We start from the raw sequence: 56,106 nt of genomic DNA, 5'->3' as shown, positions 1-56,106 counted from the left end.
CGGGCGGTCGTCGCAGGTGAGGGTGTTGGGCAGTTGCCAGGCGCCGAACCAGGGGCCGGTGGTGCCGCCTCCGTCGTTGCCGCCCAGGTCGGTCAGGGTGAACTCCGATCCCGTGGAGGGGAAGTTGAACGATCCGCAGTTGTTGATGCCGACCGCGCCGACGTTGCGGGCGTCCACGTTCTCGAAGGTCGCCGATCCGGCGGCGCGGGCGCTGACCACCGAGGTGCCGGTGCCGTCCACCCGTACGTCCTTGAAGTGCACGCCGCTGATCCTGTAGGTGTCCTTCACCGGCCAGTCGGTGACCAGCATGAGGGCGTTGTAGGTCGAGTCGAGGTAGCTGTCGCCGGTGACCCGGATGTCCGCGTCGATGTTCCGCTCCAGCGCGTAGAACCAGAGGGCGCCGAGGCCGATGTTCCAGTTCAGCTCGTACGTACCGGCGCGGACCGTGGTGTTGCCGGTGAGGTGGAGGTACCCGGCGAAGGGTTCGGCGCCGAAGCGGGAGCCGATGTGCAGGGCGCTGCCCTCGCGGACCGGGTCGGCGACGAGGTTGTGGGAGACGGTGGTGTCCGTACCGCCGTAGACCGCGATGCCGTTGGCGAGGACCGGGGACTGCACGGTGTTGTGGTCGACGGTGTTGCGGGCGTCGGCGCTCTTCTCCGACCAGAGGGCGAGGGCGTCGTCGCCGGAGTTGCGCACGAAGTTGTTCGTCACGGCCGAATCGGTCACGCCGGTATGGAAGTTGAGACCGTCGGCGATCTGGTCGGTGATGGTGTTCCCGGTGATCCGCAGGTTCGACATGGGGCCGTCGAACCACATGCCGACCTTGGTGTGGTGGACGTAGAGCCCCTCGATCACGGAGTCGCCGAGCGCCCCGCCGACGCCGTTCACCTGGTCGGTGTCGATGCGCTCGCGCACATCGCCCTCGATGGCGAAACCGGAGAGGCGCACGTGGTGGCTGCCGCCGGACGCCGCGTCCTTGCCGTAGAACCCGACGCCGGTGTGGACGGAGCCGTCGGCCGCCGGGGTGTCCAGCGTGACCTGGCGCCCCTTGACGATCGTGTACCAGCTTCCGGCGCCCTCGATCGTGACGTCGTCCACGACGATGTGCCGGTTGACCTGGTACGTGCCCGGCGGGAGGTAGACGGTGAGGTGCGCGCGCCGGGCGAAGGCGATGGCGCGGTCGATCGCTCCGGCCGAGTCCCGCCGGCCGGTCGGGTCCGCGCCGAAGGCGAGTACGTTCGCCGCGAGGGGCAGGATGCGCGGGGGCGCCACCAGCTGCGAGTCGAGGACGTCGACGGTCGTCGCCACCGCCCCGGCCCGCGCGGGGACGGACAGCCGGACGGTGTCGCCCGCCCGGTACGTACGGCCCAGCGCCAGGCGCTGCTCGTCGTAGAAGTGGCTGGGCCGGAACGGCTTGTCGATCACCGGGGCGGGGCTGGTGGCGGCGGGTACGCAGCCGCACTCCGTGATCCACCAGTCGTCGTGCAGCAGACCGGCACCGGGGTCGTTGGAGAACGGGTACTGGTTGTACAGCCAGGAGTACTGGGACGTCAGCGTGAGGGTCTTCCTGGTCGCGGGCGTACGCCCCCGCCCGGCCGCCCCGGTCGCGGTCACGTCGAGCGGGGCGGTGATGCCGCCACCGCCCGGCGCGTCCGGGATGCTGTACCGCACGGTGATCGCGTTGGCCGCGCTCGGCAGCGTGAACTCGACGTACTGGCCCGGCTCCAGGGTCACCGCCCGCCGCCCGGACGCCTCCGCCGGAAGGGTGTACGCGCGCCGGTCGGGGCCGATGACCTTGCCGTCGGTGACGGCGTTCTCCGCCTCCTGCTCGGCCGTCCCGAGGTCCGCGCCGGCCCCCGCCACCAGCGCCGGATCCAGTCCGGCGCGGGTCACCACGGGGGCGGCCGGCCGGGCCGTACCGGTACGGGCGCCGACGGCGTCCGCCTGGGCCGTACCGCCGCCGAGACCCAGGCAGATCCCCGCGGCGGCGACGACCGCCGCCACGGTTCTCCGTCCCGCCCTTCGCCTGCTGCTCCGTGCCATCCGTGCCATCCCCAGCTCGATTCTCGTGTCGGGTCTCATGTCGGGCGCGAACCGCCCTGGACGTTCGAGGCGGATCGGGCGTCGTGAGGTGAGGCGACAGTAGGTACCCGGCAGGGGCCGCCACAAGGCTCGTGCGTGAGGTTTTCCTACCGCTTCTCGTCCAGCAGGCATCTCTCTATTGATTTTTTGCGGCACTTTGATGGTTCATTGCAGGTAGAGGAAGCGTGCGGGGTGCCGGGGACGCGCCGGACCGCGCACCGGGCGCGGGAAGACATCCCACTCCACCTGTTGACGGCGAGTTAACTTAGGCTAACCTTCCTTCGTGGCGAAAACCCCCAGGCTCATGCCGAAGCATCCCGTTCTGTTCCGCGGCGAAGTGGTCCGCAGCGTGCGCTTCTCCCCGTCGATGCAGCGCGTGACGATCACCGGCGCCAACCTCGGAGACTTCCCCTGGCGGGGATACGACCACTGGTTCCGGCTCTTCCTGCGCCGGCCGCACCAGCAGGAGTTCGTCATGCCGGAGCTCGCCGGTGCGCAGCGCTGGTGGGACCCGTACTACGCCCTCCCCGAGGACGTACGGCCGTACTGCGCCAACTACACCGTGGCCGGCTTCCGCCCCGCGGCGGCCGAGATGGACATCGACTTCGTGGTGCACTTCGGCCCCGGGGGCGAGCCCGAGGGCGGCGCGGCGATCTGGGCATGCGCGGCCCGCCCCGGCGACCCGGTCGCCCTGCTGGACCAGGGCGGCATCTTCGACCGTCCGGACGACGCCACCGAGGTGCTGGTGGTCGCGGACGAGAGCGGCCTGCCGTCGACGGCCGGCATCCTCCGTTCACTCCCTCGCGACACCGTGGGGCGGGTCATCCAGGAGATCCCGCTCGCCGGGGACCGCCGCCCGCTCGACGCCCCGGCAGGCGTCTCGGTGACCTGGGTCGTGCGCGACGACGCGACCGCTGTGCCCGGTGCCGCCGCCCTGGAGGAGCTCCGCCGTCACGACACCGTGGACGCGGCCGGGTACGCCTTCGTCGTCGGCGAGTCCACCCTCGCCACCGAGGGCCGCCGCCACCTCGTCCGCGTGGGCCTGCCGAAGGACCGGATCACCTTCTCGGGCTTCTGGAAGAGCGAGCGGGCGGAACGGGTCGCGCGCATCGCCGCCTGAGGCCCTGAGCTCCTGAGCTCAGGAGCTCAGGAGCTCCTGAGGCCCGTCATACGGCGCAGGCCGCACGGTGATCCGTGCGGCCTGCGCCGCTTCCCGTTCCGGCGGTGACCGGCGCACCCCGAAGCGACTCACCGGGGTCGCACAACGAGGCAGAGGTTCACATTCATAGACAGCAATCATGTACACGTCTATTGACGTGTACATGGCACCCACTTACTGTCCGATGGAGGCGATTGCTCCGCTTGGACCGGCACCCGGTCGCCCGCCCGGTTCATGTACCCGAACCGTCGCGCCGCCACACGGCGGCGCCGGTTCGTCCCCGCTCCTCCCCCCACGGCTCCGCCGCTCCCCCGGCGCGGCAGGCCGGACAACCTGGAGACGAAACGATGCAATTCAAGCCCCTGATCGCAAGCGTCGGCGTGCTCGCCGGGACGGTGATCGCACTGTCCGGCCCCACCGCACAAGGCGCCGCCCTCCCCACCGCCTTATCCCTCGGCGCCGGGGCGAGCAGCACCGCCCCCCTGGCCGCCGGCGCGCTGTACGTGGCGCCGGGCGGCACCGACGGCGCGGCGGGCACGGAGTCGGCGCCCACCACCCTGACCTCGGCCATCTCCCGCGTCACGGCCGGCGGGACCATCTATCTGCGCGGCGGGACCTACACCCCCGCGCAGACGGTCACCGTCCCGCAGGGCCACGACGGCACGGCGGGCGCCCTCACCACGCTCGCCGCCTATCCGGGCGAGTCCCCGGTGCTGAACTTCTCCGCACAGACCGAGGCCACCACCAACCGGGGCCTCGCGCTGAACGCCTCGTACTGGCACCTCGACGGCATCACGGTCGAACACGCCGGTGACAACGGCATCTTCGTCGGCGGCAGCCACAACGTCATCGAGCACACCGTGACCCGCTTCAACCGCGACTCGGGGCTCCAGCTCTCCCGGATCGCGTCCGACACCCCCGAGGACGAGTGGCCGTCCGACAACCTGATCCTGAGCGCGGAGTCGCACGACAACGCCGATTCGGACGGCGAGGACGCGGACGGCTTCGCGGCGAAACTGACGGTCGGTCCCGGGAACGTCTTCCGGTACGCCGTGTCCCACAACAACATCGACGACGGCTGGGACCTCTACACGAAGACCGACACGGGTCCCATCGGCCCGGTGACCATCGAGGACTCGCTCTCGTACGGCAACGGCACCCTCAGCGACGGCACCGTGAACTCGAACGGCGACCGGAACGGGTACAAGCTCGGCGGCGACGACATCCCCGTCGATCACGTGGTCCGGCGCAGCATCGCGTACGACAACGGCCACCACGGGTTCACCTACAACAGGAACCTCGGCACGATCGCCCTGTCCGACAACGTCAGCATCGACAACGCCGAGCGCAACTTCAGCTTCGACGGAGGCACTTCGGTCTTCCGCGGCAACACCTCCTGCCGCAGCGGCGACGGGTCGAACGACAAGACCATCGGGGACGCGGACAGCTCGAACCAGTTCTGGTCCGGTACGAACGGCTCCCGGTGCTCCGCGTACAGCGGCGCCCTGGGCTGGTCCTTCGCCTCGGACGGCAGCCTCGTGGTGACCTTCGGCGGCAACCGGGTCACGCCGTAACCCGGCCTGCTCCGGCGGCCCGCCCCCACCGCGTCGCAGCGGTGGGGGCGGGCCGCTGCCCGCGGTCGCCGTGGCCGTCCTTTCGCGGTCACCGTCACCACCGCCCCGCGAAGAGCCGGTACGCGGGAGATCTCGGCCACAACGGGTCGGGGCCGGGAAGCCTGAGCGGTGGACCGGTGTTGAGCTGCGGGGGTACCCGACACCAGCCGACGAAGAGGACTCGACGTGACCGATGTGACCGCCCTTCCCGGAGCCCACCGCGCGGCGGAGGCCCTCTCGCGCCCGTTCACCGTGCGCGGGCTGACCTCGCGCAACCGGATCGCCATGGCGCCCATGACCCGCGCGTTCTCCCCGGACGGTGTCCCCGGCCAGGACGTCGCGGAGTACTACGCCCGCCGCGCCGCCGGCGGGGTGGGGCTGATCATCACCGAGGGCACCTACGTCGATCACCCCTCGGCCGGGACCAGCGACCGGGTGCCGCGCTTCCACGGTGAGGACGCGTTCGCCGGCTGGGCCGATGTCGCCGACGCCGTGCACCGCGAGGGTGGCGCGATCGTTCCCCAGCTGTGGCACGTGGGCGTGACCCGCACCGAAGGCGCCCCGCCGTTCACCGACGCGGAGCCGGTCGGCCCGTCGGGCATCTCCCTCACGGGCGAGCCCAAGGGACGCGCCATGACGCAGCAGGACCTCGACGACGTGATCGCGGCCTTCGCCGACGCGGCCGCGGCGGCCGAGCGCCTCGGCTTCGACGGTGCCGAGCTGCACGGCGCCCACGGCTACCTCATCGACCAGTTCCTCTGGTCGGGCAGCAACCGCCGTACGGATGCCTACGGCGGCGACCTCGTCGCGCGCACCCGTTTCGCCGCCGAGATCGTGGCGGCCTGCCGGGCCGCCGTCTCCGACTCCTTCCCTCTCATCTTCCGCATGTCCCAGTGGAAGTCGGACGCGTACGACGCGAAGCTCGCGGAGACCCCCGAAGAGCTGGCCGCCCTGGTCACGCCGCTGGCCGAGGCCGGTGTGGACGTCTTCCACGCGTCCACCCGCCGCTACTGGCTGCCGGAGTTCGAGGGCTCCGACCTGAACCTCGCCGGCTGGGTGAAGAAGATCAGCGGCCTGCCGACGATCACCGTCGGCTCGGTCGGTCTGGACGGGGAGTTCTTCAACGCCTTCCGGGGCCTGGGCTCTCCGGTCACCGGCATCGAGCAGCTGCTCGACCGGATCGAGCGCGACGAGTTCGACATGGTGGCGGTCGGCCGCGCCCTGATCGCCGACCCCGAGTGGGCGGCGAAGACGCTGGTGGGGCGGACCGAGGACATCGCCCCGTTCAACGCGGAGATGCTGAAGTCGCTGCGCTGACGGTGGGCCGTGGGTGGAGCCGGGAGCATCGACCGGCTCCACCCACGGGTCTCTTCGCACTCCCCCGGAGGCCTCCACCCGGCTCCACCCAAGATCCACCCGAGTTCCACCCACGGGTTGAGGGCAATCGTCGGCGACCGGCGGATAGTCGAACGCATGACAGCCTTCGACTCGATCCTCTCCGCCGGTCACGGCACCAGCAGCCGCCCCTTCCAGGTCACCACCGCAGGGGCGCGCACCGCACGGGCGCGCACGACTCTGGTGCGCACGGCTCTGGTGCGCACCGCGCGGGCGTGCACCGCGCCGGCGCGCACGCGCCCAACTCCGCCCGGGTGCCCGCCCACTGAGCCGCCGGGCCGCCCCGCGTACCGGCCACCCGCCGGCTCCGCACCGCGCACCGGGCGTTGTTCCTTACGTCACCCTCGGGCAATGAAATGCGCCGGAAACTTCCGCGTACTCCGTACGTAACGCGCGCCCGCGACCCTCTCCTTCGCCGGAACCCCACGCCGCCCCGAGGAGGGCCCCCTGGTGACCCCCGCTCCCCTTGCCTCGGCAGCTCTCGACACGGGCGATACCGCCTGGCTGCTCGCCGCCACCGCACTCGTCCTGCTGATGACTCCGGGGCTCGCCCTGTTCTACGGCGGCATGGTCCGCGCCAAGAGCGTCCTGAACATGCTGATGATGAGCTTCGTGGCGATCGCTCTGGTCACGGTCGCCTGGCTGGTCGCCGGGTACTCCCTCGTCTTCGGCGACGACTCCTTCGCGGGGCTCATAGGCGGCTTCGACCACCTGGGGCTCGCCGACATCGGGCCCGGCACCCTGACCGGCGGCGTTCCCACCCTGCTGTTCGGCACCTTCCATCTGACCTTCGCGATCCTCGCGGCATCGCTGATCAGCGGGGCGGTCGCGGACCGCATGCGGTTCGCGGCCTGGGTGGTGTTCGTACCGGTGTGGGCCCTTTTCGTATACGTTCCGGTCGCGCACTGGGTCTGGGGTCCTGGCGGGTGGATCACGCGGACGCTCGGCGCGCTGGACTTCGCCGGGGGCCTCGTGGTGGAGATCGCCTGCGGGGCTTCGGGGCTGGCGCTCGCGCTGGTGCTGGGACCGCGCATCGGCTTCAAGAAGGAAGCCATGCGCCCGCACAACCTGCCGATGGTGATCCTCGGTGCCGGACTCCTCTGGTTCGGCTGGCTGGGCTTCAACGGCGGTTCGGCCCTGCACGCGGACGGGCTGGCGGCGGCCGCGGTCCTCAACACCCTGGTCGCCGGGTCGACCGGCCTGCTCGGCTGGCTCTTCGTCGAGCAGAAGCGCGACGGTCACCCGACCACCTTCGGCGCGGCGTCGGGGGCGGTCGCCGGGCTGGTGGCGATCACGCCCGCGTCGGGCACGGTCGGGGTGCTGGGCGGTGCGGGGGTCGGCCTGGCGGCGGGCGTGGTGTGTTCGTACGCGGTGGCCTGGAAGTTCCGGTTCGACTTCGACGACTCGCTCGACGTGGTGGGCGTCCACTTCGTCGGGGGCGTCGTCGGCACCCTGCTCATCGGGGTGTTCGCCACCGCCCCGATGACCGGCGGCCCGGAGGGACTTCTCTACGGCGGAGGGCTCGCCCTGTTCCTGAAGCAGGCGGTGGCGGTACTGGTCGTGTCCGCGTACACCTTCCTCATGACCTACGGGATCGCCAAGGCGATCGACCGGTCGATGGGGCTGCGCGCCTCCAGGGACGACGAACTCGCCGGCCTGGACCGGACGGTGCATGCGGAGAGCGCCTACGATCACGGCGTCCAGGGCCTCGCCTCCCCGCAGGCGCACGTCCCCGGCAGCCACCCGCACGGCGCTCATCCGCACGGCGCCCACCAGCAGGTCGCCCAGGCGCCCGCCGCCCGGGCGAACCCGCCCACCAAGGACAGGATTCCGCCCTCATGAAGCTCATCACCGCGGTCGTGAAGCCGCACCGCCTCGACGAGGTGAAGACCGTTCTCCAGGAGCACGGTGTGCAGGGCCTGACCGTCACGGAGGCCAGCGGGTACGGACGACAGCGCGGCCACACCGAGGTGTACCGGGGTGCCGAGTACCGCGTGGACCTGGTGCCCAAGATCCGTATCGAGGTCCTCGTGGAGGATGCCGACGCGGACGCGGTCATCGACGCCGTCGTCCGCGCGGCCCGGACCGGCAAGGTCGGTGACGGCAAGGTGTGGGCCGTCCCGGTGGAGACCGTCGTACGCGTCCGTACCGGGGAGCGCGGCCCGGACGCGATATGACCCGCCCGAGGTGACCCCGGCTCACGGTGACCCCCGCTCACGGTGACCCCCGCTCACGGGGAGCCAGGGTCACGGGGAGCCAGGGTCACGGGGGCGCCGGCGCACAGCGACACCGGCTCACGGCGACCCGGGCGCGGGCGCGGCGGGTCAGCGTGCGGGAGCCTGCGCGACGACGGAGGCGACGGGGGCGACGGCTCCTTCGAGGACGCCAATGAAGGCGGTGACCGTGCGGCTCATCGCCGTGCGGCCGAGACCGAGGTAGCCGCGCGGGTCCACCGCCCGGGGGTCGTCGGCGAGGTGGGCCCGCACCGCGCCGGTCATCGCGGTGTTCAGGGCCGTACCGATGTTGATCTTCGCGATGCCGCCGGTGACTGCCCGCCGCAGCTCCGCGTCGGGTACGCCCGAGGAGCCGTGGAGCACCAGCGGGATGTCCAGCGCCTCGCTCAGCCGCCCCAGCAGACGGTGGTCGAGGTGTGCCGTACGGACGGTCATGGCGTGGGAGCTGCCGACGGCCACCGCGAGCGCGTCGACACCGGTGGCCGCCACGTACGCCCGTGCCTCGTCCGGGTCCGTCCGGGCGCCGGGGGCATGGGCGTCGAGCGGCGCCTCGCCGTTCTTGCCGCCCACCTGACCGAGCTCCGCCTCCACCCACAACCCGTGCCGGTGGGCCCAGAGCACGGCGGCCCGGGTGGCCGCCACGTTCTCCTCGTACGGCAGACGGGAGGCGTCGAACATCACCGAGCCGAACCCGCACTCGGCGGCCTGGTGGAGCAGCGGGACGCTGTGCACGTGGTCAAGGTGGAGCGCCACGGGCACCCCGGCCGCCCGCGCCGTCTCCGCGGCGGCGCGGGCCAGCGGGACGGGGCGGCCGTGGTGGAACTTCACCGCGTTCTCGCTGATCTGGAGGATGACCGGCGAGCCCGCCCGCTCGGCGCCGTCGACGATCGCCTCGGCGTGTTCCAGGGTGATGACGTTGAAGGCCGCGACGGCCCGGTGCTCGGCGGCGGCTGCGGCGACCAGGTCACCGGTGGCTGCGAGGGTCATGAGCGTGTCTCCAGAACGGTGGCGAACGAGGAGTACGGCAGGGACGGAACAGCGGGCACGACGAGAAGGCGGATCAGGGGTACGGCCGGTCAGCGGGCACACCGGAAGGGGAGCGGCGGGCACGGCCGACCGGCACGCACACCGGGAAGAGGAGCAGCGGGCTCCGGTTACGCGCCTTCCTGGAGGACCACCGAGCGCGTCAGGTGACGCGGCCGGTCGGGGTCGAGGCCGGAGGCGGTCGCGCGGGCGACGGCGAGCCGCTGGACGCGGATCAGGTCGGCCAGCGGGTCCAGGCGGCTCTCCACCCACCGGGCCCCGGTGGCGCGCAGTTGCCCGGCGAGACCGGCGGGGGCGGTCCCGAACATCCAGGTGGCCGTGGTGTCCGTGGCGATGCTGATCGGACCGTGGCGGTACTCCATCGCCGGGTAGGACTCCGTCCAGGCCAGCGAGGCTTCCTTCATCTTCAGCGCGGCCTCGTTGGCGAGGCCCACCGTCCAGCCCCGGCCGAGGAAGGAGAGCTGGGTGGCCTCGACCAGTCCCTCGGGCAGCGGCTCCGAGAGAGCCGTTCCGGCATCGGTCACCACGGCGTCGGTATGCAGCCCCAGATGGGCGCGGAAGAGGGTGAGCGCGGTGGTGGCGAACCGCGTCTGCACCACGGACTCCTCGTCCGCGAAGGCGAGTTCGACGATGTCGTCGGAGACCGCCCGCACCTCGGCGCTGGGCACGGCCGTGACGACGACGGTACGGGTCGTACCGTGCAGCCTGCCGAGCAGTTCCAGTACCTCGGTGGTGGTGCCGGAGCGGGTGAGGGCGACGACCCGGTCGTAGCGACGGCCGACGGGGAACTCGGAGGCGGCGAAGGCGTCCGCCTCGCCGAGTCCGTTGCTCTCACGCAGCGCCGCGTAGGCCTGCGCCATGTAGTAGGAGGTGCCGCAGCCCACGATGGCGACGCGTTCGCCGTGGGCGGGGAGGGCGGCCTTGGCCTGCGTGGACGCCAGCTCGGCGGCACGGCGCCAGCAGGCGGGCTGGCTGGCGATCTCTGCTTCGACGAAGGTCACGGAGTGCGCTCCTGACTGCGGGGACTGACGGAACTGACGGACGGAGCTGCGGGGCGGGACTGCGGGGCGGGACTGCGCGGCCGAACAGCAGGACGAACAGCAGGACGGACTGCGGGACGAACCGATGCAGCCCTATGCTCGTTCCTGCACGTTAGCGGCTCCAATCGAGCATTTTCAAGCATGCCAACCCCCACTTCTTTCACCGTTCGATCATTTCCGCTGCTCGTGTCAGGCTTGCGCCTGTCCGGTTTTCGCCCCTGCGCGCCGTCCGGAGCCCCGTACGCCACACACATCCGAGGAGAGCGCCTGTGTCCAGGGACGCCCGGTGGAATGCCCTGCTGGAACTGCTCGCCGCGCACGGCCGGGTGGAGGTGGAGGAGGCCGCGTCGACCCTGGAGGTGTCGGCGGCGACCATCCGCCGGGATCTGGACCAGCTCGCGGAGCAGCAGATGCTCACCCGGACCCGGGGCGGCGCGGTCGCGCACGGGGTCTCGTACGAACTCCCGCTGCGGTACAAGACGGCGCGTCACGCATCGGAGAAGCAGCGCATCGGCCGCGCCGTGGCCGACCTGGTGCCGGCGGGCGGCGTGGTGGGCCTGACCGGCGGCACGACGGTCACCGAGGTCGCGCGCGGCCTCTCGGTACGTACGGACATCGGCGGCGACAGCGCGGCCGGCAGCAGCGCCCCGCCCGCGCTGACCGTGGTGACCAACGCCCTGAACATCGCGAACGAACTGGTGATCCGTCCGCAGATCAAGATGGTGGTGACCGGCGGAGTCGCCCGCCCCCAGTCGTACGAGCTCACCGGTCCGCTGGCGAGCGGGGTGCTGGAGGAGATCACGCTCGACGTCGCCGTACTGGGCGTCAACGCGATCGACGTCCGGGAGGGCGTGTACGTCCACCACGAGGGCGAGGCGGCCGTCAACCGGCTGCTGGCCGAGCGCGCTCAGCGGGTGATCGTGGCGGCCGACTCCTCGAAGATCGGCCGCCGGGCCTTCGCCAGGGTCTGCGAACTGCGCCGGATCGACGTGCTGGTGACCGACACCGCCATCGACGACGAGGCCGCGGCCGGGTTCCGCGAGGCGGGCGTGACCGTCATCGCCGTCTGAACCTCATCCAGCCGCGCCGAGCCCCGGCCTGAACCTCATCCAGCCGCGCCGAGCCCCGGCCTGAACCTCATCCAGCCGCACCGAGCCCCGGCCTGAACCTCATCCAGCCGCACCGAGCCCCGGCCTGAACCTCACCCGGCCGCGCCGAGCCCCGGATCCGCGAGCGACCCGGCACCCACGCCCCGCCGCACCACCCCGCGGAGGCCCCACGAGAGGGCGGCACCAGGCCCCGCAGCGCCCCGACCGAGCCCCGTCGCGCCCCGCCAGGCCCCGCAGCGCCCCGCCAGGCCCGCCCCGCAGCGCCCCGACCGGGCCCCGACCGGGCCCCGCCGCGCCCCAAATCCCCCCGCACCACTCCCGCAAAAGCGGCCCGCCGCGCGCCCGCACGACCCCCACCGCATCCCCGCACGATCCCCACACACCCCACACCACCTCCGCGCGTCGCTCCCCGCACAGCCACGCACGCCACCGAACGGCCATCTCGCGGGCCCCGCACCGCAATCGCGCCGACGCCCGTGCACCGTGGACACACGTGTCACCACCAGACAGTTCGTCGCCTCGAACGGACATCCCCCCGCACTCCGTACGCATATGACGGTGGATCATAAATGCGCATATTCGGTCGAGACCACGCAACTGACGTTCAGGAATTCACACTTACATATGCCAGCTGTGTAAGATCAACTGACTTCCAGTGGGCTGATGGCGTATGGGGGGCGCTCCGCAAGGGGTGACAACCTCGGCCCCGACTTCGGAGGGGCATTCCCTGCATGGCGCAGTCCAGGGCTCGTTGAGCCAGGGAATGCGGCAGGCACGGGGGCGTCAAGCCGTATCCGTAGCCATGGCACTTGAAGTGAGTCTCATGACATTTCCACAGGACGCTGTCCTCTGGGCACTGATGGTCGTAGCACTGGTCGCCGTTGGCGCCGTGTTGCGGGCTCGTAAAACCAATATCAAACTGCGCAGGCAGACCAACGAGCTCAGAACCGAGCGCGAGGGCCTGTGGCGGCAGCGCGACGAGTGGCAGGCCGCACAGACCGGCCTCCTGCACCGGCACGCCGCGGAGCTGGCCGACGTCCGCAAGGACGCCGAGGAGGAGACCAAGGCCGTCCTCAAGGCGGCCGTGCGTACCCTCCAGGGCCTCGCCGACCAGCAGCAGGTCGTCATCGAGAAGGCTCAGACGAAGTACGGCGACGACCCGCAGATCCTCGCCGACCTCATGGCGATCGACCACGCCAACAGCCAGTTCGGCCGCCGGGCACAGGGCATCGCCGTGCTCTGCGGTGGCTGGCTCGGCCGCCGCGAGACCGTCGCCTCCGTCTTCGACGTGGCCCGCAGCGCCCAGGGCCGTATCCGGCACTTCGACCGGGTCCGGATCAACGGGCAGGTGAACTTCTCGGTGGTCAGCAAGGCCGTCGAGCCGGTCGCCGTGGTCCTCGCCGAGCTGATGGCCAACGCCACCAACTACTCCGCCCCGGGCACCCCGGTCGAGATCAACATCCAGGCCGTGCCCTCGGGCGTCTGCCTCATCGTGGACGACGCCGGTCTCGGCATGGGCCAGGAGGAGAAGGACCGCGCGGGCGCTCTGCTCGACCCCCGTGCGGAGATCACCGTCTCCAGCCTGGGCATCCCCCCTCAGTTCGGGTTCGCCGTCTCCGGCCTGCTGGCCGCCCGTTACGGGTTCAGGGTTTCGGTGGACTCCGTATCCCCCTACGGAGGTGTACGCGCGGTGGTTCTGCTCCCCGACGAGCTGCTGACCGGCGACGTGCCGCCGATCCCCGTGCCGGTCACCCGGGAGACCTCGGCGCCGTCCGTGCCGTCGCTCCCGGCGCGTACGGCCCCGACCGCACCGACCCCGCTGTTCCCCGACGCCGTACGGCAGGAGCCCTTCGCGCCCACCGCGCCGCCGGCCACCACCGCCGGCGGTCTGCCCAAGCGCCGCCGTCAGAGCCCGGTCTCCGTCCTGCCCACGGCGGCGGCCGAACCGGCTCCGGTACGCAGCAACCACGAGACGGCCTCCCGGCTCGGCGCTTTCCAGCGGGGCACGCGGTCCGGACGTGACACGACGATGGAAGGAACCGAGAACCAGTGAATCCCGACCTGTCGTGGGTACTCGACGACGTGCTCCAAGTACCAGGCGCCCGACACGCCATCCTCGTGTCCGCCGACGGCCTGCTGCTGGCCAGTTCGGCCGACATCGGCCGTGACGACGCCGAGACGGTCGCCGCCGCCATGAGCTCGATGCAGTCGCTGAGCCGGGCCGTCGCCCCCTTCATCGGCACCCGCGCGCCCGGCCAGTGGCGGCAGACGCTGCTGGAGTACGAGGACGGCTGGATCTTCCTCATAGCCGCCGGCAGCGGCGCCTATCTGGCCGCCGCCGCGGCGGCCGACGTGGACATGGAAGCCATGTCGTTCCGCATGCAGCAACAGGTCGGAGCGGTCGGGAAGGCGATGAGCACACCTCCTCGCCAGACGGCGGGAAGCGACGCATGACGGCCCGGGGCGAGGAAGAGGCCGTCTCCAGCGGATTCGTCCGCTCGTACGTCATCACCGGCGGGCGCGGTCTGCCCGACGCGGATGCACTCTCCCTCGTCACGCTCGTCACCATCGCCCCGGACCGGGAGATGCCCCCGCAGGCGGGCCCCGAGGTCCGGGCGATCTGGGAACTCTGTTCCGGCGGCTACCTCTCGGTCGCGGAGGTGGCCGGCCACCTCCAGCAGCCCGTGGGGGTGGCCCGGCTGCTGCTCCAGGATTTAGCGGAACAGGGCCACCTGATCCGGCGCAAGGCCCCGCCCGCCGCCCAACTCGTCGACCGGAAGATCCTCGAAGAGGTGTTGCATGGACTCCACGTCCGCTTCGGCTGAGAACATCTATGTGCCGGATGCGGTCCAGCGCGCGGCGAAGATCCTCGTCGTCGGACATTTCGCCGTGGGCAAGACCACGCTCATCGGCACGCTGTCCGAGATCACTCCGCTGCGCACCGAGGAGCGGATGACGCAGGCCGCCGCCCACCTGGACGACCTGCGGAGCGCGCCCGGCAAGGAGACGACGACGGTCGCGCTGGACTTCGGCCGTCTGACGCTCAGCGACGAACTGGTGCTGTACCTGTTCGGCACCCCGGGCCAGCAGCGGTTCGTGCAGCTCTGGGAGGACATGGCGCGCGGGTCGCTCGGCGCTCTGCTGCTGATCGACCCGGGCCGGCTTGCCGACACCTTCCCGGTGATCGACCTCGTCGAGCGGTACGGCCTGGAGTACGCGGTCGCCGTGAACAGCTTCGACCCCGCGTCGCAGCACAGCGAGGACGAGCTCCGCGAGGCGCTCGACCTGCTGCCGGACACTCCGGTGATCCACTGCGACGCGCGTGACCAGAAGTCGTCCGCGCAGGCCCTGATCACGCTGGTGCAGCACCTGCTCGCCCGCGTCGCCTGACCCCCTGAGAGCCCCACCCCCACGGGCCGGTTCCGGCCCGCCTTCACACCGAGGAAGAGACATGGACCCGTCGCCGGGAGCCAACCCGCACGGCGCCCCCTCCGGGTGCCCGATGCACCAGGAGCGACAGACGTCGCTCTACGGCCCTGAGTTCGCGGCCGATCCGCATCGCGTGTACGAGGCGCTGCGCGCCCACGGAGCCGCGGCACCGATCGAGCTGGCCCCCGGCGTGGAGGCCACCCTGGTGGTCCAGCACGAGGCGGCGCTCCGGGTCCTCCAGAACCCGTCGCTCTTCGCGCGGGACTCCCGGCGGTGGACCGCGCTGCGCGAGGGGCAGGTCCCGCTCGACAGCCCGGTGCTGCCGATGATGGCGTACCGGCCCAACTGCCTCTTCACGGACGGCACCGAGCACCTGCGACTGCGCAAGGCCGTCACCGAGAGCCTCGCCCGGCTGAACCCCAGCCGGCTGCGGCGGGACGTCGAGCGCATCGGTGACTACCTGATCGACCAGTTCATCGAGCGGGGCAGTGCCGACCTCCTCGGCGACTACGCGAAGCTGCTGCCGCTGCTGCTCTTCAACCAGCTCTTCGGCTGCCCCGGCGACATCGGTGACCGGCTGACCCGTGACATGTCCGCCATCTTCGACGGCGAGGACGTGCTGCGCGCCAACACCCGTCTGACGGAGTGCCTGATGGAGCTCGTCGCCCTCAAGCGGCGGCAGCCGGGCGAGGACATCACCTCCTGGCTCATCCAGCACCCGGCCGGGCTCAGCGACGAGGAACTCAAGGACCAGCTCGTCGTGCTGATGGGCGCGGGTGTCGAGCCGGAGCGCAACCTGATCGCCAACGCGCTGCTCGCCATGCTGTCGGGCGATGCGGACGGGGGCGGCCACCGCGGCGGCGGGCTCCTGGTGGAGGACGCCATCGACGGGGTGCTCTGGAACAACCCGCCGATCGCCAACTACGCGACGCACTTCCCCGTTCAGGACGTCGACCTCAACGGCTTGATCCTGAAGGCGGGTACGCCCGTACTGATCAGCTTCGCCGCCGCCAACAGCGACCCGGACCTCAACGCCGCCCGCGAGACCATGGCGAAGGGCGCCCACCTCGCCTGGGGCGCCGGACCGCACGTGTGCCCGGCGAAGTCCCCGGCCCAGTTGATCGCCCTCACCGCCATCGAGAAGGTGCTCAACTCCGTGCCGGACATCGCTCTCGCGGTGCACCCGTCGGCCGTCGAGTGGCGGCCGGGGCCGTTCCACCGCGCGCTGGCCTCCCTGCCGGTGGTCTTCACCCCGACGGCAGCCCGTCACGGAGTGACGCACCATCAGACCATCGCATCCGCAAGGGTCTCCGCCGAGCCGTCGCAGGTGACGCCCCGTCACCACGCGGCCGACACGCCGAAGAAGAACAAGGGTTGGTGGAGCTCCTTCCTCGACGTCTTCCGCGTATGAATTGACCATTCCTGAGGCATATACCTGTGACATGGCCAACAAAGATCGGCGCATGAGCGGGACATGCCCGCGGGTAGGTTCTGGGCGGTAACCGGCTGCCCAGGACAAGGAACTCTCCGTGAGTGCGAAAAGTGGCATAACCAAGCCCGTCGTCGACCGCCGGGCCCTTGTCACCCTTCTGCGCGCACTCAGATCACCGGACGGGCAGGCCAATCCCTTCTCCCTGCTCGCCGAACTGCGGGCCATGGGTGACGTCGTCCCCGCCCCCTGGGGCGGGTACTTCGTCACCGGCTTCGACTCCGCGAACCAGGTGCTCCGGGGACGCGGCTGGCTGGCGCCCGACTTCGCGTGGCAGGAACGCCAGGAGGACGCCGGGCGCTGGGACGCCGTCGCCACCCAGGAGATGACCAAGACACTCGCGCGCCTCAACGCCCCGGAACACACCTGCCAACGGCGCAGTCTCGGCAACCTCTTCGACCGGTCGACGATCGACCGGCTCACCCCGCAGGTCGAGGAGCACGTCCGGGGGCTGCTCGACGGCCTGGCCGGGGCGCTCGAAGGCGGCGGCGAAGCCGACTTCGTCTCCCTGGTGAGCGACCGGCTCCCCATATCCACCATCGGCGGCTGGCTCGGCATCCCCACCGAGGACCACGACCACATCCTGGAGATCACCCACAACCAGGTGCACGCCCAGGAGTTGCTGCCGAACCGCAGCGAGCTGGCCGTCTCCGCCGATGCCACCGCGCACCTGCGGAAGTACTTCACCCAGCTGGTCCAGGAGCGCCGCGACCGCCCCCGCCACGATGTCCTCACCGGCTGGATCCACACCTGGGACGCGCTGGAACCGGACCGGGAGACGGCTGACGAGATCCTCTACCGGCTCACCATGTTCGTCACCATCGCCTCCCTGGAGACCACCGCCACCCTGCTCTCCTCCGTCGTGTCCCTGCTGGCCGGCGACCCCGGGCGCTGGGCGACGCTGCGCGCCCACCCGGAGCTGGTCGACGACGCGCTGGAGGAGGTCCTCCGCTACGACCCGCCGATCGCCATCAACACCCGGGTCGCCGCCGAGGACACCGAGCTGGCGGGCGTCACCATCCCCAAGGACGCCATGGTGCATGTCATGTACGGGGCGGCCAATCACGATCCGCGCCGCAACGAGGACCCGCTCACCTTCGACATCGGGCGCCGCGGCAACCACCTCACCTTCGGCGGCGGCGTCCACTACTGCCTCGGCGCGGCCCTCGCCCGCCTGGAGGCGCGCTCTCTCCTCGTCCAACTCCTCGACCGCTTCCCGGACATCCGGGTTTCCACCCCCGCCACGTACGCCTCACGGATGGTCTTCCGACGCGTGACCTCCCTCGGCGTGACGAATCGAATGTGACGACATGAAACTCCCGCTCTCCGAATTCCTCTCGCCCTACGGCCGCCGTACCGGCACCGTACGCACGCTGCGCGAAGGCCCCGTACTCCGCGTCGAGCTGGACCGCGCCGCCGAGGGCAACACGGTCACCGAGGCGATGCTCGACGACCTGCTGACCGTCCTCGCCGTACCGGACCCGGAGGTACGCGTCCTCGTCCTGAGCGGCGCCGGACCCGACTTCAGCCTCGGAGGCGACCGCAACGAGTTCGCGGACTGGCTCGACGAGGACCCCACCGGGAGCGGCATCCGGATCGCCGGCGACAAGGCCCGCCGCGTCTGCGAGGCCCTCACCGGCTGCCCGGCCGTCACCGTCGCCCGCGTTCAGGGCAAGGTCATCGGTGCCGGCCTCGCGCTCGCCCTCGCCTGCGACCTGCGCGTCGGTGCGGACACCACCACCTTCCGCCTCCCGGAACTCGCCCTCGGCCTGCCTACCGCCTGGGGCGGCGTGCTCCCCCGTCTGATCAACGAGATCGGTGCCGCCCGCGCCCGGGAGCTGATCCTCACCGGCCGCGTCTTCGACGCCCAGGAGGCGTACGAACTCTCGGTCCTCCAGAAGGTCGTGCCCGAGGCCGAACTCGACCGGGCCGTCGCCGAGTGGACCAAGCCGATCGTCCGCCGCCCCGAGTCGGCCCTCCGCGTGACCAAGGCCCTCTTCGCCTCCTACGCGGCCCCGACCCGGCTGGCCGACCCGTCCCTCCTGGACGCCGAACTCATGGCCTCGGTCGCCGCCGCCCACCACTACGCCCGCAACAGCGGCTCACGGGAGGCCCGGGCGCGGTAGACCGCGGCCCAGGCCGTACCAGCCACCCACGGGGGGTGCCTCCGGGAAACGGGGTGCCCTCGGGAGGACGTTTCCGGCGCCGCCCGTTCCCCGAACCGTTTCCTCATACGATCATGGCCGCATGCCACCCACGTCCCGCCGCACCATGCTTGCGGCCTTCGCCGGTGCAGCCGCCTCCGTGCCTCTCGGCACGACGGCTGCCATCGCCTCGCCCGGAACGTCGACACCCGAGGCCGCCACGCCCGCCGAGGCCCTGTCGGCCGTGACCGGGGTGTCCGCGTCCCTCACCTCCCCCCGGTCCTCCGTCACCCTCGGCACGCTCGATCCCGCCTGGTTCACCGCCGTCTCCCTCGGCACCTTCACCACGAGCGTGCTGCCGGGCACCCCCGAGCGCCTGGAAGTCACCTGCGGCTCACGCCGGGTCGCCGTCCTGACCAGGGGCGCGCGCACCGCCGTCCTCACCGGCCCCGAGCGCACCTTCACCGAGAACAAGCGGCCCTTCGTGGACGACTTCCGGCGCACCCTCCCCGACCCGGCGCTGCCGGTCGCGGACCGCGCGTACTGGGGAACCTCGCCCGCCGGGGGCAGTTGGTCCACGCTGGGGCCCGTCGACACCGACTACGCCGTGGTACCGGGGAGCGCCACCCTCGCGCTCACCACCGACTACGCGAGCCGCCACGCCACCCTGCGGGACGACGCGATCACCGACGTCGACGTCCGCGCGACCGCCCGCTTCGACAAGGTGCCCACCGGCCAGGCCTGTTCGTACGCCCTGTCCTTCGGCTACCAGGACACCCACAACAACTACCGCGCCAGGCTGTCCTTCCTGACCACGGGCACCGTCGAACTGCGCGTGGAGAAGGAGGTCGCGGACACGGTCACCCAGCTGGCCACCGCCACCACCCTCGCCACCGGCGTCCCGGCCGGCACCGACTGGACGATACGAGTCCTCCGCGAGGGCACCCGCATCCGGGCCAGGGCTTGGCGAACGGCCACCACCGAGCCCACCGCCTGGGCGGCGGACATCACGGACACCACCTTCCCCAAGGGCCGGGTGGGCCTGCGTGCCCTGGCCAACCAGGGCTGCACCAACCTCCCCGTCACCCTGTCGGTGAGCCGCTTCCAGATCGACGCCGCGACCTGGCAGCAGCCGCCGACCGTCACCCACGACACCTGGGTACGCGTCCTCCCCGAACCCTTCGACGGCACCTGGACCCCCGCCCTGGAGCAGACCGTCCGCGTGTGGGCGGGCTCCCCCGCCCCCGACGTCCTGGCCCACGCGGCCGCCTTCCTCCCGGGAGCCCCCGCCGTGACCACGGCCACCACCCCGGCGACGGGCAAGCAGGTCATGGGCGAGGCCGGCTACGGCTACCTGGACCCGCAGGGCTACCGCTACGAGGGCGCGGACTTCCACGAGTACATGGGCACCGGCTGGACCTTCCCCGACGGCACCCGTACCGGCCCTTCCACCGAGCAGGCCGGCAACCTCGACTGCTCCGGGTACGTACGCATGGTCTACGGCTACCACCTGGGCATCCCGCTCGCCGCGGGCCAGGACACCTCCGGGACCCGCATCCCGCGCCAGTCCCGCCACATGGCCGACAACACCCCCGGAGCCCGGATCGACCGGACCGACGGCACGAACCCGCCCGCCGCCCAGCAACTCCAGCCCGGCGACCTGCTCCTGTTCAACGCCGACTCCGGCGACGACACGGTGACCGCCACCGTCGACCACGTCGGCATTCACCTCGGTACGGACACCACGGGCAAGCGCCGCTTCCTCTCCAGCCGCAAGACCGCCAACGGCCCCACCATGTCCGACCTGGGCGGCGCCTCCCTCCTCGACGGCACCGGCACCTACGCGACGAAGCTCCACACGGTCCACCGCATCTGAGCCCGGCAAGGGGCGGCACGGCGGGCGGCGGGCGGCGGGCGGCGGGCGGCGGGCGGCGGGCGGCGGGCGGCTGCGGAACGGCTCAGTCCGCGAACGGACGCACGCCGTCCGGGGATCCCCCACCCGATCCGGGCAACCATAGGAACGACCGCCGCACCCGTTCCGCCCGCCCACCCGGCGCACCGCCCACCACCGGCACCACGCCGCGCGCCACCGCCGCACCCACCAACACCACACCACCACCCCGAGGGACCCCATGGCCTTCTTCGGCAACGCCCACACCGTCGACCCCGCCACCGCCCAGCAGGACTACGCCCGCCTCATGGGCCCCGGTGAACAGATCCAGGCGGCGTTTCTGCTGATCAGGGACACCATCCTGTTCACCGACCGCCGGCTGCTGCTGGTCGACAAGCAGGGGATCACGGGGAAGAAGGTGGAGTACCACTCCGTCCCGTACCGCAGCATCACGCACTTCTCGGTGGAGACGGCCGGACCGTTCGATCTGGACGCGGAGTTGAAGATCTGGATCTCGGGGATGCCGGTGCCGATCCAGAAGACCTTCACGAAGGGCGTCGACATCTACGAAGTGCAGGCGATTCTCACGCAGTTCGTGGCACGCTGAGCGGCCGGCCGCACCATACCCGCACGTAACAAATCCCTGCGCACCGGCCCCCTGCCGTGATCGGCTGGTCCCATGACTTCTGCGATTCGCCACATCACCGTCGACTGCGCCGATCCGCACACGCTCGCGAGTTTCTGGGCCGCCGTCCTGGGCGGCGAGCTCGCCGGGGACGACTTTCCGGGGGACCCCGAGGCGTCGGTCACGGCGGGCGCGCACGCGTTGCTGTTCATCGCGGTCGAGGACCAGAAGTCGGTCAAGAACCGGCTGCACCTCGACCTCCAGCCGCAGGACCGTACCCGGGACGAGGAGGTGGCCCGGTTGGTCGGTCTCGGGGCCACGCTGTACGAGGACCACCGGAAGCCGGGCGGTGCCGGGTGGGTGACCTTGCACGACCCGGAGGGCAACGAGCTGTGCGTCGAGCGCGGCGCGGAGGAGCGGGCGCGAAGCTGAAAGGAGCGGCACGTGCCCCTCACTGCCCCGCTGTCCGCTTCCCCGTCGCCCGGGCCTTCGCCGGGAGGAGGTCCGCGCTGCCGCTGGCGGCCTTGCGGAGGGCGGCTGTCTTCTCGCGGATCTCGGGGAGTTTGGCGTACAGCGCGTCACCGGGACAGTCGGTGCCGTAGCTGTCGCGGTGGCCCGAAATGACGTTCAGGTCGGCGGAGTTGCCCTTGGGGTAGAGGCTCTCGCTGTTGGTGGAGACCAGCGTGACCATGCCTTGCGGGTCGGTGCCGGGGCGCAGTTTCCAGGCGGCGATGCGCTCGATGGCGTCCAGCATGGGCTGCGGTACGGGGGTGTTCGGGTCGGTGAAGGTGCCGAGGGCGGCTATCCCCACGGTGTCGGCGTTGAAGCCCTTGGTGTGGGCGCCGCGCACCGAGCGGGTGACTCCGCCGGCGCGCCCTTCGTAGATGGTGCCGCAGCGGTCGACGACGAAGTTGTAGCCGATGTCGTCCCAGCCCTCGTCGTTGACGTGGTCGGACTGGACGGCCCGCAGCATCTCGGGGGCGTCGTCGCAGTCGTACCGGTTGCCGTTGTTCGTGTGGTGGATGAAGACGGCCCGGGCGGCCCCGGTGTACTGCGCCTTCTCCTTCACGATCGTTTCGTCGGCGTGCCAGGCGGCGCGGCTGACGATCCGGGGTTCGGCGGGCACCCGTATCCGCTCCGGGGCGACGGCGGCGGCGCGCTCCGAGGAGGGAGCATGCACGGCCGGGCCGTCCCGGAGTATCAGGAAGGCCAGCGTCAGGAGTACGGCTCCTGCGGCCAATCGGCGGGACCACATGGGTCCACCCTGCGTCGCCGCGCCGGAGTTCGCAGGAGAGCGGGGCAACCGGGTGAAGTCGCGGACCGGATCCCGCCCGACCCCGGTGACCTGCGGGGTTGTGCGGGACATGGGTCGGACGAGGCCTGCGGGCCCCGCCCCGCGCCCGCCTCACCAGGCCTCCCCGCCCCGCTCCGCCCGGGCTCCCCCGGCCCCCGCGTCCGGGCCCTCCTTCCGCTCCAGCAGCCACGGCGCGAGCAGCGGGAACACCAGGACGGAGACCATGGCCGCGCCGACCAGCGCCGCGCCCTCGCCCGTACCGATCACCTTCTCGTCGAGGCCGATCGTGGTGATCGCGACGACGAGCGGCAGGCAGGTGGCCGCGTACAGGGCGAGCGCACCGCGCTCCGGGCGCGAGGAGAGGTCGGGCGGGGCGAGCGCGAAGACGGGGCCGCCGCGCACCAGCAGGAAGAGGAGCAGGAAGGCGGGGAGGAGTGCCAGGGGGCGTCCGCCGTCGAGGAGGGCCCGCAGGTCGAAGTCGATGCCGGTGACGACGTAGAAGAACGGCACGAGGAATCCGAAGCCGATGGCTTCGACCTTGGAGAGGATCGTCCCGCTGCTCCCGGGCACCGAGCCCGTGAGGATGAGCCGGGTCAGCATGCCTGCGGCGAAGGCTCCGAGGAGGGTGTCCAGGCCGAAGAGTTCGGAGAGGCCGAGCATCGCGGCGAGCAGCAGCATCACGTAGCGCACCGCGAACTGGGCGCTGCTGTGCAGGGTTCCGGCGACGAGGCGGCCGAACCAGGCCGGCCGGGGCCGGGACGCCCACCAGACGGCGCCGGCCGTCAGCACCGCGAACACGGCCAGCACCACGCTCGCCGCTCCGGGGCTTCGCCCGCTGAACAGCAGGGCCATCGCGATGATCGGGCCGAACTCGCCGACCGCGCAGAACCCGGTGACGACCGTCCCGAACCGGCCTTCCAGCCGCCCCGAGTCGCGCAGGATCGGCAGTACGGCGCCGAGTGCGGTGCTGGTGAGGGCGGTGCCGATGACCAGGCTGCGGGCGAGGTCGCCGCCGTTGATCGCCAGGGAGATGCCGAGCCCGAGGACGAGCGAGATCACCCAGGCGCCGCCCGCCCGCCGCAGCACCGGGCCGCCGACGTCCGCGAACCGGATCTCGTACCCGGCCAGGAAGATCAGCATCGAGAGGCCCAGGTCGGAGAGGGCGTCGATCACCTGGTCGTGGTGGGCCCAGTCGAGGACGTCCGGGCCGATCAGGATGCCCAGCAGGATCTCGAAGATCACCACGGGTACGGAGAGCAGCCGCGAGACGGAGGCGGCGAGCAGCGGCGCCAGGGCGGCCATGGCCATGATCAGGATGAGGGTGCCGGGGTTGTCCACCGTTCGCATCCTGCAAGAGCCCGCCGCCCGGGCGGGGGACGGACACGCCCCGGTATGTCCGTACCCGCCCGCAGGAGCCCCGCAAGCCCGTGGTTGAAAGTCCCGCCTGTCGGGGGGGACGGCGCTACTTTCAAAACACGCCCAGGCGCTCAGTCCGCGCAGTACGCGTCCCGCGCCGGGCGCCGTCCCGTGGTGAGGAAGGTGCTCACGGTCCGGTCGCCGCAGGTGTTGCCGTTGCCGAGGTACATCCCGTGGCCGCCGTGCTCGACGGTGACCAGGCGGGCCTGCGCACCGAGTGCCGCGCGCATCTTCAGGGCGCCGCTGTACGGGGTGGCGGGGTCGCGGAGGCTCTGGATCATCAGGATGTCCGAGGGCCCGTCGCCGGTGAGCTCGGCCGGCTTGCTCACCGGCTGGTTCTGCCAGAACGAGCAGGGCGTGATGTTGGCGGGCATCCCGGCGGTCAGCGGGTACCGCTCCCGGTCGGCGGCGACCTCCTCGCGGTACGCGTCGATGCCGGCGGGCCACCGTACGTCGTTGCAGATCACCGCGACCATCAGCGCCGCGTCCTGGTCCGGCAGCGGGTGGACGAGCTCCGGCGGCAGTACGGGCACGGCCCGCGGGTCCCGCACGGACCGCACCAGCGCGGCGAACCCGGCGAAGGAGCTGTCGGAGTACAGGGCGTTCTGGAGCTCCTGGCGCAGACCGTTCCCGGTGAGCGGGGCTCCCGGGACGCCGGACTCCCGGGGGGACCGGTCGAGGCGGGCGGCGAGGTCCAGGAGCAGCGGTCCGACGTCCTCGGGGTGTTCGGCGAGCCGCAGCCCGTCCGCCTCGCGGGCCGGGTCGGAGGCCCAGGCGGCGAAGTCGGGGAAGCGGTCGTCGGCGCCGCGCGCCATGTTCGCCAGCCAGCCGCGTTCGACGCGTGCCGGGTCGGGGTCGCCGCTGCTGTCGAGCACCAGCCGGTCGACCCGCCCGGGGTAGGCCTGCGCGTACTGGGCCCCGATGTAGGTCCCGTACGAGACGCCCCACGCCGAGACCTTCCGTACGCCGAGGGCCTGCCGGAACCGGTCGAGGTCGCGGACCTGGTTGGCGCTGGTGAAGCTGCGGAGCACCGCGCCGCCGTTGCGCGCGCAGGCCTCGGCGGTACGCCGGGACCGGGCGAGGTTCTCGTCGATCGAGCCGTCGGCGGCGGGCCAGGACCGCAGGGCGGTGAGCATGCGGTCCTCCTCGGCGAGCCCACAGCCGGCCTTCGTGGAGCCGCCGACCCCGCGCGGGTCGAGGGAGACCAGGTCGTAGCGGCCCTCCGTCGACTCCCGCAGCGCCGCGCCCTTCTGCGTCATCCGCTGGACGCCCGAGCTGCCGGGCCCGCCGGGGATCACCACGAGCGTGCCGCGCCGGGCACCGGGCCGGTCGGAGCGCAGCCGGGAGACGGCCAGGGTGAGGGCGGGGCCGCCCGGGCGGGCGTAGTCCAGCGGTACGGGGAGGTCCGCGCACTCCTGTCCGGCGAGCCCGCCGGTGCAGGGCCGCCACTCCAGGGCGGGGGCGGGAGCGGCGGTGCGCGCGGGCCGGGCGGCGGCCTGGGCCACCGGGGTGACGGCGCAGGTCAGGGTCGCCGCGACGGCGGTGGCGAAGAGCGCGGACGGCAGGGCGTTGTTCCGGTAAGCAGCCATGGCAGAAGGGTGGTTGGTGGATCGCCGCGCACCCATCCGGCAGCCGGGAGGCCCGGGGTGGGGGCAGCCCCCGCGTGGTCTCCTCACCCCGCGCCCCCGACCGGCCCCCGTCACCGCCGTCACCCGTTCCCCCCGCCCCCGCGTGCCGCCCTGTCCGGACACGCTTTGAATGAAGCGCCATGGAGCGCCGTGGGAGCCCAGGAGCGCCATGAAGCGCCGTGGAGCCATGGCGCGCCGTCGAGGAGGCCATCGGGAGGTCCCATGCCGTCGTCACCGGCCGCGAAGTCCGTCCCGCCCCCGCGCCGCGAGAGCGGGGCGCGGCGTCCCACCGGCGGGCTGCGCCGCCTCGGCGCGTGGTGCGCCCGGCACTTCGTGGTGGTGCTGGTGGCGTGGGTGGTGGCGCTGGCGGGTCTCCAGGCGCTCGTCCACGCGTACGGCGGCGACTACTCCGACGACTTCTCGCTCCCCGGTACGCAGTCCCAGAACGGGCTGGACGTCCTCCAGGCGCACGCGCCGTCGGCCGGCGGGTACAGCAGCCAGATCGTCCTGCACGACGCGGACAAGCCCCTCACGGACCTCTCCGACCAGGTCTCCTCGGCGGTCGGCAGTCTCCAGAAGCTGCCGGACGTGCTCTCCGTGCAGAACCCGTTGCCGCCGCCCGGTACCCAGCCGACCCCGCCGCCCACCGGGACCCCGGACACGGGGCCGCTCTCCACGGACGGGAGGACGGCGTACATCACGGTCCGTTTCAGCGTGCAGCCCTCGACGCTCGGTCCGGACTACCTGGACGGGGTGGACCAGGCGGTGCGGCCGCTGCGCTCGGCCGGGGCGCAGGTGGAGTACGGAGGTCCGCTCGGCGAGCTGGCCCGGCCCGAGGCCGACGACCGCACCAGCGAGGCGATCGGGTTCGGCGTGGCGATCCTCGTCCTCCTGATCGGCTTCGGCAGCCTGCTCGCCGCGCTTCTTCCGCTGGTCACGGCGTTGTTCTGCGCGGTGTGCGGGCTGGCGCTGCTGGGGCTGCTGGCCTCCGTGTGGACGTTCGCCACCGTCTCCCCGACGCTCGCCACGATGATCGGCATCGGGGTCGGCATCGACTACGCGCTCTTCCTGGTGACCCGGCACCGGCAGAACCTCATGGACGGCCAGGATCCGGCCACCGCCGCCGGGAACGCCGCCGCGACCAGCGGTCGGGCGGTGCTGCTCTCCGGGTGCACGGTGATCATCGCGCTCTCCGGGCTCTGGGTGTCCGGCATCGGCTTCATCGGGAAGCTGGGTCTCGCGGCGGCTGTCACCGTGGTCACCGCGGTGATCGGCGCGCTGACCCTCGTACCCGCCCTGCTCGGGCTGATCGGCCGGCACATCGACAGGATCCGGGTGCGCAGGCCGATCGCGGAGACGGACGCGGCGCCGGGCGGGAGTGCGCACGGGGGCTGGCACCGGTACGCGGAGCGGGTGGAGCGGCGGCCGTGGTGGTTCCTGGTGGGCGGGGTGGTGGTGCTGGCGGTGCTCGCCTTCCCGCTGTTCTTCATCCAGTTGGGGCACATCGGCGACGGCGCCGACCCGGAGTCGTTCACCGACCGGCGGGCGTACGACCTGATGTCGTCCGCCTTCGGCCCCGGCTCCAACGGCCCGCTGACCCTGGTGATCGACCAGAGCGACGTGCCGCAGGCGGACCGGGCGGCGCTCTCCTCGCAGGCGCAGAAGACCCTCACCGGGGTGACCGACGCCGCGACGGTCACGCAGCTCACCGCCACCTCGGACGGGGACGTGCTGACCGCGACCGCGTACTCCGTCGCCGCCCCGCAGGACGAGCGGACCACCGCCCTGACCAACGACCTGACCGGCACCGTGCTGCCGAAGGCCGTGGCGGGCTACAAGGCGCGGACCTACGTCACCGGCACCACCGCGGCCCAGGTGGACTTCCTGGACATCGTCGCCGGCCGCCTGCCGCTGATCATCCTGGTCGTCGTCGGGCTGGCGTTCCTGGTGATCCTGGTCGTCTTCCGGGGGCTGCTCGTCGCGGTGAAGGCGGCGGTGCTCAACGTGCTCTCGATCGCCGCCTCGTACGGGGTGGTGGTCGCCGTCTTCCAGTGGGGCTGGGGCGGTCCGGCGCTCGGGGTGTCGGGGGACGTGCCGATCGAGAGCTACGTCCCGATGATGATGTTCGCGATCGTCTTCGGGCTGAGCATGGACTACGAGATCTTCCTGCTCTCCCGCATCCACGAGGCCTGGCTGCGCACCGGGGACCCCCGGGGCAGCGTGGCGCACGCGCTGGAGATCACCGCCCGGGTCATCACCTGCGCGGCGCTGATCATGGTGAGCGTCTTCGCGGCGTTCCTGATCAGCGACAACATCGTGGTGAAGATGCTGGGCCTGGGCCTCGCCGCCAGCGTGCTCATCGACGCGACCGTGGTTCGGCTGCTGCTGGTGCCCGCCGTGATGACGCTGCTGGGCCGCGCCGCCTGGTGGACCCCGCGGTGGCTGGACCGCCTGCTGCCGCACCTGGACGCGGAGGGCACGGCCACGGCCCCCGCCGGACGGAGGACCTGACGGCGGTACGTACGGCAGCGCCCCCGCCCACCGGTCGCGAAGGACCGGGGACGGGGGCGCTGCCGTACGGAGGAGCCGTTACGCGGCGCGGTTGGCGCGGCGCACCGCGGCGGCGGCGCGTGCCTCGGGCGTCGGCAGGTCGGTGCGGCGGCCCCGGCCCGCGCCGCCGCCGGAGCGGGCACCGGCGCCCGGACCCCGGCCGCGGCCCATGAAGGCACCGCCGCGGGACTTGCCGGAGGACTTCGGCCGCTCGGACGGCGGGCTGGTGATGACGACCGGGACGCCGGACGGGGTCCGGGCGCCGGTGATCCGGCTCAGCTCGGCCTCGCCGGACCGGACCTGGGCGATCTGCGGGGTGATGCCCGCGTCCTGCATCAGGCGGGTCATCTCGCGGCGCTGGTTGGGCAGCACCAGGGTGACGACGCTGCCGGACTCGCCGGCGCGCGCGGTACGACCGCCGCGGTGCAGGTAGTCCTTGTGGTCGCTCGGCGGGTCGACGTTCACCACGAGGTCGAGGTTGTCGACGTGGATGCCGCGCGCCGCGACGTTCGTGGCGACCAGCACGGTGACGTGACCGGTCTTGAAGCGCTCCAGGGTGCGGGTGCGCTGCGGCTGCGACTTGCCGCCGTGCAGCGCGGCGGCCCGTACCCCGCTGGCCAGCAGGTGGTCGGTGAGCCGGTCCACGGCGTGCTTGGTGTCCAGGAACATGATCACGCGGCCTTCGCGGGCGGCGATCTCCGTGGTGGTGGCGTACTTGTCGGCGCCCTGCACGTAGAGCACGTGGTGCTCCATCGTGGTGACGGCACCGGCGGCCGGGTCGACGGAGTGCACGACCGGGTCGTGCAGGTAGCGCCGCACCAGCAGGTCGACGTTCTTGTCGAGGGTGGCCGAGAAGAGCATCCGCTGCCCCTCCGGGTTCACCTGGTCGAGCAGCTCGGTGACCTGCGGCATGAAGCCCATGTCGGCCATCTGGTCGGCCTCGTCGAGCACCGTGATGGTGACCCGGTCCAGCTTGCAGTCGCCGCGCTCGATGAGGTCCTTGAGCCGTCCCGGCGTGGCGACGACGACCTCGGCACCGCCGCGCAGCGCGCTGGCCTGCCGGCCGATCGACATGCCGCCGACGACGGTGGCGAGCCGCAGCTTCAGCGACCGGGCGTACGGGGTGAGCGCGTCGGTCACCTGCTGCGCCAGCTCACGGGTGGGGACGAGGACCAGGGCGAGCGGCCGGCGGGCGTCCGCGCGGCGGCCTTCCGTACGGGCCAGCAGGGCGAGGCCGAAGGCCAGCGTCTTGCCGGAACCGGTGCGGCCGCGGCCGAGGACGTCGCGTCCGGCGAGCGAGTTCGGGAGGGTGGCCGCCTGGATCGGGAACGGCACGGTCACGCCCTCGGCGACGAGAGTCGCCTTCAGAGGTGCGGGCAGCTCCATCGCGTCGAAGGTCTCGACCGCCGGGAGGCCCGGGTTGATCGTGACGGGCAGCGCGAACTCGCTCCTGCCCGCGGGCCTGCGGCTGCCCTGGCCGCCGGAGCGGCGCGGTCCGCCGCCGGAGCCGCCGGGACGGCCCCCGCCGGAATACCTCGGGCCGCCTCCGAAACCGGAGCCGCCGGAGGAGGAACCACCGGATCGGGTGCGGGAAAACCTGTCGTTCGAGCGGGGCGTGCGATCGCGGTTCATGCAGAACCTTTCCTCGATGGGCACGTATCGAGGGATTCTCTGTGAAGAGCGACGACCGAAAGGGCGCCCAGAATCGCAAGAACGAGCCGATGAACGGGACAAATACGGAAAACAGGAGAACCGGGAGCGGAACTCCTGTCGAAGAACAAGAAACGCCGGATGAACAGGCGAATAAGGAATCCGACCCCTGGGGACATCATCCCGCACGGCCGGAAACGCCAACGAGCCGGGGCCCGCACCCCAAGGTGCGGGCCCCAGCTGCGTGGAACGTCTGCGCGAGATCAGGCAGGAGTGATGTTCTCGGCCTGCGGGCCCTTCTGGCCCTGGGTGATGTCGAAGTTCACCTTCTGGCCCTCCTGCAGCTCACGGAAGCCCTGGGCGGCGATGTTCGAGTAGTGGGCGAAGACGTCAGCGCCGCCACCGTCCTGCTCGATGAAGCCGAAGCCCTTTTCCGAGTTGAACCACTTCACGGTTCCAGTAGCCATGTCAGTCTCCTTGGGGGCATAACCCGCGGACACGCACTGTGCGTATCCAACGTCGCCGTGATGATTACCCCGTCCGGGATGAATACCGGAAATACAAAACCGCACCCACCGATGTACGACCGGCAAGAGCGCGTGAAGTTCTTGGGAACCACAACTGCAACTTCAACAACCGTAGCACGATGCAAGCGAAAGAGGGCGGTACGTAATTACGTTCCGCCCGGGGCGGCATAAATTCTCACCGCACATTGCCCGTAAATCTGCTTCGGCGGCGGCAGATATTCAGGAGTGGCCGGCCTCCTCGGGGCCCTGCGGCCCGCCGGACCCGTCCGAGCGCCGTCCACCCCGGCCGGAGCGCAGCTCCTCGTTGAGGCGGAGCGCCTCTTCGAGCTGGTCCTCCAGGATCACGATCCGGCAGGCCGCCTCGACCGGTGTTCCGCTGTCCACCAGCTCCCGGGCACGGGCCGCGACGCGGAGCTGGTAGCGGGAGTAGCGGCGGTGGCCGCCCTCGGACCGCAGGGGTGTGATCAGCCGGGCGTCTCCGAGCGCCCGCAGGAAGGCGGGTGTCGCGCCGATCATCTCGGCGGCCCTCCCCATCGTGTACGCGGGGTAGTCGTCGTCGTCCAGACGGTCGACGACGTGTTGTGTGGCTTCCGGGGGCATAGCACCTCTTCCGGGACCACCTGGGGCGAGACCCGGGAGGCGGCCTGTCCGCTCCCCGGGGACACCTGCGGGTCCCAGAACACTTGTGTCCAGATCAGTCAGCTCTATCGTAGCCGCGACAGTTTTTCCCGTCTCGTGGAGCGAAGCTTTCTCCGCCGCCCGTATGCCCCCTGCACGCATCCGTTGGGCCACAGGGGGTTACTCGCGCCACCACCCGCCGCGGGCCCCACCACTCCCACCCGGCACACCGGACGACCGACCGACCGGTCGAAGTCACCCGACCTACCGGTCAGTTGTCGCCAGGGGCGGGGCGGGGCCATAATGCATACGTAGCCCTTCACGCATCCCCCGTCGTGAAGGGCTACGTCATGTTCCGGGCCCGAACCCGGCCCCGCGCAGGGCGACTTGGCGAGCCGCCCGGTGCAGCGGATCACCGCACGCCGCAGCCCTGCGGCCACCTGTCACCGCGCGGGGAGCGGGCCCCGGCGGGCGGGAGGAGGGCTGCGTTTGCGGGCCGCCCGCAGGGCCGGTTACGTGGAACGGGTACGAGTCCGGGCCGCGCGCACGGGTCCGGGCCGGTGCCACAGGAGGGACGCGAGATGTCCGGAAAGAGGTCCCACAAGGCCCTGAAGTCCGGGAAACACGGCACGAGCGGGAAGCACGGGCAGTCCGGCGGCTTCGAGGAGTCCGGGAAGTCCGGGGAGCCGGCCGCCTCGGGTCCGTCCAAGGTGCGCCTGCTGATCAAGGTCGGTACCGGCAGCCTCGCCGTGGTCCGCGCGGTCAAGCGGGTGCGCCGGACCACCGGCGGGGCCGACAAGCTGCTCGCCGCCGACTCCGTCGCGGGTCTGCTGCCGATGGTCACCGCGGTCGCCATCGTGGTGCGCCAGCTGCGGCGTAAACACCCGTCCGCGCACGCCACTCCTTAGGGCAGTTTCCGGGGCGCGTCGGGCCCATCGGGGCCGGAATCCCGCGGAACCGCCCCGGTGCGCCCGCCCGCCCGGGGTACGACTGGTCCGTGTCCACCTTCGAGATCACCACCGCGAGCGCCGACGACATGCCCACCCTGGCCGCCTGGGCCGACGAGGAGGGCTGGAACCCGGGCCTCGCCGACGAGGGCCCGTTCTTCACCGCGGACCCCTGCGGCTTCCTCATCGGCCGGCTCGACGGGGAGCCCGTCACCTCGGTGTCGGTCGTGCGCTACGGCACCGGCTACGCCTTCCTCGGCTTCTACCTCACCCGCCCCCACCTGCGCGGACAGGGGTACGGGCTGCGCACCTGGCGGGCCGGTACGGCACGTCTGAGCGGGCGCACCATCGGGCTCGACGGGGTGCCCGACCAGCAGGCCAACTACCGCAGGTCCGGATTCCGTACGGAGTGGAGCAACGCGCGGTACGAGGGGTTCCCGGCGGCCGGGTCGCGGCTTCCGCCGGGTCTGCGGCTGATGGATGCCCGCTCGGTGCCGTTCGACCGGCTGGCAGCGTACGACCGGCGGTTCTTCCCGGCGCCGCGTGACGCCTTCCTCGCGGCGTGGATCACCGCGCCGCGCCGCACGGCGCTCGCGGTGGTGCGGGAGGAGGACGGCGCGGTCGAGGGGTTCGGAGTGGTGCGGGCCTGCCGGGCCGCCTCCCGGGTCGGCCCGCTGTACGCGGGTTCGCCGGAGATCGCGGCGTCCCTGCTGGGTGCCCTCGCGGCCACCGTGCCCGGGGTGCCGGTGGCGGTGGACGTGCCCGACATCAACCCGGTGGGGGTGCGGCTCGCGGAGCAGCTGGGGCTGAGGCCGGCGTTCGGGACGGCCCGGATGTACGCGGGGCCGGTGCCGGAGTTCGACCGGGCGGGGGTCTACGGGCTCACCAGCCTGGAGCTGGGCTGAACGGGGCCCGTGATCAGAGCCCGGGGCCCCCGCCGCCCTGGAGCAGGCGGGGTCCAGAGGGCGGGCGGGGGCCGTCCATCAGGTAGTCGGTGCCGACGTCCTCCCGGATGCGGGAGGCGAGCACGGCGATGTCGTCGTCCGCGCCCGCCCCGAACCGGTCCAGGACCTCGTCGAGCAGGTCCTCCAGGTCGCCGCTCTCCGGCATGGTCAGGGTGGCGAGCCGCCGCACGGAGACGTCGATGTCCTCGCCTCGGCGCTCCACAAGACCGTCGGTGTACATGAAGAGAACCGTTCCCGGGCGGCAGGGCACCACCTCGGTGCGGTAGCCGCCGAAGCCCATGCCGAGCGGCGGGCCGGGCCGCACGGGTACCACCCGGGAGCGCTGTTCGTCCGGGTCGATGAAGACGGGCGGCAGATGGCCCGCGCTCGCCACCTCGCACCAGCCGTTGTAGCGGTCGACCACGGCGAGCAGGCAGGTGGCGGCACGGTCCACGCCGGAGCGCTGCACCATCGCGTCCAGCTGTTCGAGGATGCGGTGCGGGGGCAGGTCCTCCCCGGCGAGCATCCGCAGCATCGAGCGGTAGTGGCTCATCGCGACGGCCGCCTCGACGCCGTGCCCCATGACGTCGCCCATGGCCTTGAGGTGACGGCCGTCGCGCAGCGGTACGACGTCGAACCAGTCGCCGCCGACCACCGCGCCCCGGTCTGCGGGCAGGTAGCGGGTGGCGACCTCCACGTGCGGGTGGGCGCCGCGGGGTTCGGAGAGCAGGGACGCCTGGAGCTCGCGGGCGATGGTGTGCTCACGGGCGTAGCGGCGGGCGTGGTCGAGGTCGGTCGCGGCGCGGTTGGCGAGTTCGCCCGCGACGAGCACGTCCTCGTCGTCGAAGGGCGGCGAGCTCTCCGAGCGGACCAGGCTCAGCGCCCCGACCGACACCCCCCGGGCGGCCAGTGGCACGACGAGGGCGTAGCGCAGTCCGGAGGCCCGGTAGGCGGCGATCAGCTCGGCGGAGGCGCCGGCGCGGCCGAACTCGCTTCTCTCGCCCAGGTCCCTGACGAGGGGCCGGCCGGTCGCCAGGCACTGGGAGACGACCGCGTCCTCCTCGAAGTCGATGTACTCACCCGCGTGGGTGAAGAGTGCTGCCCCCGCCTCGAATTCGGGGGCGGCGGCGTACCCGGCGCGCCGCATCCGCAGAATTCCCGCCGGCGCCTGCCGGACGGTTTGCCCGACCTCGGGCGGGAAGACCTCCACGGCCGCGAAGTCGGCGAGGGAGGGAACGACGAACCGGGCGAGTTCCCGGCAGGTGGTGTCCATGTCGAGTGTGGTGCCGATGTTGACGGCGGCGGTGGCGAGGAGCGTGAGGTGCCTGCGGGCGCGTTCGAGCTGCCGCTCCTCGTTCTTGACCTCGCTCATCTCCAGCAGGATCACGACGACCCCGACCGGCTCGCCGTTCTGCTCCAGCCGGTGGTACGCGGCCTGCCAGTAGCGCTCCTCGTGGCGGGAGATCCCCCAGGACTGGCCCTGGGTGACGGAGACGCGGGGCTTCCCGTCGCGGAGGACCATCCGCATGACGTGGTCGCGCGCGTCGAGCTGGGGCAGCACCTCGTGGACCGTGCGGCCGAGGTGGGCGGCCGCGGGGAGGCCGTTGAACCCTTCCAGGGCCGGGTTCACGTAGACGTACCGCAGGCGGGTGTCGAAGGCGGCGATCCCGGCGGGGGAGCCGTCGGCGAAGGCGGCGACGGCCGCCAGGTCGACCGGGGGGACGGGGGCGTCGGCACCGGGTACAGCACCCTCCGGACCGGCCGGGGGCACCGGCGGCGGTTCCTCGTCGGATCTGCCCTGCACCGGAACCTCCCGCCGTCGCCGCCGTCGTCGGCCCGCCCGCTCGTGACCTGCCGGAACCCCATCCTCTGCCGCGCCGGGGAGGGGCGCATCCGGGGTGTCGGGGGCGCGGCCGCTCAGCGCGCGGGGAGCCCGTCGAAGTCCAGCGTTCCCGCTGTCGCCTCCGCGCCGGCGGGGAGCCGCAGCACTGCCGCGACCGGCGCGGGCACCGGAGTCAGCCCGAGCAGGCCGGTGACGAGTTCGGTCGTGGTGCGGTGCCAGGCGGGGGCGCGGCGGATCATCGCGTGGTCGCTGTTCCGTACGGTGATCAGGCAGGTACGGGCTCCGGCGCGGCGGGCGCGGGTGACGAGGGACTGGGTCGCCTGCGGGCTGGTGACGCGGTCGCGGGTGCTGTGCAGCAGGACCACGTCACGGCCGGACAGCTGGGTGACCGGGTCGCCGGGCGGGCACCAGGGGGCGAGGCCGACGACCCCGCGTACCAGCGGGTGGCCTCCGGCGCGCAGGGCTGCGCGGGCGCCCATGGAGTGGCCGAGCAGGATCACCGGCAGGTTCCCGGCCTCGTCCTGGAGCAGGTCCAGGGCGTGCACCGCGTCGTGGAAGGCGTCGTCGCGCTCGCCGTTCCATCCCCGGTGGCCGTACCGCACGCCGCGCACGAGTACGGGGCCCACCGCTCCCCCGGTCCGGTGTTCACCGGTCGCCCGGACGAGGGACCGGATGAACGGCCACATCCGGAGGCCGGGCAGGTTGAGCAGCCCGGGCGGGGGCGGTCCGGTTCCCTGGGCCCGGCCGCCGTGCAGGACGAGCACCGCCGCCGAGGGCATCTGCGGGGCCACGCGCACCTCCTGGGTCGTGGAACGGTTCGCCCTTACGAGGAGCATGCTCGTGCGGAGCACCTGGGCACATTCTCGTAGGAACGTCCTCACGGCGGGCACCTCGCCGGGAACATTCCCCGAACGAAGGAGACATCATGGCATCAGGCCCTCAGATCGGCGCCCCCGCACCGGAGTTCACTCTTTCCGGTGGCGCGCTCGTGGGTGACGAGTTCGTACGGCGCGACTACGTCCGGGCGGATGCGCCGGGGCGCGCCCTGATCCTGGCCTTCTACCCCGGTGACAACACTGCCGTCTGCACCCGGCAGCTCTGCTCGTACTCCTCGGGCCTGGAGGTCTTCGAGGGCCTCGGGGCGGACGTCTGGGGAATCAGTCCACAGGGTGTGGACAGTCACGAGAACTTCGCCCGGGTCCGGGGGCTGCGGATGCCGCTGCTCGTCGACGAGGACCGGGCGGTGGCCCGGCAGTACGGGGTGGCCGCGCCCGGGATCGGGGTGCGCCGCTCGGTGTTCCTCATCGGGCCGGACGGTGTACTGCGGTGGAAGCACGTGGCGTTGATCGGCGCGACCTTCCAGTCCGTCGACACCCTGGCCGCGCAGCTCGCCGAGATCGCCCCCGTCTGACGGGCCCCGGGCAGGGTCTCAGACGTCGTCCAGCCACGGCCGCAGCTTCTCCGGGTTGCGGACCACCCACATGCGGGTGATGCGGCCGTCGGCGATCTCGAAGGAGGCCACCGTCAGGACGATGCCGCCGCTCCGGGCCACCAGGCCCGGCGTTCCGTTGACCGGGCGCTCCAGGAGTTCGAGTCCGGGGGCCCGGTCGGCGATGGTGGCCATGTACGCGGCGATGCGCGCACCGCCCTCGACCGGGCGCAGCACGGCGCTCACCAGGCCGCCGCCGTCGGCGGTCAGTACGGCGGCGGGGTCGAGGAGGTCGACGAGGGCCGCGATGTTCCTGGCCTCCCACGCCTGCTTGACCTGTCGCACCACGTCGTCCCGGCCGGCCGCCGTGACGGGCGGGCGCTCGGTGCGCAGCCGCCGCCGGCCGGAGGCGGCGAGCTGCTTGCAGGCGGCCGGGGTCCGGCCGACGACGTCGGCGATCTCGGCGAACGGGTAGCGGAACACGTCGTGCAGCACGAACGCGACCCGCTCGGCGGGGGTCATCGACTCCAGCACGACGAGGAACGCCATGGTCACCGACTCGTCCAGGACCATCAGGTCGGCGGGGTCGCCGCCGACCGCGGGGCCGGGTCCGGTGCGGTCGGGCAGCGGCTCGGGCAGCCAGGAGCCGACGTACCGTTCGCGCCGCGCCCGCGCCGAACCGAGGACGTCCAGGCAGACCCGGCCGGTCACGGTGGTCAGCCAGGCGCCGGGGGAGGCGATCTCGTCCCGGCGGGCTCGCGGCAGCGCGTACCAGCGGGTGTACGCCTCCTGCACGGCGTCCTCGGCCTCGACCAGTGAACCGAGCAACCGGTACGCGATGTTGATCAGTTGACGCCGTTCCCCGGCCACTTCGCCGGTGCTCGTACCCGCCGTCCCCATCCCGGGCGCCCCCTCGCCTTACCTTTCGCGGACCCATCTCGTCGGGCTGGTGAGACCTTATCGACCGACTGCCCTCCGGGGCGGAAAAGGGGGACCGTGGCCATGACCACCCAGGCGGCGGCAGAGCACCGCTTCTCGTTCCTGCGGATCGCGATAGCGCTCCAGACCCTGACCATCTTTCTCCAAGCGGTCTCGGCCGGGCTGCTGTTGACCGTTTCCTACGGCGAGACGCTGCACAGCGCCGGCGCCCGCGTGATGTACGGGGCGTCGATGCTGTACGTCCTCGCGGCGGTGCTGGCGTGGAAGCCGGGCGGCGGCCCTGCCCGGCCGGTCCTGCACGCGACCGGCTTCCTCGTCCTCGCCTCCGTCCAGGTCGTGCTGGGCATCGCGCACGTGCCGTCGGTCCATCTCCCGCTCGGTGTGCTGATGTTCGGGCTGAGCCTGGTGGCACTGGTGAAGCGCTGACCGCACGACGGGGACGGGGCGGCGGCCGGGTGGACGCCCCGGCGCGGAACCAACCGTGCGGCGGGCTCGTCCACCCCAGCGAACGGGCAGTTTCCGGCATCAAGATCGTCCGAAGACTGCCGGTTCCCGGCAGTGACGGTGGGCCCCGGCCCGTGAGACCCTCCGATCGGTTCACCGGCCGGTTCTCGCCGTCCGGTGCGCGATCGAGCGGGGCCGGGGGGCCCGAACAGCTCAAGGGGGTACGACGTGACGCTTCTCCTCGCACTCGGTGCGGCGGGACTCGCCCTGCTCGCCCTGTCGTTGCTCTTCGACGGCATCCTGGAAGGCATCTTCGGCGGGCTCTTCGGGGGCCTGCTGAACGGCCTCTTCGACGGCCTGCTCTCGCTCCCCGTGATCGCCGGGTTCCTCTCGATGCTCGGCTTCGGCGGGGCGGTCCTCCAGGGGACCACCGACGCGGGCCTGGCCGTGGCCCTCGCCGGCGGCGGCCTGGCGGGACTGGTGGCGGCCTGGCTGACCTGGCGGTTCAGCCGGGCCCTGATGCAGGACCGGACGGACCCCGCACCGCGCGGCGACGACCTGATCGGCACCACCGGTTCCGTCGTCACCGCGATCCCGGCAAACGGCTACGGCGAAGTGCTGCTGCGTCTCGCCGGGCACACCGTGAAGTACGCGGCGAAAAGCGCCGCACCCGTCGCACAGGGCACCGAGATCTGGGTCGAGGCCACCTTGTCCTCCTCCTCGGTCACCGTGCGCCCGGTGGAACGCCCGTAAGACATACGGGCGTTGAACAATCCGCCGCCCACGCGGGCAGCGGTCCAGGGGGGCATCACCGCATGAGTCCAGTGGTCATAGCCGTCATCGGCATCGTCGTACTGTTCGTTCTTCTCGGCCTCGCCGTCGTGACCCGCTACAAGGTCGCGGGCCCCAGCGAGGCGTTCATCATCACCGGTCGCCGGGGCAAGAAGCACACGGACCCGGTCACCGGCCAGACCAGCATCGACAACACCGGACAGAAGGTCGTCGTCGGCGGCGGGGTCTTCGTGGTGCCGTTCGTGCAGCAGCGGTACACCCTCGATCTCTCCAGCCGGCAGATCCCGGTCAAGGTGCGCGGAGCCGTCACCCTGCGCGGGGTGAAGGCCAACCTCGAAGGCGTCGCGATCGTCAAGGTCGGCGGCAGCGAGGACGCGATCCGGGCCTCCGCGCAGCGGTTCCTGCGCCAGCAGGCGGGGATCGCGGGCTTCACGCAGGAGGTCCTGTCGGGTTCGCTGCGCGCGATCGTCGGCCGGATGTCGGTCGAGGACATCATCCGCGACCGGGCCGCCTTCGCCAGCCAGGTCGCCGAGGAGGCCGAGGCCAGCCTCTCCGGCCAGGGCCTGATCCTGGACGCGTTCCAGATCCACGACATCACCACCGAGGGCACCTACCTGGAGGACCTCGGCCGGCCCGAGGCCGCCCGCGCCAAGCAGGAGGCGGACATCGCCGAGGCGAACTCGCGGCGGACCTCCGAGCAGGCCCGGCTGAAGGCGGCCGAGGACGTCGCCATCGCCGAGCGGACCTTCTACCTGAAGCAGGCGGAGATCCGGGTGGAGACCGAGGTGGCGGCCGCCAAGGCCAACGCGGCGGGCCCGCTCGCCGAGGCCGCCCGCCAGCAGGAGGTTCTCCAGGAGCAGGAGAAGGTGGCCGCGCGCCAGGCGGCGCTGACCGACCGCGAGCTCGACACCCGCGTCCGCAAGCCCGCCGACGCCGCCCGGTACCAGGCCGAGCAGGAGGCCGAGGCCCGCCGGATCGCCCAGGTCAAGGAGGCGGAAGCCACCGCCGACCGCGCCCGGCTGACCGGTGAGGGCGAGAAGCTCCAGCGTTCGGCGCTCGCGGCGGCGGTACGCATCGAGGGCGAGGCCCAGGCCGCCGCCATCGCCGCCCGGGGTGCGGCGGAGGCCGAGGCCATGCAGAAGAAGGCCGACGCCTTCGCGCAGTACGGCGACGCGGCCGTCCTCCAGATGCTGGTGGAGGTCCTGCCCAAGGTCGTCGCGAAGGCGGCCGAGCCGCTCAGCGCCATCGACAAGCTGACGGTCATCTCCACGGACGGCGCGAGCCAGCTGGCCCGTACCGTCACCGACAACGTCGCGCAGGGCATGGAGCTGCTCACCTCCACCACCGGTGTCGACCTGGCCTCGCTGCTCAAGAACCTCACCGCCTCGCGGACGGGCGCACCCACCGCTCCCGCCGAGGTCGCCGCTCCCGCCGCCGAGGGCGCACCGGCGCCGGTCCGGAACGACGGGAGGATCGACGTCACCGACTGAGGCAGCCCGTTTCCCGGAGTCCGGGGCCGTCCGCGCTCGGTGCGTGGGCGGCCCCGTCGGCGTACGGGGGGCGGGGGGCCCGGGGTGGGGCCCCGTTCACTCGACCGGCTCGTGAGCGGGGGCTCGTTCACTCGACCGGCTCGGGGCGGGGGGCCCGTTCACTCGGCCGGAGCGTCCTCCTCCAGTGCGGCGGCGATCTCGGCGAGACGGTCGCGCCAGCCGCCCTTGCCGTCCCCGGTCAGCACCTCACCCCGCACCCGGGCCCGCGCCGCCTCCTTGACCGCCCACAGCTTGAACGCCTCGTCCCTTCGGCAGTCGTCGCACTTCGTGTGGCCCTCGTACGCGCGGAACATGTGCACGTCCCCGGGCGTCTCGCACTCCACCAGCGGCACCCGCTGAACCGCCTCCCTGGACAGTTCCAGGCTCCGGGTCCGGTCCACGACCTCGGTCCGGCCCACACCCCCGGTCCGGTCCACACCCTGGGGTCGCGACGCTCCCGGCTCGACGGCCGGCACGGCGCGTCTGCGGCCCGGCTCCGGTGGCATCTTCTCCTCCAGCCGGTGTCTCAGGAAGCCGACCGCCGACCTCACCCCGTCCTGCGGCAGCTGCGAGCTCAGCACGTACCGCATGTCGGCCGCCGACATGCCGCGCCGCAGCCACTCCGCCGCCTTGTCCACCAGCCTGCGCGCCTCGTACACCCCCAGGCGCAGCTGCCTCGACTCCTTCCCCAAGGACAGCAGCACCTCCTCCGCCAGCACCATCCGGGGCGTCCAGCCCTTCCCCCGCTCCTCCCCCGCGTCCGCCGTTCCCGCCGCGTCCGCCGTTCCCCCCGTTCCCGCCGCGTCCGCCGCGTCCGCCGCGACGGGAGCGGCCACGGGAACGCGTTCGGGTGCGGGAACGCATTCGGGTTCAAGAACAGCCGCTGCCACGGGCGCCGTCGCGGGTGTGGGAGCAGGTGCGGGAGCCGCTGCGGGTACGGGGGCGGCTGCGGGTGCGGGGACAGGTGCGGGAGTCGCTGCGGCTGCGGATGCGGGGACAGGTGCGGGAGTCGCTGCGGGTACGGCCTCCGGTGGAGGCACCCGGGAGCCCGCCGGGTCCTGCTCGACCACCCACTCCGGCGGCTCCGACCAGAAGCCGCTGTCGGACTCGTCCGCCAGGAGCGGGCCCCACTCGAACCGCTCCCCGAACGCCGCTCGTTCGGCGTTCGAATCGTCAACCACGCAGGTAGGTAGGTGGGATGAGCGCGCCATCAGTGGTCCGTCAGGTGGGTAACCGCCGTCCTCCCGCCCGCTCAGCCGACCGGTGGACGGAAGCACGTCACTCGGCACGACCTGCGGCGATGCGCCTTCCCAGGGCGCCGTCCCCCCGGCCGCACCCCAGCTCGATCTCCTGCCGGGACCCCGGTGCGAGCCGCCGCCCGGGCCGCCCTCCGGTCCACCCTGCGGTCCGTCTCCCGGCCCCTCGCCGGACCAGACCGTCTGGTGCTCCCGGCTCGCCCAGACCGCCTTCGCCTCCTCCGGAGTGATCGGCGCGTTCGACAGGATCTGCGCGGTCGCCCACCGTCCGCCCGTGTACGGATAGGGCCACTCGTGGAGATGCCCCTCCCGCTTCAGGAACCTCTTGGCCCTCTTGAACGGGCCGGGCTCGATTCCGGCCGCACGCGCGTAGTCCCACAGCGGGCCCAGCATCCCGAGACGCTCCTCGTCGGGGAGGCCCTGCACGTACAACACGATGATCTTCGCGTCACTGTTCATGCGGCGCGAGCCGACCAGCGACCTCGAACGCCTGCCGGTGTCCGACACCGGAGAGATAGCATGCCAAAGCATCCCTGTGGACCTCTTATCCACTCGTGGTGAAGGCCCTCGGAACGGTGCTGGTTACACCTCCGGGGGCCGCTCCACGTGCACACGAGCACACGGAGCGTGATGACGCGATCACGCTACAACACCCGAAACGTGCCTACGCACATGAATACGGGAGCTCCACCCGGACGCGCCCACACACCCCAACTGCCGCTTGGCCTGCGGCATCCGACGGGTCATCAGTTCGAGCGGTGGCGGCCCGCCGCGAACGCGCCCCGGCCCACGCCCTTTTCAGCGGCCGGAGGCAGTCCTGGTGGCCGCCGCCGACGGGCTCGGCATGGCGGACGCTCCCGACGGGATGGAGGTCGGCGTCGGCGGGGAGGTGGACGGGGCGGCCCGCTCCGCACCGGAGTCGTCCGCCCCGGAGACGGTCGGCGCAGCGGTCACCGCGGACCTGGGCACAGCCGTGGAGGGGTCCGCGGGCACGCCCTCGGGCTCGGCCGTCCCCTCGGTGACGGACGGCTCGGTCGGCGCCGGGCTCGGCACCTCCTGCGGCGCGGCCGTCTCCCCGGGCTCCGGCGCTCCCGTGGGCCCGGGATCCGTGGACCCTGAATCCGCGGACCCCGATCCGGTTGACGCCGGGGCCGCCGGGGACGCGGGCAACGCCGGTGCGCCGGGTCCCGCCGCCAGCCGGAACGGCAGCACCGCGAGCCCGGCGACCGCGCAGGCCATGCCGACCACGGCGGCGCCCCTGCGGTACCTGCGCCCGGCGGCGCTGCGGCGGAGCTCCTCGTACCGGCCCGGGGGCGGAGAGAGGCGGTCGGGGGCGGGCCGCAGGATGACGGCGAGCGGGTCGTCGGCGCCGAACTCCGGCTCCTCGTCAGCGCGAGTGGTCAAGGCTTCTCCTCAGATGGGCGCGGAGCAGTTCGCGGGCCGCGTGGAGATCGGCCTTGACGGTCCCTTCCTTCCGCCCGGTCAGCGCGGACACCTCCCGGATCGGCATGTCCGCGTAGTAATGCAACAGGATCGGCACGCGCAGCCGTTCGGGCAACGACTGCACCAGCATCCGCACCGAGGGGTCGGCCGGCTGGGCATGCCCGCCGACGACCTCCTCGGTCACCACCCGCCGTACCGCCCGGCGCTCGCGCTCCAGCGAACGCCAGTGGTCGCGTACGAGGTTGGCCGCGGTGACGTACAAGTACCCGCGCGGCTCCTCCACCTTCGTCCACCGCGCCCAGAGCCGCGTGAACGCCTCCGAGGCGATCTCGTGCGCCGTCCCGTCGTCGTCCACGAGACGGCGGCACCACCCGGCGAGGGACGGGTAGAGCACGGCGAACAGCTCGGACGCCGCCTGCGCCTGTCTGCCGCGCCGGTCGCTCCTCTCGCGCGCCCGCTTCACCGGTCTCCCAGGTCGGAGGCTGCCCCGGAGGGGTCCAGGGCAGCGAAGACGATCACATTGTCCTGGTAGCCGCCGTCGCCGTCCCGGGCCCCGCCGCAGGTGATGAGCCGCAGCTCCGGGCGGTCCACGTTGCCGTAGACCTCCCGGGTGGGGAACGCCGTCTTCGCCACCGTACGGGTGGCGAAGACGGTGAACTCCGCTGCTTCCGCATCCTCCAGGCGCACCACGACCCGGTCCCCCGCGCGGAGCCGCGCGAGGTTCCGGAAGACCCCGTCACCGTACGACCCGACCGTCACATGCCCCAGCATCACGGCCGGGCCGACCTGGCCGGGGGCCGGGCCGTGCTCGTACCAGCCCGCCCGGTCGTGCGCGGTGATCGCGGGCACCTCCACGGTGCCGTCCGCCGCGAGGCCGAGCCGGACGACCGGGGTGTCCACCCCGATCGCCGGAACCTCCAGCCGGAGCGGCACGGAGCGCGGCAACGGGGGTGCGGTGGATCGCTGCCGGGACCGCTGGGCGTGCGCCGACGGGGTGGCGGCGGACGCCTCCGGCCGCCCGGCGCCCGCGCCCCCGTCCCCGTTCTCGCTCCCGCCCCCGTCCCTGTCCTCGCTCCGGACGCCGCAACCGGCGAGCAGCGAGGCCAGCGCGACGGTCCCGAAGGCCCGCCTGGAGTACGAGGTCACGCCCCGGTCGCCCCGTTCACCCCGGCGCCCCGGCGGCGCACGAGGAACACGGCCGCGCCGGCCCCGAGCACCACGGCGGCGATGCTTCCGCCCACCAGCGCCCCGTTGCCGCCACCCGGCCGCGCGGCGGCGACGGTACCGGTGTCGGGCGCCCCGGACGGGACGGCGGAGACCTGCGCCGCCTCGGTGGGCGCCGCGCTGGGCACCGCGCTCGGCGCCTCGGTCGCGGCCTCGGCAACCTCGGTGGACGCCGCGCTGGGCACGGCGCTCGGCGCCTCGGTCGAGTCCACCGCGGGGGCCGGGGCGGCCGTCGGGGCCTCGGTGGCGGCGGCTGCCGGTACAGCGACCGGGGCCGCCGTGTCCGCGAAGGCGGGGCCTGCACCGGTGGCGAGCACGGCGGCGCAGGCAAGCGTCAGCAGACTGAAGGTGGTTCGGCGCATGAACTGCTCTCCTTCGTCATCGGCCCGCCAGGAGGGGCGGGCCGGGAAACGGAACGTGCGGAGAGACGAGGCAGCGGCACCCTGGGTTGTAAAGCAATGGCAAAGTCGTCCGGCGCCTTCCGGCAGCACCCCTGCGGCCGGTCGGCGGATGGACCGTCCTCCCGGTCAACAGGCCCCCTGATCCAGGTCGGTCGGGGCCATGTGGCGTGCCGCCGCCGCGTACCGCGCGAGGTGGTCCACCGCCTTCGCCAGGAGCCGGAGGTTGACCGCCGGATCCTGCCCAGGGTCCTGCGCGACGGCCCACGCGTGGCAGACCATGTGCGTCACGATCTCCCGCGCCCGGGAGTCGGCGAGCTGGGCGGCGTACGCGTCGGCCAGCGGGGCGTAGGCGACGATGGCGCGCCGCAGGCGGGTACGCAGGGCATCCGCCGCCTCGCCCGTCGCGCGCCCCCGCGCGAGGTCGAGCGCCAGCTGCACATCGGCCGCCAGATCCGCCCGGCTGACCGGCACACCCGTGTTCGACGGACCGCCGCCGTACGGGGGCACGCTGTACGTCACCCCGCCGTACCCGCCCCCTCCGACCGCACTCCCGCCCGAACTCCCGTACGTGGTACCGCCGTACGAGCCACCCACCCCGGGCGGCGCGCAATGTCCCGGAGCCGCACCGGGACTGCCGGCGCCGCCCGACCCACCGCTGCCGCTGCCGCTGCCACTGCCACGTGCCGCGCAGTTGCCGCCGGCTCCACTCGTCCCGTTGTTTCCGCTCGTTCCGCTGGCTGAGCTCATTGCGGACTCACCTCTTTCGGTGCGAAGGGTGGATCTGAACTCCCGGAGGGATGGCGTTCAGTGAACCTGCGAACACACACAGTGAGGAGATGCCAGGCTGTGGGCCACATGTAGTCCCGCGTAGGCCAGGCCGGGAGGACCGCCCTGGTGAAGGAGTGAGCGCAAGGTGCCCGAATCCCAGGAGATCGGCGAGCTGATCCGCCAGGCGTGCGCGGCACGTGGCTGGGGGCCGTCCAAACTCGCCCGGGAGTTGGGAATCGCCGAGGGGCGCGGCCCGAACGGCCTCGACCGCCAGTCGGTCCGGCGATGGATGGCCGGCCGCCGGAAGCCCGACTACTGGCTCCCGTACATCGCCGAGGTACTCGGCCTGGACACGAACCCGCCCCAGCAGGCCCCCGGCGGACCCCCCGCACCCACCCTGGCCGTCCTCTCCGCCCCCCACGGAGTCCCCGCTCAACGATCCGCCTCCCGCCCCCTTGCGGGCCTCGATACCGTGGCGTCAGTCGTCGAGTTGGGGAGGAACGACGTGCTTCGGCGAAACTTCCTGGCCGCTTCGGGCGCCCACGCACTGGCTGCACTCAACCTGCCCGACCCGGAGAGCGTCACCCGCCGGACCAGCCGCGTCGGCGGCGTACGCGTCGGCACCGGCGAGGTGGCAGCCGTACGCCAGATGACCCGCGCCCTCGGCGACACCGCCGCCGAACTAGGCGGCGGCCACGCCCGCCACCTCGCCGTCCGCTACCTCACCGAGGACGTCGCCGCCTGGCTGGACGGCACCTACACCGAGGAGATCGGCCGGCAGTTGTACGCCGCCACCTCCCAACTCGTGCACCTGGCGGGATGGATGGCCCAGGACGAGGGCAACCAGGGCATGGCCCAGCAGTACTACGCCCACGCCTACGGCCTGGCCGTCGCCGCCGACGAGGCCGAACTCTCCGCAACAGCCTTGCGAGGACTTGCCGTTCAGGCCATCGACCTCGGCCCCCGGTACGGCGCCATGGCGCTGCGCCTCTCCGAACGCTGCGTGGACAGCGCGAGGTCCCTGGACGACCCGCGCGCGGTCTCCTACTTCCAGACCACCCTCGCCGACGCCGCCGCCCTCGACGGCGACCACCGCCTCGCCACCCGCGCCCTCACCGCCGCCCAGACCGCCATCGAGCAGACCCCCGACGCCGCCCCCGGCGAGTCCTGGGCCTCCCACTTCAGCATCGGCCGCTGGGCCCACCACTCCGGCATGATCCTCGCCCGCCTCGGCGACCTCGACAGCGCCACCGGCCACCTCCACGAGTCGCTGGAGATCCACGGCATCGACCGCCGCCGCAGCCGCGCCATCGTCCTCGCCGACCTCGGCCAGATCCACCTCCGCCGAGGCCACCTCGACGCCGCCCTCGCCACCTGGACCGACTTCCTCGACTGCGCCGACGGCATCCGCTCCGTCAAGGTCACCGAAGCCACCGAGGACATGCGCACCCGCCTGGACAAGTACCGCAAGGTCCCGGGCGTCGAGGAGCTACGGACCCGCGCGGAGAACCACGTGACGGCGGGGGCGGGGGCGGGTGTACCGGCGGGAGCGGGCGCCGGGGCCTCTTCGGGGACGGCGGGTGGCCGGTGACGGGCTCCCGTCCGGGTGGCCCCCGGGCCGCGCGCCACGGTCGAGTGCGCTGCGGCTGACGCCGCCGCACGTGCGGTGCGGGGGAGCACGCCTCCCCGCGAAAGCCACTCGGCGGACCCCGGGGCCATCCCCGCGTACGCGGGGAGCACGCGTGCAGGTCACCCTCCGCCCCACCGACCGGCGGGCCATCCCCGCCTACGCGGGGAGCGCCTTCCCGAACTGGGCACTCAACAGGCCACTGGGCTCAGATCATCCAACTTCACCGAGCGGGACATGAGTCGCACCTCACCCATCGTCTCCACACCTCTCCCGCCGAACCCGCCGCACCTCCCCGTAGCCGACCAACCGAATCCCCTCCCCGGTCAGCACCTCCCGCGCCTCCGGGGAGACCAGGAACTCGTAGTCCGTCCGCCGTACCCGCCACCCGTCGTCGAGGGCCCGGGACTCCTGCGTGCCGAGACCCGGGTGGACAGCCCATTCGTTGAGGCCGGGCGGCAGGTCGCGCAGGAGCTGGGCGTACCGGGCGGGCTTGTCGTCGAGCGGGATCGCGTAGCTGTCCAGGAAGCCGTTCTCGCTGACGGGCAGTCCACGCCGACGCATCGCCTCACGCGCTGGGTCCAGCCAGGCGCGCACCGCGAGCCCGTACTCGGCCCCGAGGGAAGCGGTGAGGCCGAAGATGTCGTCCCGGCCGCCGTCGGCGAGGCAGTGGAAGTCCAGGTGGGTGGGGGCAAGGCCGGCATCGGCCACGGCGTCGATCTGGGCCCGGAACTCCCGCTCCACGTCCTCGATCCGGGCCTGCCCGAGGAGCTCGGCACGGCCTGCGGGAGTAGGAGCGAAAAGCCTTCCCGCGCGGTCCAGCAGGGACGGCACCTCCGCCCTCTCCGCCATCGGGCCCCACGGGTTTCCGGGCATCTCGCAGACCATCGTGAGGTGCACGCCGAACGAGATCTCCGGCCGCCGCCGCAGCCGCCGCATCGCGTCCGATGCGGCCGGGCAGGGAACCATCAGGCTGCACGAGCCCGCGATGCCCTGCTCGATCGCCTCCACCACCGCCTCGTTGATCGCGGGGTACATCCCGAAGTCGTCGCAGTTGACGATCAACAGGCGTGCTCCGGGCGGGTATCCGAGCAGTTCACCCGACCGGAGGGACGCGGTCCGCATCCCGGTGGTGTCATCGGTACGACTACCGGTGGTGCCGCTCATGTCGCCCATGCCCGCAGTGTGCGGCCACTCCGGCCTCCGATGGAAACGGATTCCCGGCTGCCCAGCTGCCCAGCTGCCCAGCTGCCCGGCAGGGCGGCAGGGCGGCAGGGCGGCAGGGCGGCAGGGCGGCAGGGCTCTCATCCAGGCCGACTGGCAGCCACCCGACGTGGGGCGCCCGGCCCGCTCCCCCGCGAGGGACGCCACTGGAGCGGCCTGCCGCCGAGCTCCGCAGGGGGTGGGACCGCACGTGGGGAGCATCGCTAAGGTCGCGGCATGGGGGTCTCGATCGAGCTGGTGAGGGAACCGCCGGTCTGCCGGTGGTGCGGTCGGCCCGTGGTGTCGCGCAGGTGGTGGCTGCCGCGCCCGTTCTGCAATCGCCGGCACCAAGTGAAGTTCTGGACGATGGCGTTCGTCGGCGGGGTAGCCGACTTCCTCTCGTGACCCGAGGCCGGGATACGAATCCCCCACTGAGAGCTCTCCCGCCTCACAACTCCCGCCGGAATCCGGTCGCTCGGCGGCTCGGAGGACGTACTCGGGAAGCTTCGACGTGGTGGCCGGAACCGCGGTGCCGATGAGGCGGCCCTCCTCGCCGAAGTCGGGGTTGATCATGTCGTCGGCATCGATCGGATCGCAGGGACCGGGAACGCACTGACCTCACGCCGACCTGCGGATCGGTGGACGGCCTTGACCAGGGCGGTGACAAAGGTCGCACCGCGACGGAGTTTGCGCGGAGTGTGCGCGGAGGCGTCACGCCCCGAGGGCTGCCCCGGCCCGCTCACCACGCCCGCTCACCACGGGCCCGGATCCAGGCGTGGCACGCACTGACGGCTCGCCGGCACAACACCCCCACCTCGCCGTCGGCATCACCCCATACCACCCCTCCTTCTCCCCCGGCCCCCCACGACGCGTATGGATCGCGTTAAGGTGTTGAAAGGTAAAGAGATCACCAAGAACTGACAAGGGCCGCCGCACGCGCCGGCGCTCCACTCGGGAGGAAGCCATGGGAACCCGCCGCACCACGCTGCCCGGAGTCGGGACTCAGTACGACTTCATCACCGAGTCCGGCCAGCACATCTCCGTCGTCGTCCACCACGACGGGCGGCGGTTCATCGGGTTCTACGAGCAGGACGACCCAGATTCGTGCCGGCTGACCGTGCCCCTGACGACGCACGAGGCGACCGCGCTCGCCCACCTCATCGATCCCGCGCCGATCGACGCCGTACGGACCGAGGGCATCGACCTGGTCACCGAGCACATTCCGCTCGGGTCCCGATCGCCCTACGGCGGGCGGGTGTTGGGGGATACGCGGGCGCGGACCCGTACGGGGGCGTCCATCGTGGCGGTGCTGCGGACGCACAGTGCGCACCCGTCGCCGGGACCCGACTTCCGGCTGGCCATCGGTGACACGCTCGTCGTCGTCGGTACGCGTGAGGGCGTCGACGCGCTCTCCGAGATCATTGCGGAGGGCTGATCGTGCACGACATGACCGCACTGCTGGTGGAGCTCGGCTCCGTCATTCTCGGGCTGGGGATCATCGGGCGGTTCGCCGGCCGGATAGGTCTCTCGCCGATCCCCCTCTACCTCCTGGCGGGTCTGGCGTTCGGCGAGGGCGGGCTGCTGCCGCTCGGTGCCAGTGAGGAGTTCACCGCAGTCGGCGCCGAGATAGGCGTGATCCTGCTGCTGCTCCTCCTCGGGCTCGAATACAGCGCCTCCGAACTGGTCACGAGCCTCAAGACCCAGTACCCCTCCGGCCTCGTCGACTTCGTCCTCAACGCGACCCCCGGCGCCGTCGCCGCGCTGATACTCGGCTGGGGTCCCGCCGGGGCCGTCGCGCTGGCCGGGGTCACCTGGATCTCCTCGTCCGGAGTGATCGCCAAGGTGATGACGGACCTCGGGCGCCTCGGCAACCGGGAGACCCCGGTCATCCTCGGCGTCCTCGTCATCGAGGACCTGGCGATGGCGGTCTACCTGCCGCTGCTCACCGCCATGGTCGCCGGAGTCGGTCTCGCCGGGGGCAGCATCGCGTTGCTGATCGCGCTCGGGACGGTCGGGTTCGTCCTCTACCTGGCGCTGCGCCACGGCCGGATCATCAGCCGGGCCGTCTCCTCCGACAACCCGGAGATGCTGCTCCTGGTCGTCCTCGGCCTGACCGTGCTCGTCGCCGGGCTGGCGCAGGAACTCCAGGTGTCGGCCGCCGTAGGGGCGTTCCTCGTCGGCATCGCGCTCTCCGGCGAGGTCGCCGAGGGCGCGCGCAAGCTGCTGACCCCGCTGCGGGACCTCTTCGCCGCGGTGTTCTTCGTCTTCTTCGGCCTCTCGACCAACCCGGCCGACATCCCGCCGGTCCTGCTCCCGGCCGCTCTGCTCGCCGTCGTCACCGTGCTGACCAAGATCTTCACCGGCTGGTACGCGGCCCGTCGCGCAGGCATCAAGTCGCGCGGCCGGTGGCGCGCGGGCGGCACGCTCGTGGCGCGCGGCGAGTTCTCCATCGTCATCGCCGGTCTGGCCGTGGCGACCGAGCCCCGCATCGGGCCCATCGCCACCGCGTACGTACTGATCCTGGTCATCCTCGGCCCGCTCACCGCCCGCTGGACCGAACCGGCCGTCACCCGGATCAAGGCAATGCGCGGTACCGGCACCGGCGCCCAGGCGCCGGTCCGCGGGAGCGAGGCCGCCCCGGCCGCCCCCGCCCGGCCCACGCACGACGACCTCACGCCGGAGCACGTCGGCGAGGGCCGCGACTGACGCCCTCCCCCGTCCCGCGACACGCGGAACTCCCCGTCCGGGAACAGCCGTTGGCTGCGGACGGGGAGTTCTGCGTACGGGAGGTTCCGCGCGCGGGAGGTTCCGCGGGCAGGAGGTTCCGCGCGCGGGAGGTTCCGCGGGCAGGGAGTTCCGCGCGCGGTGGTCGGCGTCAGTTGTGGTTGTCGACGATGCTCTTGGCGATGCCGTTCGCGACGACGACCTCGGCGTCGACGCCGTCGCCCTTGGTCGCGGCCTCCAGCATCTCCTCGCTGCACGGCATGGCGGCCTGGCCGTCCTCCGTACCGCAGATGTCGCCGGTGCCCTCGATGTCCGTGTCCTCGGAGACGAAAAACTGCTGGTCGACGTCGTCCGGGCGGGTCACCGTGTACTTGCCGGGGGCGAGGTAGCGCACCTTGCCGTTCCAGGTGCCGTTGACGCCCTTGCCCTGGGCGATGCCCTCGACGGCCGTCTCCCGGTCGCCCGAGCCGTCCGAAGCGTCCCCGCCCGAGCCGGCGCCGACGCCGGTGGTGCTGCCACCGGCGGTGCTGCCGCTGCCCGTACTGCCGCCGCCGGTGCTGTCGGCAGTGGCGGCGGCGGACGGGGCGTCCTGCGTCGCAGGCGTTTCGGCCGGGAGCGTGGCGGCGGCGCTGCTGCTCGTGTCCTTCGCGCCGGTGCCGGAGCCTCCGTCGGAGTCGTCGCCGCCGCAGCCGGTCAGGAGCAGGGTGCCCGCGACTGCGGCGGCGACGAGGACGGCGGTCTTGGTGCGGAGGGCCGAAGCCATGGCGTTGCTCCCGTGGGGAAGGGCGTCCACGGAGAGGCGTCTCTCCACGGCCTGCCGTGATCTGGTGGGTGACCTGCTGTGTGGTGACCTGCTGTGCAGCCTGCTCCGCGACATGCGGTGCGGCCTGCTGTCCGGCCTGCTGTGCGGCCCGCTGTGTGATCACTATGAGCCATCCGGGGGACCCCTCGGCCGGAAGTCCTGGACCTACGACACCACTGTCACCGTTCGCGTACAGAGCAACAGTTGTGTACCGCACGCGGCGCGCCGGTCTTCCCCGACCCGCGGGATTCTGCTGGCGACGCGGGGCCTACAGCGGGGTCGCCTCGTGCAGGATGCGGACCAGCGAGACCGTGGCGTTCACCGACGACAGCGCGGAGGCCGCCGTCCCCACCGTCGCCGTCAGCGCGGCGAGGAGCAGGTGCGCCGACGCCGGTGGCCAGAAACGGGCGGTCGGGGCAGGGTCGAGGAGGGCGGCGACCCGGAGCGGTACGGGCCCCGCCGCCGCGAACCCCGCCAGCCCCTCGAACGGCGAACGGGCCGACACCAGCGCCGCCTTGCCGACCGCCCGTGCCACCACACGGCGGCTGCCGACCGCCCGCGCGGCCTCCTCGTCGGCCCAGCGCTCGGTGGTGTACGCCACCGCAGTACGGAGCGGCACCAGGAACGGGTTGGCCCGCGCCGCCAGCTGCGTCAGCAGCAGATAACGGTGGTGGCGCCCCGCCAGATGCGCCCGCTCATGGGCGAACAGCGCCTGCTGCTCGGCCGGTTCGAGGCAGTCGAGCAGGGCGCTGGAGACCACGACCCGGCCCGTCCCCGCCGCACCGCGCGGGCGCCCGCTCACCGGGCCGCCGGGGAGCGCGTACGCGTACGGGGCGGGCGACTCCACCACACGCACCCCGGAACCGGAACCGGCGCCGCCGCCCGTCCCCAGCGCGCGGGCCGCGGCGACCCGGGTACGTACATGGCGTACGAGCGTCGTCACGCAGCCGGCCACCACCGCGCCCAGCACCCCGATGGCCACCAGGCCCGTCCGGTCCTCGTACGGCAGCGCGGCCCTGACCTCGGGGTCCGACCAGCCGTCCGGCAACGGGTTGCCGGGGAGCTGGGCCGTACCGATCACCATCAGCAGGGCGAGGCAGAGGGTGCTGCACAGCGCGAGCGTCGTACCGGCGACGGCCAGCAGCCGGGTCGCGGTGCGCGGATGCAGATGGTGCGCGGCCAGCCGCGCGACGGGCAGCGCGGTCAGCGGAAGCACGAGTGGCAGGTAGACGAAGACGCCCATCGCTCCCCCAACACCCCTGTCGTCGTCATCGGTTCCCCGACGCACGGCCGGGGGCATCGGGGCCCGAGGGCTCGGAGGAATCGGAGGAATCGGAGGAATCGCACGGCTCAGCGGGGCCGTTCGCCGGAGGCGTATCCGGGCCGGTCCGGGACAGCAGGGCCCGCAGGCGTTCCCCGTCACCGGGGCTGAGCGCGGAGACGAAGCGGGCGAGGACGGCCTCCCGGTCCCGTTCGCCGTCGAGCACCCGGCGCATCCGCAGGGCGGCGAGGCCGGCCTCGTCGGAAGCGTTCGTCCAGGTGTAGGCACGGCCCGCCCGGGTGCGGGTGACCGCGTTCTTCGCGTGGAGGCGGGAGAGGATCGTGATGACCGTCGTCAGTGCGAGCCCGCCGTCGAGGCGCTCCCGCACCCAGCCCGCCGTCACCGGCCCTCCGCCCGCGCGCACCGCGGCGAGCACCTGCGCCTCCAGCTCACCCTGCCCCCGCTTGCGCGGCCGTCCGCCGGCGCCGCCGGGGGAAGCGTCCGCCACCAGGGACGCGTCGGCCCCCGGAGGAACGTCAGGAACGTCTTCGTGCCTTCCCGCGTTTCCCATGCGGTGTCCGCCCTTCGCGCAAGCTCTCGCAGTCGCGGCGGGGCGGCCCCGGGCACTGCTCAGCGATCGCCGCATCCTACTGAGCCGCCATTCCACGGCAAAGCCTGCCGGGTCGAGCATCGAGTTCTACACCTCTGTAGAGTTCCACTCGGTTCAGCCAACGCACCGCAAAGCAACGTATGGAGACGTCATGGCCCTTTGGGATCGGATCAAGGAATCCGCCTCGACGATGCAGACGCAGCTGGAGGCGAAGAAGAACGACCTGAAGAGCGGGGCGTTCCGCGACGCGAGCATGGCGATGTGCGCCCTGGTCTCGGCGGCCGACGGCTCCATCGACCCGTCGGAGCGGCAGCGCGTCGCCCAGCTGATCATGAGCAACGACGTGCTCCGGAACTTCCCCGCGGAAGACCTCCAGCGCCGTTTCAACGCGTACGTCGACAAGCTCACCGCCGACTTCGCCTTCGGCAAGGTCACCGTGCTCCAGGAGATCGCCAAGGCGAAGAAGAAGCCGGCCGAGGCGCGCGCGGTCATCCAGATCGGCATCGTCATCGGTGGCGCCGACGGCGACTTCGACAAGTCGGAGCAGGCCGTGGTCCGGGAGGCGTGCTTCGCCCTCGACCTGCCGCCGCACGAGTTCGACCTCTGAGCTCGGCTCTGATTCCAAGCCCCGCACCGCACTTCGAGACGCCCCGGACCTGACGGCCGGGGCGTCTCGCGTCTCCGCGGCCACTCGCGCTTCCGGGCGGACCGCGCCCCGGAAGGGTCACCCGCCCCGTGCCGGACGGGCTCCGCGTCAGGGTCGCGTCAACGTGACCCGGGTCCGGCGTCAAGTACCCGTCAGGGCCGGGGCGGCAGCCGCGCCGCCTCCTGCCTGCGGACTTAGCGTCGAAGACGAACCGCCGGGTCGTGTCCGCGACCCGTGCCGACGCCTGGAGGCACCATGGAAAGCGCGCTGCCGGATTCCGACCCCCTCGAACGCGTCCCGGCCGGACCCCCGATCGCATCCGTCCCGGCCGGGCCCCTGTTCGTACCCGTCCGCTCGGGCTCCGCCCGCTGCCCGTCGAGCGTGCGGGCACGGTTCTTCCGTACGCCGCTCGGCGCGCGTACCGCTGTCGCGTTCACCTCGGAGAGCAGGCTCGTCGCCACCCTGGGCGCCGGTCAGCAGTGGGTACGCCTCTGCGAACCGGCCCTGCGCGACCTCGCCGCACCCCTCGGCGTCCGCACCCTCACCGTCGACCCGCTGCTCTCCGCGCCGCGCGCCGCCGAACCGCACCCCTCGGTGCCCCACACCGCCGCACACGCGGCCCCCGCCGCGACCACGGCACTCGTCGCTTCCGCCGCTCCTGTCGCTGTCGCCCCGCACGCGACCCCCGCCGCACCCGTCGCCCCAGCGACGGACACGGCTCCTCCCGCGCCGGCCGTCCCCGACGCCCCCGCGCTCGTCCGCCACGGACGCTGAAGGGAGCGCACCATGACCGCCACCCCCCTCGCCCCCGTCCCCACCCCCGCACCGGCCGGGTCCCCAAGCCCCGCCGGCGCCCCCTTCCCGGCCGGGTCCCCCGACCCGGCCGGGAAGGCCTCCACGGCTCCGGCCCCCATCACCCCGGCCTCCGCCGCCGCCCTCACGCCGTGCGGCTCCCCGGCCCGGCAGGCGTATCCGCAGGACGTATGGCCCGCGTCGACGCGCCCCGGCCCGCGCGGGGACATGACGGTGGGCGGAGTCTCCCTGACCGAGGCCGCCGAACGGTTCGGCACCCCGCTGTACGTACTCGACGAAGGCGAGGTCCGCGACCGCTGCCGGACCTACCGCACCGCCTTCCCGCCGGAGGAGGCCGACGTGGTCTACGCGGCCAAGGCCTTCCTGAGCCGGGCCGTCGTCCGGTGGATACGCGAGGAGGGGCTCGGACTCGACGTCTGCTCGGCCGGTGAACTCCTCCTCGCGATCAGCGCGGGCTTCCCCGCCGACCGGATCGTGTTGCACGGCAACGCCAAGAGCCCGGAGGACCTGAGCACCGCCGTGCGGCTCGGCGTCGGCAGGATCGTGCTCGACTCCACCTCCGAGATCGCCCGCCTCGCCGCCCTGGTGCCGCACGGCACCCGCCAGCCGGTCATGATCCGTGTCGTGCCCGGGATCTCGGCCGGCGGGCACGCCGCGGTCCGTACCGGTACCGAGGACCAGAAGTTCGGCCTCTCCCTCATGGACGGCTCGGCGCAGCACGCCATCGACCGGGTCCTCGGCCAGCCGGGACTAGAACTCGTGGGCCTGCACTGTCACATCGGCTCGCAGATCACCTCGATCACGCCGTACGTCTCGGCGCTCCGCCGGATGGTGGGGCTCCTCGCCCGCACCCGGGACAAGCACGGAGTCGTGCTGCCCGAGCTGGACATGGGCGGCGGCCACGGCATCGCGTACCGGGCGGGCGAACCCGCGCTCGACATCCCCACGCTCGCCGCGCGCATCCGTGCCGAACTCGCCGCCGGATGCGCGCGGGCCATGCTGCCGGTTCCCCGGCTGACGGTCGAACCCGGCCGTGCCGTCATCGGCCCGGCGGGCGTGGCCGTGTACCGGGTGCTCTCCGTCAAGCGGACCGGCACCCGTACCTTCGTGGCCGTCGACGGCGGCATGAGCGACAACCCGCGCCCGGCACTGTACGGCGTGCGGTACGCGCCCCGCATGGTCGGCCGGGCCTCCACCGCACCCGGGCGGATGGTGACCGTGGTGGGCCGGCACTGCGAGGCCGGGGACATCCTGGCCGACGCGGTGGAACTCCCCGAGGACGTCCACCCGGGAGATCTGCTGGCCGTCCCGGCGGCGGGGGCGTACCACCTGTCGATGGCCTCCGGCTACAACCTCGTGGGCCGGCCGCCGGTGGTCGCCGTGACGGACGGCACCGCGCGGCTGCTCGTCCGACGCGAGTCCCTCGAAGACCTCCGACGGAGGGACGTCGGGGCCTGAGGACGACCGCGTGCGCGGGCGGGGGTTCCGGGAGAGCGCTGACCCGGCCGCCCTCCACCCACTACC

Annotated in this window: 53 protein-coding genes (1 of these 53 only partly in view); 30 read left to right on the top strand and 23 right to left on the bottom strand. The window is 72.5% G+C overall.

Annotation, left to right across the window (positions count from 1 at the left end):
* A protein-coding gene (locus tag ACWCSV_RS28150; protein WP_451146893.1) for a glycosyl hydrolase family 28-related protein crosses the window boundary here: on the bottom strand, positions 1–2,043 show its 5' portion. It extends 36 nt beyond the left edge of the window; only the first 2,043 of its 2,079 coding nucleotides appear in the window; the start codon lies at positions 2,041–2,043; its stop codon lies beyond the left edge, outside the window.
* A 322-nt stretch (positions 2,044–2,365) separates the two neighbouring features.
* On the opposite strand from ACWCSV_RS28150, the gene ACWCSV_RS28145 reads away from it, so the two are divergent.
* The 3 genes from ACWCSV_RS28145 (at position 2,366) to ACWCSV_RS28135 (ending at position 6,171) form a co-directional block, all read left to right on the top strand.
* Positions 2,366–3,202, top strand: a complete 837-nt coding sequence (locus ACWCSV_RS28145) for a siderophore-interacting protein (protein ID WP_451146891.1) — start codon at positions 2,366–2,368, stop codon at positions 3,200–3,202.
* A 386-nt stretch (positions 3,203–3,588) separates the two neighbouring features.
* Positions 3,589–4,815, top strand: coding sequence for a right-handed parallel beta-helix repeat-containing protein (locus tag ACWCSV_RS28140; protein WP_451146889.1), 1,227 nt, complete (start codon positions 3,589–3,591; stop codon positions 4,813–4,815).
* A gap of 225 nt (positions 4,816–5,040) precedes the next feature.
* Positions 5,041–6,171 carry an NADH:flavin oxidoreductase gene (locus tag ACWCSV_RS28135; RefSeq protein ID WP_451146887.1) on the top strand — a complete coding sequence of 377 codons (1,131 nt, stop codon included), beginning with the start codon at positions 5,041–5,043 and terminating at the stop codon, positions 6,169–6,171.
* A gap of 188 nt (positions 6,172–6,359) precedes the next feature.
* Here the strand turns inward: ACWCSV_RS28135 and ACWCSV_RS28130 are convergent, their stop codons facing one another.
* Positions 6,360–6,485, bottom strand: coding sequence for a hypothetical protein (locus tag ACWCSV_RS28130; protein WP_451146885.1), 126 nt, complete (start codon positions 6,483–6,485; stop codon positions 6,360–6,362).
* A 214-nt stretch (positions 6,486–6,699) separates the two neighbouring features.
* Here ACWCSV_RS28130 and ACWCSV_RS28125 point away from each other — a divergent pair, with 214 nt between their 5' ends.
* Positions 6,700–8,091 (top strand): ammonium transporter, encoded by a 1,392-nt coding sequence (locus ACWCSV_RS28125; protein ID WP_451146883.1) that lies wholly within the window; start codon positions 6,700–6,702, stop codon positions 8,089–8,091.
* The gene (locus ACWCSV_RS28120; protein ID WP_451146881.1) at positions 8,088–8,426 is read left to right on the top strand and encodes a P-II family nitrogen regulator; all 339 of its coding nucleotides are present in this window, start codon (positions 8,088–8,090) and stop codon (positions 8,424–8,426) included. The genes ACWCSV_RS28125 and ACWCSV_RS28120 overlap by 4 nt, the downstream gene beginning before the upstream one ends.
* 147 nt (positions 8,427–8,573) lie before the next feature.
* Here ACWCSV_RS28120 and ACWCSV_RS28115 read toward each other — a convergent pair whose 3' ends face one another.
* Positions 8,574–9,470, bottom strand: a complete 897-nt coding sequence (locus ACWCSV_RS28115; protein WP_451146879.1) for a class II fructose-bisphosphate aldolase — start codon at positions 9,468–9,470, stop codon at positions 8,574–8,576.
* Positions 9,471–9,637: 167 nt separating this feature from the next.
* Entirely contained in the window at positions 9,638–10,528 is an 891-nt protein-coding gene (locus ACWCSV_RS28110; protein ID WP_451146877.1) for an SIS domain-containing protein, read from the bottom strand.
* A 308-nt stretch (positions 10,529–10,836) separates the two neighbouring features.
* On the opposite strand from ACWCSV_RS28110, the gene ACWCSV_RS28105 reads away from it, so the two are divergent.
* The 11 genes from ACWCSV_RS28105 (at position 10,837) to ACWCSV_RS28055 (ending at position 21,686) form a co-directional block, all read left to right on the top strand.
* Positions 10,837–11,637, top strand: coding sequence for a DeoR/GlpR family DNA-binding transcription regulator (locus ACWCSV_RS28105; RefSeq protein ID WP_451146875.1), 801 nt, complete (start codon positions 10,837–10,839; stop codon positions 11,635–11,637).
* Between the two features lie 862 nt (positions 11,638–12,499).
* On the top strand, positions 12,500–13,729 hold the full coding sequence (locus ACWCSV_RS28100) for an ATP-binding protein (protein ID WP_451146873.1): 1,230 nt from the start codon (positions 12,500–12,502) through the stop codon (positions 13,727–13,729).
* The gene (locus ACWCSV_RS28095) at positions 13,726–14,130 is read left to right on the top strand and encodes a roadblock/LC7 domain-containing protein (protein ID WP_327176957.1); all 405 of its coding nucleotides are present in this window, start codon (positions 13,726–13,728) and stop codon (positions 14,128–14,130) included. The genes ACWCSV_RS28100 and ACWCSV_RS28095 overlap by 4 nt, the downstream gene beginning before the upstream one ends.
* Entirely contained in the window at positions 14,127–14,501 is a 375-nt protein-coding gene (locus ACWCSV_RS28090; protein WP_451146871.1) for a DUF742 domain-containing protein, read from the top strand. Before ACWCSV_RS28095 ends, ACWCSV_RS28090 begins: the two co-directional genes overlap by 4 nt.
* Positions 14,476–15,066, top strand: coding sequence for a GTP-binding protein (locus ACWCSV_RS28085; RefSeq protein WP_451146869.1), 591 nt, complete (start codon positions 14,476–14,478; stop codon positions 15,064–15,066). The genes ACWCSV_RS28090 and ACWCSV_RS28085 overlap by 26 nt, the downstream gene beginning before the upstream one ends.
* A gap of 61 nt (positions 15,067–15,127) precedes the next feature.
* Entirely contained in the window at positions 15,128–16,516 is a 1,389-nt protein-coding gene (locus ACWCSV_RS28080; RefSeq protein WP_451146867.1) for a cytochrome P450, read from the top strand.
* Between the two features lie 244 nt (positions 16,517–16,760).
* The gene (locus ACWCSV_RS28075; RefSeq protein WP_451146953.1) at positions 16,761–17,900 is read left to right on the top strand and encodes a cytochrome P450; all 1,140 of its coding nucleotides are present in this window, start codon (positions 16,761–16,763) and stop codon (positions 17,898–17,900) included.
* Between the two features lie 4 nt (positions 17,901–17,904).
* Positions 17,905–18,720 (top strand): enoyl-CoA hydratase/isomerase family protein, encoded by an 816-nt coding sequence (locus ACWCSV_RS28070; RefSeq protein ID WP_451146865.1) that lies wholly within the window; start codon positions 17,905–17,907, stop codon positions 18,718–18,720.
* Between the two features lie 121 nt (positions 18,721–18,841).
* Complete coding sequence (locus ACWCSV_RS28065) at positions 18,842–20,614, top strand: NlpC/P60 family protein (protein ID WP_451146863.1); 1,773 nt, start codon at positions 18,842–18,844, stop codon at positions 20,612–20,614.
* Positions 20,615–20,870: 256 nt separating this feature from the next.
* Complete coding sequence (locus tag ACWCSV_RS28060) at positions 20,871–21,236, top strand: PH domain-containing protein (RefSeq protein ID WP_451146861.1); 366 nt, start codon at positions 20,871–20,873, stop codon at positions 21,234–21,236.
* A gap of 72 nt (positions 21,237–21,308) precedes the next feature.
* The gene (locus ACWCSV_RS28055; protein WP_451146859.1) at positions 21,309–21,686 is read left to right on the top strand and encodes a VOC family protein; all 378 of its coding nucleotides are present in this window, start codon (positions 21,309–21,311) and stop codon (positions 21,684–21,686) included.
* Positions 21,687–21,705: 19 nt separating this feature from the next.
* Here the strand turns inward: ACWCSV_RS28055 and ACWCSV_RS28050 are convergent, their stop codons facing one another.
* From ACWCSV_RS28050 to ACWCSV_RS28040, 3 genes are all read right to left on the bottom strand, one after another.
* Entirely contained in the window at positions 21,706–22,509 is an 804-nt protein-coding gene (locus tag ACWCSV_RS28050) for a peptidoglycan recognition protein family protein (RefSeq protein WP_451146857.1), read from the bottom strand.
* Positions 22,510–22,659: 150 nt separating this feature from the next.
* The gene (locus ACWCSV_RS28045) at positions 22,660–23,886 is read right to left on the bottom strand and encodes a cation:proton antiporter (RefSeq protein ID WP_451146855.1); all 1,227 of its coding nucleotides are present in this window, start codon (positions 23,884–23,886) and stop codon (positions 22,660–22,662) included.
* Positions 23,887–24,035: 149 nt separating this feature from the next.
* Entirely contained in the window at positions 24,036–25,553 is a 1,518-nt protein-coding gene (locus tag ACWCSV_RS28040) for an alpha/beta hydrolase (protein ID WP_451146853.1), read from the bottom strand.
* Positions 25,554–25,814: 261 nt separating this feature from the next.
* Between ACWCSV_RS28040 and ACWCSV_RS28035 the strand changes: the two genes are divergently transcribed.
* Positions 25,815–28,103 (top strand): MMPL family transporter, encoded by a 2,289-nt coding sequence (locus tag ACWCSV_RS28035; protein WP_451146851.1) that lies wholly within the window; start codon positions 25,815–25,817, stop codon positions 28,101–28,103.
* A 78-nt stretch (positions 28,104–28,181) separates the two neighbouring features.
* Here ACWCSV_RS28035 and ACWCSV_RS28030 read toward each other — a convergent pair whose 3' ends face one another.
* The 3 genes from ACWCSV_RS28030 to ACWCSV_RS28020 all read right to left on the bottom strand — a co-directional run bounded on the left by ACWCSV_RS28030 (position 28,182) and on the right by ACWCSV_RS28020 (position 30,919).
* Positions 28,182–29,774 carry a DEAD/DEAH box helicase gene (locus ACWCSV_RS28030; protein WP_451146849.1) on the bottom strand — a complete coding sequence of 531 codons (1,593 nt, stop codon included), beginning with the start codon at positions 29,772–29,774 and terminating at the stop codon, positions 28,182–28,184.
* A gap of 281 nt (positions 29,775–30,055) precedes the next feature.
* Positions 30,056–30,259, bottom strand: coding sequence for a cold-shock protein (locus ACWCSV_RS28025; RefSeq protein WP_266706811.1), 204 nt, complete (start codon positions 30,257–30,259; stop codon positions 30,056–30,058).
* Positions 30,260–30,538: 279 nt separating this feature from the next.
* The gene (locus ACWCSV_RS28020; RefSeq protein ID WP_451146847.1) at positions 30,539–30,919 is read right to left on the bottom strand and encodes a MerR family transcriptional regulator; all 381 of its coding nucleotides are present in this window, start codon (positions 30,917–30,919) and stop codon (positions 30,539–30,541) included.
* A 599-nt stretch (positions 30,920–31,518) separates the two neighbouring features.
* Between ACWCSV_RS28020 and ACWCSV_RS28015 the strand changes: the two genes are divergently transcribed.
* Together ACWCSV_RS28015 and ACWCSV_RS28010 are read left to right on the top strand one after the other, a co-directional pair.
* On the top strand, positions 31,519–31,845 hold the full coding sequence (locus ACWCSV_RS28015) for a hypothetical protein (RefSeq protein ID WP_451146845.1): 327 nt from the start codon (positions 31,519–31,521) through the stop codon (positions 31,843–31,845).
* Positions 31,846–31,934: 89 nt separating this feature from the next.
* Complete coding sequence (locus tag ACWCSV_RS28010) at positions 31,935–32,789, top strand: GNAT family N-acetyltransferase (RefSeq protein ID WP_451146843.1); 855 nt, start codon at positions 31,935–31,937, stop codon at positions 32,787–32,789.
* 13 nt (positions 32,790–32,802) lie between these two features.
* On the opposite strand, the gene ACWCSV_RS28005 is transcribed toward ACWCSV_RS28010, so the two are convergent.
* Together ACWCSV_RS28005 and ACWCSV_RS28000 are read right to left on the bottom strand one after the other, a co-directional pair.
* Positions 32,803–34,599, bottom strand: coding sequence for a SpoIIE family protein phosphatase (locus tag ACWCSV_RS28005; protein WP_451146951.1), 1,797 nt, complete (start codon positions 34,597–34,599; stop codon positions 32,803–32,805).
* Positions 34,600–34,745: 146 nt separating this feature from the next.
* The gene (locus tag ACWCSV_RS28000; protein WP_451146949.1) at positions 34,746–35,462 is read right to left on the bottom strand and encodes a serine aminopeptidase domain-containing protein; all 717 of its coding nucleotides are present in this window, start codon (positions 35,460–35,462) and stop codon (positions 34,746–34,748) included.
* Between the two features lie 134 nt (positions 35,463–35,596).
* Between ACWCSV_RS28000 and ACWCSV_RS27995 the strand changes: the two genes are divergently transcribed.
* A complete protein-coding gene (locus tag ACWCSV_RS27995) occupies positions 35,597–36,082 on the top strand; it encodes a peroxiredoxin (protein WP_451146841.1) in 486 nt (161 codons plus the stop codon).
* A gap of 18 nt (positions 36,083–36,100) precedes the next feature.
* Here the strand turns inward: ACWCSV_RS27995 and sigJ are convergent, their stop codons facing one another.
* Positions 36,101–37,000: an RNA polymerase sigma factor SigJ gene (sigJ, locus tag ACWCSV_RS27990; protein ID WP_451146839.1), complete on the bottom strand. Its 900-nt coding sequence runs from the start codon at positions 36,998–37,000 to the stop codon at positions 36,101–36,103.
* A 102-nt stretch (positions 37,001–37,102) separates the two neighbouring features.
* Between sigJ and ACWCSV_RS27985 the strand changes: the two genes are divergently transcribed.
* The 3 genes from ACWCSV_RS27985 to ACWCSV_RS27975 all read left to right on the top strand — a co-directional run bounded on the left by ACWCSV_RS27985 (position 37,103) and on the right by ACWCSV_RS27975 (position 39,765).
* Positions 37,103–37,465 (top strand): hypothetical protein, encoded by a 363-nt coding sequence (locus tag ACWCSV_RS27985; RefSeq protein ID WP_451146837.1) that lies wholly within the window; start codon positions 37,103–37,105, stop codon positions 37,463–37,465.
* Positions 37,466–37,711: 246 nt separating this feature from the next.
* A complete protein-coding gene (locus ACWCSV_RS27980) occupies positions 37,712–38,236 on the top strand; it encodes a hypothetical protein (RefSeq protein ID WP_451146835.1) in 525 nt (174 codons plus the stop codon).
* A 62-nt stretch (positions 38,237–38,298) separates the two neighbouring features.
* Entirely contained in the window at positions 38,299–39,765 is a 1,467-nt protein-coding gene (locus ACWCSV_RS27975) for a flotillin family protein (RefSeq protein ID WP_451146833.1), read from the top strand.
* Positions 39,766–39,923: 158 nt separating this feature from the next.
* On the opposite strand, the gene ACWCSV_RS27970 is transcribed toward ACWCSV_RS27975, so the two are convergent.
* The 6 genes from ACWCSV_RS27970 to ACWCSV_RS27945 all read right to left on the bottom strand — a co-directional run bounded on the left by ACWCSV_RS27970 (position 39,924) and on the right by ACWCSV_RS27945 (position 44,647).
* The gene (locus ACWCSV_RS27970) at positions 39,924–41,519 is read right to left on the bottom strand and encodes a hypothetical protein (RefSeq protein WP_451146831.1); all 1,596 of its coding nucleotides are present in this window, start codon (positions 41,517–41,519) and stop codon (positions 39,924–39,926) included.
* 339 nt (positions 41,520–41,858) lie between these two features.
* Positions 41,859–42,464, bottom strand: coding sequence for a hypothetical protein (locus ACWCSV_RS27965; RefSeq protein ID WP_451146829.1), 606 nt, complete (start codon positions 42,462–42,464; stop codon positions 41,859–41,861).
* Positions 42,448–42,966, bottom strand: a complete 519-nt coding sequence (locus tag ACWCSV_RS27960) for an RNA polymerase sigma factor (RefSeq protein WP_451146827.1) — start codon at positions 42,964–42,966, stop codon at positions 42,448–42,450. The genes ACWCSV_RS27965 and ACWCSV_RS27960 overlap by 17 nt, the downstream gene beginning before the upstream one ends.
* The gene (locus ACWCSV_RS27955; protein ID WP_451146825.1) at positions 42,963–43,649 is read right to left on the bottom strand and encodes a class F sortase; all 687 of its coding nucleotides are present in this window, start codon (positions 43,647–43,649) and stop codon (positions 42,963–42,965) included. The genes ACWCSV_RS27960 and ACWCSV_RS27955 overlap by 4 nt, the downstream gene beginning before the upstream one ends.
* Positions 43,646–44,089 carry a sortase-dependent protein gene (locus ACWCSV_RS27950; RefSeq protein WP_451146823.1) on the bottom strand — a complete coding sequence of 148 codons (444 nt, stop codon included), beginning with the start codon at positions 44,087–44,089 and terminating at the stop codon, positions 43,646–43,648. The genes ACWCSV_RS27955 and ACWCSV_RS27950 overlap by 4 nt, the downstream gene beginning before the upstream one ends.
* Positions 44,090–44,254: 165 nt before the next feature.
* Positions 44,255–44,647, bottom strand: coding sequence for a hypothetical protein (locus tag ACWCSV_RS27945; RefSeq protein WP_451146821.1), 393 nt, complete (start codon positions 44,645–44,647; stop codon positions 44,255–44,257).
* A 394-nt stretch (positions 44,648–45,041) separates the two neighbouring features.
* Between ACWCSV_RS27945 and ACWCSV_RS27940 the strand changes: the two genes are divergently transcribed.
* On the top strand, positions 45,042–46,487 hold the full coding sequence (locus ACWCSV_RS27940) for a tetratricopeptide repeat protein (RefSeq protein WP_451146819.1): 1,446 nt from the start codon (positions 45,042–45,044) through the stop codon (positions 46,485–46,487).
* A gap of 285 nt (positions 46,488–46,772) precedes the next feature.
* Here ACWCSV_RS27940 and ACWCSV_RS27935 read toward each other — a convergent pair whose 3' ends face one another.
* Positions 46,773–47,699: a polysaccharide deacetylase family protein gene (locus ACWCSV_RS27935; protein ID WP_451146817.1), complete on the bottom strand. Its 927-nt coding sequence runs from the start codon at positions 47,697–47,699 to the stop codon at positions 46,773–46,775.
* A gap of 264 nt (positions 47,700–47,963) precedes the next feature.
* Here ACWCSV_RS27935 and ACWCSV_RS27930 point away from each other — a divergent pair, with 264 nt between their 5' ends.
* The 3 genes from ACWCSV_RS27930 (at position 47,964) to ACWCSV_RS27920 (ending at position 50,432) form a co-directional block, all read left to right on the top strand.
* Positions 47,964–48,131 (top strand): hypothetical protein, encoded by a 168-nt coding sequence (locus ACWCSV_RS27930; RefSeq protein WP_451146815.1) that lies wholly within the window; start codon positions 47,964–47,966, stop codon positions 48,129–48,131.
* A gap of 559 nt (positions 48,132–48,690) precedes the next feature.
* A complete protein-coding gene (locus ACWCSV_RS27925; protein ID WP_327176931.1) occupies positions 48,691–49,161 on the top strand; it encodes a cation:proton antiporter regulatory subunit in 471 nt (156 codons plus the stop codon).
* A gap of 2 nt (positions 49,162–49,163) precedes the next feature.
* Positions 49,164–50,432 (top strand): cation:proton antiporter, encoded by a 1,269-nt coding sequence (locus ACWCSV_RS27920; protein ID WP_451146812.1) that lies wholly within the window; start codon positions 49,164–49,166, stop codon positions 50,430–50,432.
* 169 nt (positions 50,433–50,601) lie between these two features.
* On the opposite strand, the gene ACWCSV_RS27915 is transcribed toward ACWCSV_RS27920, so the two are convergent.
* From ACWCSV_RS27915 to ACWCSV_RS27905, 3 genes are all read right to left on the bottom strand, one after another.
* Positions 50,602–51,213 (bottom strand): hypothetical protein, encoded by a 612-nt coding sequence (locus ACWCSV_RS27915; RefSeq protein WP_451146810.1) that lies wholly within the window; start codon positions 51,211–51,213, stop codon positions 50,602–50,604.
* Positions 51,214–51,520: 307 nt separating this feature from the next.
* Positions 51,521–52,495: a M56 family metallopeptidase gene (locus ACWCSV_RS27910; RefSeq protein WP_451146808.1), complete on the bottom strand. Its 975-nt coding sequence runs from the start codon at positions 52,493–52,495 to the stop codon at positions 51,521–51,523.
* Positions 52,496–52,520: 25 nt separating this feature from the next.
* Entirely contained in the window at positions 52,521–53,021 is a 501-nt protein-coding gene (locus ACWCSV_RS27905; protein WP_451146806.1) for a BlaI/MecI/CopY family transcriptional regulator, read from the bottom strand.
* 253 nt (positions 53,022–53,274) lie between these two features.
* Here ACWCSV_RS27905 and ACWCSV_RS27900 point away from each other — a divergent pair, with 253 nt between their 5' ends.
* The 3 genes from ACWCSV_RS27900 to lysA all read left to right on the top strand — a co-directional run bounded on the left by ACWCSV_RS27900 (position 53,275) and on the right by lysA (position 56,040).
* Positions 53,275–53,730 carry a tellurite resistance TerB family protein gene (locus ACWCSV_RS27900; protein WP_451146804.1) on the top strand — a complete coding sequence of 152 codons (456 nt, stop codon included), beginning with the start codon at positions 53,275–53,277 and terminating at the stop codon, positions 53,728–53,730.
* Positions 53,731–54,024: 294 nt separating this feature from the next.
* Positions 54,025–54,543, top strand: coding sequence for an SAV_915 family protein (locus tag ACWCSV_RS27895; protein ID WP_451146802.1), 519 nt, complete (start codon positions 54,025–54,027; stop codon positions 54,541–54,543).
* A 12-nt stretch (positions 54,544–54,555) separates the two neighbouring features.
* Positions 54,556–56,040, top strand: a complete 1,485-nt coding sequence (gene lysA, locus ACWCSV_RS27890) for a diaminopimelate decarboxylase (RefSeq protein ID WP_451146800.1) — start codon at positions 54,556–54,558, stop codon at positions 56,038–56,040.
* The last annotated feature ends 66 nt before the right edge of the window (positions 56,041–56,106 follow it).

The sequence above is a fragment of the Streptomyces sp. NPDC001770 genome (assembly GCF_053596135.1).
This window is presented reverse-complemented; position numbering and strand designations above follow the sequence as displayed.

Excerpts from the sequence above, each read along its gene's own strand:
- ACWCSV_RS28060 (WP_451146861.1), top strand. The coding sequence starts at position 20,871 with ATGGCCTTCTTCGGCAACGCCCACACCGTCGACCCCGCCACCGCCCAG.
- ACWCSV_RS28070 (WP_451146865.1), top strand. The coding sequence starts at position 17,905 with ATGAAACTCCCGCTCTCCGAATTCCTCTCGCCCTACGGCCGCCGTACC.
- ACWCSV_RS28025 (WP_266706811.1), bottom strand. The coding sequence starts at position 30,259 with ATGGCTACTGGAACCGTGAAGTGGTTCAACTCGGAAAAGGGCTTCGGC.
- ACWCSV_RS27910 (WP_451146808.1), bottom strand. The coding sequence starts at position 52,495 with ATGGGCGTCTTCGTCTACCTGCCACTCGTGCTTCCGCTGACCGCGCTG.
- ACWCSV_RS27900 (WP_451146804.1), top strand. The coding sequence starts at position 53,275 with ATGGCCCTTTGGGATCGGATCAAGGAATCCGCCTCGACGATGCAGACG.
- ACWCSV_RS28075 (WP_451146953.1), top strand. The coding sequence starts at position 16,761 with ATGGGTGACGTCGTCCCCGCCCCCTGGGGCGGGTACTTCGTCACCGGC.
- ACWCSV_RS28035 (WP_451146851.1), top strand. The coding sequence starts at position 25,815 with ATGCCGTCGTCACCGGCCGCGAAGTCCGTCCCGCCCCCGCGCCGCGAG.
- ACWCSV_RS28055 (WP_451146859.1), top strand. The coding sequence starts at position 21,309 with ATGACTTCTGCGATTCGCCACATCACCGTCGACTGCGCCGATCCGCAC.
- ACWCSV_RS28090 (WP_451146871.1), top strand. The coding sequence starts at position 14,127 with ATGACGGCCCGGGGCGAGGAAGAGGCCGTCTCCAGCGGATTCGTCCGC.
- ACWCSV_RS27935 (WP_451146817.1), bottom strand. The coding sequence starts at position 47,699 with ATGGGCGACATGAGCGGCACCACCGGTAGTCGTACCGATGACACCACC.
- ACWCSV_RS27895 (WP_451146802.1), top strand. The coding sequence starts at position 54,025 with ATGGAAAGCGCGCTGCCGGATTCCGACCCCCTCGAACGCGTCCCGGCC.
- ACWCSV_RS27975 (WP_451146833.1), top strand. The coding sequence starts at position 38,299 with ATGAGTCCAGTGGTCATAGCCGTCATCGGCATCGTCGTACTGTTCGTT.
- ACWCSV_RS27950 (WP_451146823.1), bottom strand. The coding sequence starts at position 44,089 with ATGCGCCGAACCACCTTCAGTCTGCTGACGCTTGCCTGCGCCGCCGTG.
- ACWCSV_RS27930 (WP_451146815.1), top strand. The coding sequence starts at position 47,964 with ATGGGGGTCTCGATCGAGCTGGTGAGGGAACCGCCGGTCTGCCGGTGG.
- ACWCSV_RS28020 (WP_451146847.1), bottom strand. The coding sequence starts at position 30,919 with ATGCCCCCGGAAGCCACACAACACGTCGTCGACCGTCTGGACGACGAC.
- ACWCSV_RS27985 (WP_451146837.1), top strand. The coding sequence starts at position 37,103 with ATGACCACCCAGGCGGCGGCAGAGCACCGCTTCTCGTTCCTGCGGATC.
- ACWCSV_RS27970 (WP_451146831.1), bottom strand. The coding sequence starts at position 41,519 with ATGAACAGTGACGCGAAGATCATCGTGTTGTACGTGCAGGGCCTCCCC.
- ACWCSV_RS28080 (WP_451146867.1), top strand. The coding sequence starts at position 15,128 with ATGGACCCGTCGCCGGGAGCCAACCCGCACGGCGCCCCCTCCGGGTGC.
- ACWCSV_RS28140 (WP_451146889.1), top strand. The coding sequence starts at position 3,589 with ATGCAATTCAAGCCCCTGATCGCAAGCGTCGGCGTGCTCGCCGGGACG.
- ACWCSV_RS28065 (WP_451146863.1), top strand. The coding sequence starts at position 18,842 with ATGCCACCCACGTCCCGCCGCACCATGCTTGCGGCCTTCGCCGGTGCA.
- ACWCSV_RS28100 (WP_451146873.1), top strand. The coding sequence starts at position 12,500 with ATGACATTTCCACAGGACGCTGTCCTCTGGGCACTGATGGTCGTAGCA.
- sigJ (WP_451146839.1), bottom strand. The coding sequence starts at position 37,000 with ATGGGGACGGCGGGTACGAGCACCGGCGAAGTGGCCGGGGAACGGCGT.
- ACWCSV_RS27995 (WP_451146841.1), top strand. The coding sequence starts at position 35,597 with ATGGCATCAGGCCCTCAGATCGGCGCCCCCGCACCGGAGTTCACTCTT.
- ACWCSV_RS28015 (WP_451146845.1), top strand. The coding sequence starts at position 31,519 with ATGTCCGGAAAGAGGTCCCACAAGGCCCTGAAGTCCGGGAAACACGGC.
- ACWCSV_RS27925 (WP_327176931.1), top strand. The coding sequence starts at position 48,691 with ATGGGAACCCGCCGCACCACGCTGCCCGGAGTCGGGACTCAGTACGAC.
- lysA (WP_451146800.1), top strand. The coding sequence starts at position 54,556 with ATGACCGCCACCCCCCTCGCCCCCGTCCCCACCCCCGCACCGGCCGGG.
- ACWCSV_RS28050 (WP_451146857.1), bottom strand. The coding sequence starts at position 22,509 with ATGTGGTCCCGCCGATTGGCCGCAGGAGCCGTACTCCTGACGCTGGCC.
- ACWCSV_RS28040 (WP_451146853.1), bottom strand. The coding sequence starts at position 25,553 with ATGGCTGCTTACCGGAACAACGCCCTGCCGTCCGCGCTCTTCGCCACC.
- ACWCSV_RS28030 (WP_451146849.1), bottom strand. The coding sequence starts at position 29,774 with ATGAACCGCGATCGCACGCCCCGCTCGAACGACAGGTTTTCCCGCACC.
- ACWCSV_RS28115 (WP_451146879.1), bottom strand. The coding sequence starts at position 9,470 with ATGACCCTCGCAGCCACCGGTGACCTGGTCGCCGCAGCCGCCGCCGAG.
- ACWCSV_RS28120 (WP_451146881.1), top strand. The coding sequence starts at position 8,088 with ATGAAGCTCATCACCGCGGTCGTGAAGCCGCACCGCCTCGACGAGGTG.
- ACWCSV_RS28085 (WP_451146869.1), top strand. The coding sequence starts at position 14,476 with ATGGACTCCACGTCCGCTTCGGCTGAGAACATCTATGTGCCGGATGCG.
- ACWCSV_RS27915 (WP_451146810.1), bottom strand. The coding sequence starts at position 51,213 with ATGGCTTCGGCCCTCCGCACCAAGACCGCCGTCCTCGTCGCCGCCGCA.